The organism is Emticicia sp. W12TSBA100-4, from assembly GCF_040253585.1.
Classification (GTDB): domain Bacteria; phylum Bacteroidota; class Bacteroidia; order Cytophagales; family Spirosomataceae; genus Emticicia.
In genome coordinates this window covers 1-57,671 of record NZ_JBELAU010000014.1, presented here as the reverse complement: position 1 = coordinate 57,671, position 57,671 = coordinate 1, and the positions used below count along the sequence as shown (strand labels likewise).

Genomic DNA, 57,671 nt, shown 5'->3' with positions numbered 1-57,671 from the left:
GTGGTTTCCCACGCATTTGCATTCTGAAAATGGCTGCTGCTGAACGAGTAGGGTAGTTACGAGCTTCTTCACGACCCAAAATACCAACATTTAAGTTAATGTATTTGTTGATTTTAGCATCTAAATTCAAACGAATATCATATTGTTGATAGTTCGTAGCTGAGTTTTTATAGAAAGCATCTTGGTTTTGATAACCAATTGATGCTAAGTATTTTACGCTTTCTGTGCCGCCCGAAATTTGCAAGTTATGTTGCGTTTGAGGCGACCAAGTTTTCAAAGTAGCTTTGTACCAATCTGTATTTGGGTATAACCAAGGGTCAGAACCATCAGAGTATTTTTGAATATCTGTTGGTGAAAATGGAGCTTTTCTAATTGTTCCATTTGGACGAGTGAAAGAACCTGTTGATTTATATGCAGCATTTGCACCTGCCCACTCACTTACAGGTAAACCATAAATATCAAGGTCATTGAGCATACTCACGTATTGCGAAGCATTAGTCAATTTAGGTACAACCGTTGGTTGAGAAAAACCTTGATTGGCTGAGTATGACACCACTGGTTTGCCAGTTTTTCCACGCTTAGTAGTAATCAAGATTACACCATTGGCAGCACGAGAACCATAAATAGCTGCCGAAGCATCTTTCAAAACTGATACACTTTCAATGTCATTTGGATTGATACGGTCAAGTCCACCCGCACGATTCGGAATACCATCAACGACAATAAGGGCATCGCCATTATTTAAGGTATTAGAACCACGAATACGAATCGACGAACCGTCAGCACCTGGCTCACCACTACGGTTTACTGCCACAACGCCCGCCATACGACCTGCGATTGAGTTACTCAAGTTTACTGTTGGTGACTTGATTAACTCCGAACCTTTTACTGATGCAACTGAACCAGTAATTGTTTCTTTTTTCTGCACACCATAACCAACCACAACAACTTCTCCAAGCGTTTTTGTGTCGGTCATCATACCTACATTAATTGTTGCACGGTTTCCCACAACAACTTCTTGTGGCTCGTAGCCCACGATGCTAAATACTAACACCGCCTTGCTATCAGCTACAGCAATCGAATACTCACCATTGGCATCGGTTGTTGTTCCTTTTTGAGTGCCTTTGATGAGGATGCTTACTCCAGGAAGAGCTTCTCCTTTTTCACCATCGGTTACTTTTCCCGAAACTTTTTGCTCAAGAAATTTGCCCGAACCAGCTTTGGCAAAAGCATTCGGAGCAGACAATGCTCCTACCGCTCCGAGAAGTAGTACTACTAATGCCCGCAGAGTAAATTTTTTCATAGAAATTTTTGATTAAGGTTAATAAACATTTTGATTAAACATCGCTTAAAGATATATTAAAATCTTTTAATAAGTATAGGTAAAATAATGTTTTATGTAGAGAAAGCTGTATTTTTCTAAGAAAAATGCTTATTAAAGACTCTTATCTATATTATTCATATTTTGCAATCGTTTGCACAAAATGATAATATTCCGTTGATTATTTGCCTTATTCTTAGCATAAAGAATGCTATTTAGGTTTCTGATTATAATGACCCATTTGAAAAAATTCTTTTCAATGTTAACATTAGTAAGTTGTATAATCTATATACGTCATAGGTTTTGAAGGGAATGATTTTAAAATTTTTTAAAATCACTTTTTTATTTAACTTGCGAGAATATACTCAACCTATTAAAATCTATACAATGCAAAGACATCAAGCTACAATCAAGGAAATTGCCCTAAAATTGGGTGTTTCTATTTCGACTGTTTCGAGAGCTTTACAAAATAATACTCGTATCGGCTTAAGAACGAGAGAAAGAGTTTGGGAATTGGCAAAATCAATGCACTACGTGCCGAATCCAGCCGCTATTTTTCTGAAAAAGAATCGTACATATACTATCGGAGTTTTACTGCCTTATCTACAAGAAGAGTTTTTTTCAATGGCGATTTCAGGTATTGAAGATGTGGCTTTGGAGAAAGGCTACAATGTAGTGGTGAGCCAGTCAAGAGATAAGTTTGAGAGAGAAGAAAAAGCACTGAAATCGTTTCTAAGTAGCCGAGTTGATGGCGTAATTGCTTCAGTAGCTGCTGAAACCAATAATTATAGCCACTTCAAGGAAGTCGAAAACTTTGGTACACCATTGGTGTTTTTCGATCGTGTGCCTCGAAACCTTGATGCCAATAAAGTGCGTTGTAGCATTACTGATGGTGCTTTTGAAGCTATTGAATTTTTGATAAATAAAGGTGTCAAGAGAATTGCTTTAATGAATGGCCCATCGAATTTAGAAGTTTGTGATGAGCGTTTAAATGGTTATCTGACGGCAATCAAGAAGTTTAACCTCGAAACGTCGCCTAAATATATTAAAGCTACTGATTTATCAAAAGATGATACAGTTATAAAAATGGAAGAATTATTGGCTTTGGACGAACCACCCGAAGCAATTCTGACTTTCAATGATTATGTAGCACTTTATGCTATGCAGGTATGCAAACAAAAGGGTATTGTGCCTAATAAAGACATTTTGTTTGTAAGTTTTGCTAATCTACCGATGACATTCTACTTAGATAATCCTCCACTGGCGTCGGTCGAGCAGTTTGCTTACAATATGGGTATAAAGGCCACTGAGTTATTAATAAATATCATCGAAAATCCAGCAGAAGAAATGCCACCTTATGAGGAGGTTTTAATGCATACAAAATTGATAGTTCATTAAAAAAGGTTGAATTTTATTCAACCTTTTTTAATGAACGTGCGTAGTTGCTGAAGATTATTTCATGTGATTAACTTTCTAATTCAACCTCAGATGTTTCTTCAATAATTGTCACTTCATTATCAAATAATGATATTGGTTCATATTGCTGCTCGGTTATCTCGAAGAATCGCTGGTGAATATCAAATGCTGGTTCTTCGGAAGAGAGTGAACATACTACTCTTTTGTAAGTTCCATCTTCTTGAAGTTCATAGGCATTTACGTTGTCTCTGAGGTTAAAATCCAAAATGTGCATGACTTGACGTTTTACATCTTCATCAACAATTTCAAACAATGATTCGATACGTTTATCAAAACTTCTTACCATAATATCAGCACTGCCACCGTACAGTTTCGGATGAGTATTATTATGAAAATAGAAAATGCGAGCGTGTTCGAGGAAAAGACCAACGATTGAGCGTACCGTAATATTTTCGCTCAAGCCCTTACGTCCAGGGCGTAAACAGCAGATTCCACGTACAATCAGTTTGATTTTTACCCCAGCTTGTGAAGCCTTGTAAAGTTCATTGATTACGTACTGGTCTTCCAACGAATTGAGCTTGATACAAATGCCACTCGGTAAGCCATTTTGGGCATTGATTGCCTCATTGCGTATCATTTCAATGAGCTTATTCCGCATATCTCGAGGTGATGTAATCAGGTTATGATAATCTGCAGGTTGTGAATGCCCTGTGATTACATTAAAAAACTCTGAAATATCTTTCGTATAAGTCGGATTGCTCGTTAGCAAGCCAATATCTGTATAGAGTCTTGCCGTGTCTTCATTATAATTTCCACTGGCCAAGTGAGCATATTGTGTTACTTTATTACCTTCTTTTCGTACAATAAGCATGAGTTTGGTGTGGGTTTTATACCAACCAATGCCATAAATTACGAAGCAGCCCGCACGTTGAAGTCGATCAGCTTCACGAATATTATTTTCTTCATCAAAACGTGCTTTGATTTCAAACAAAACTGATACGTGTTTACCATTTTCGGCCGCTTTTAAAAGGGCTTGAGTAACACGTGACTTCTTGGCAAGTCTGTAAATCGTTAATTTAATAGCCAGAACATCAGGGTCTTCGGCTGCTTTTTCGATGAGTTGAAGCACAGGCTCAAAATTGTTATACGGATGGTGCAACAACAAGTCTTTTTCACGAATTATCTCAAAAATGTCAGCGTTTTTATCTCGTAATCTTGGATGTGTGATTGGCGGATGTACGGGCTTGATGTCCTCTTGAAATTCGGGATGACGGATAATTTGCCACAAACAAGTGTAGTCTATCAAACATTCATCGAAAAAGATGTTATATTTATCAATTTCGAAGCGTTTTTGGAGCATAGTAAGCATCCATTCGTTTGGATTTGGTTCAATTTCCATGTGAACCACTCTGCCCAATCGACGACTCTTGATTTTTTGCTTGATTTCGTCCACAAAATCGGCTTCGATATCATCTGACTCTTCGAGCGTAAAATCTCCGTTTCGTACAATTCGGAACAAATTAACCGATTGAATTTCGATGTTTCGATAAAGTTTTTTTATTTCATGACGAACAATTTCTTCGATTGGTAAAAACAAAATTTCCTCACCACGTTCAATCGGAAAAAATCTCGGTAGATTGCTCGGGATTTGTACAAACGAAATTTTCTTATTTTCGCTATCATCAGGGAAAAGCGTTGAGCGGTTAGCATCGGTCACAACGCCAAAAATCAAGGTTTTGGCAATCAAAACAGGAAAAGCGTGAGTGTGGTCGAATAGCATTGGCGTAAGCATCGGATAAACAGTATTATCGAAATACGCAATGGTTTCTTCTAATTCGTTCGGAGAGAGTTCACTAATTTTTACAATCCTAAACTTGTATTCCGAAAATAAGGGCTTTAGCTCTTCCTTAAAAATACGGTCTTGTTCTTGGCAAAATTGTTTCACAGAAAGCATAAGGGCTTTTCGGAAAGGAATTTCACGTAAACCAGAATAATCAATACGTTCTTTATTGAAATCAAGATAATTGTAGAGGCTACCCAATCGAACCGTAAAAAATTCGTCAAGATTTGAGGCTGTAATAGCCAAAAACTTTAATCGTTCAAATAAGTTAAGGTCTTTTTCACGAGTTTGGTCAAGTACACGCTCGTTGAATTTCAGCCAACTTAAATCACGGCTCAAATAATTCGATTGTTCAATACTATCAGCATAGCGATTGATTTTTGAATCTTCGGCAATGCCTTTTGTTTCGCTATTTTTACTACTGGGTACTAACCCATTTAAAAATGAAAAAAGGCTACTTTTCGAGCCTTTGTCATTGGGTGCGTTTTTTATATTTTCTTCCATCGCTCGACAACAAAATGTGTTCTGCGAAGTAAGTCAAAAATGGTGTAAAATTCAAGAATTTAATAATAATTTAACGTTAGACGCTCAATTCTAATGGTATTTTAATAGTGGCTGAAATTATCCGTTAATCGCACGTAGAGTATGTTGTTTTGCTATCAATTACAGCAATATTATTTACGAAAATTGACTGAATTCTTTTAGGAATCGTAATCTTGGCAATGTTGTTTGAAGAACAAGTTAGCTTGAGTATTTCAGAATTATTGCATAAATCAAGGGCTGATAGCGTATTGTTTGAAACATCTAAAATGCGTAATTTAGTGTTTTTACTTAGATCAATGCTGGTCAGTTTATTATTGTCGCACTTTAATTCCATTAAGGCTATGTTATTGACAAGATTAAGTGATTTAAGTTGATTTTTCGATAAATAAAGTATTGAGAGTCTTGTAGCTGCATCAACAGAAATCGTAACGAGTAAATTATTGCTCGCATTAAGTGCATATAATTGTTTGCTCTGAATGCTTAAATCTTTCAATTGGTTATTCACACAATTTAGAGCGGCTAAATTCAGGTTTCGACTCAAATCAATGCTTGTTAGAAGGTTAGAAGAGCAATCAAGCGATTCTAAGGCACTATTTTGAGTTACATCAAGATTATCAATTTGATTTAGTGAACAATCTAAGTATGTCAATGATTTAAAGCCTTCAATGCCAATCAAAGATTTAATTTGAAGATTTGGTAAACTCAAAACCTTAATGTCTTCGGCGTCTGTTTTTTTTATTTGTCCATTAATGGTGCTATCAGAGTCAATTTTTTGAGCAATTAATGCTTTCTCAAAATTGCTGTCTTTGATAAGAATGATATTTGGGTCGATTTTAATAGTGCGAGAACTACAAGCCATCACGAAGCCAAAGGCTACCAAACAAGAATAAAAATATTTTTTCATTGTCATAATATTTTAATTGCAGCCATTTATCTTGGCTTCAAAAGTTGAACCACTATTAGAATTGATTGAAAGACCTGGAAGAAATAAAATCGAAGTGGCAGCATTCACTTTAACGGTGGTGTGATTTTCTCCGTCAGGATTTATTTTGTTGGATAATTTAGCTGATTCATTATTGTTATATTGGTAAATGCCACTACTAATATCATTATCAGGCGATGTAAGACTCAAGACTGTAGTATTACATTTATAGATTTTCAATTTTAATCGAGCTGTATTTGAAACATACTTTGCCGAATTTTGATAAGTATATTTTAGAGAGTCGGTTCCAAGGAAATTTTGAGAGGTAGGTTTAAACCATATTATACCAGTACTATCAACCGAGAATTTTCCATTTGGAGTTGTATAGCTGCTCTGAATACCCGCAAGATTTACATTTAAATCTAAAGTTAAATTATTAAATGCTACTTTGGGGAAATCATTTGCTTTAACATTGCATGCAATAGAATCTCTATAAGGTAAAATGAGTGAGTCTGGGGTGGCAATAGGTACTAAGTTGGCATCGTATCCATCCAAAGAATACCGCCACATAGCACCCGTAAAGCCTAAAAGATTGTTTGAACCCATACCATAACCACTAAACATATATGTATGTGAGCCTGTTGTGATATGATTAAGTGTATTGACCGATGCACCAGGTATATTAGTTGTACTTTCGACTTTAAGTCCTGCTGATACGGGAGTATTATTAATCATATTATCTACTTTTACTGCTTCCCAATTACCAGTAGTGGGGTTTATTCGCCAAATATCTCTTAAAAAAGATGAGTATTGTCTTAGACCACCAGTCATATACAATTTATTATCGCTCCCTACCCAGCAATAAGGTGCATTTCTCGAACCAGGATTTGTTGCAGTTTGTGGTGGATTAAAGGCTTCATTTCCTGATATTAGTGTCCATTCTTTATTTGTAGGGCTAAACTTCCAGAGGTCACCGTATTCATCTACTCCATGAGATTCGGCATAGCCACCATAAATCCAGAAATTACCGCTATTATCTTGCCAATACCCATAGTCTGACCTTGCACGAGGATAATATTGTATTGTGGGATTGTATTCAGTACCAGGATATACTCCATTTGGACAATCCTTACAGAATGGTTGGTTTTTATTGCCACTGATAAACGTCCAACTTTTAGTTGTAGTATTAAATTTCCACAAATCATTATACGAAAGCGAACCGCTTGGTGTATCAACTGCTCCACCGTACATCCACATATTATTGTCGTTATCAAACCATGCTCTGGCTCTATATCTATCGCTCGGTTTACTTTGTGAGCCTGCGTATTCATCAAAAAAAGCAAATTTTTTTGTCTTTGGATTATATCGCCAAAGGTCAGAGCGGGTGAATGTTTCAGCTGTATTTTTATCTCTATAAAGTCCACCAAAAAACCAAATGTTTCCATCTTTGTCAACTGCCGATGCCATTCTGTTTCTGCCACCAGGGTGAGCAGTACTGCTTTCTTGCCCAATCGGCCCAACAATATTTTGCCAACCTAAATCAGAAATAAAAGCCCACTTTTGCTGAGAAATGTCATATACCCAAAAATCAGATGAATATTCAGATTCCAATGAAGCACCTCCGTAAACATAAATTTCATTATTATTTGTGATACCACCAGCAGGATGTTCTCTGACCGAAGGTTTAATGGCACTGTCTAAAACCCAGGGTGCTCCTCGGACACTTAGAGGTGAAGGTAAGGGGCGAGGGAAAATCCAAGAGGCATCGCTTACTAAATATCCAGACATCCAAGTCCATTGATTTTGTGAAAAACAATTCAGAGAGATAGCACTTAAAAAAATGAAGAAGATAGTTTGCTTAGATTTTATACAGAAAAGTACAGTAAAAGCTACGCTTTTAGAATTAGGCATTTGCGGTATTAGAAAATTTACAGGTAACAAGTTTTGGAGGCACGACAATAATAAATTAAATAATAATAGCTTGTAGTTTTTCGCAGTTTAACCTGTTTTCGTTAACAAAACTAAGATAAAAATGATTAATATTCAAGGAAAAGTCTCTAAAAGTTCTTATACAAGTAGGCAGTTTTTGAACAAATAACGGTTTTAAGATCCTTTTTATTGGATTAAAAATAAAATTATTCCCCTAATTTTATGGACATATTTCGTGGGTATAACGATTTATAATTTAGTAATGATTCAAAAGAAGATATTTCGATTAAAAAGAACTATCTTTACAAAAATGATATTTTTAAATAGCCTCAATGAAATTACGAGTGAATTGTCAAATTGACTACCAATGTGCCGAAAATGTGCCATTAATTTTAATGCTTCGTCCACAAACTGGAGCCGCACAACAAGTTTTACAAGAAAGTTTATCATTTAATCCTGAAACTCATTTTACAGAGTTTCAAGATAATTATGGTAACCTGAATCAAAAATTAATCACCCCGATTGGCAATTTTAAAATTGAAGCCTCGGCGGTTGTTCTAACATCAGATTCAATTGATGTAAATTTTGCAGCAGGTGCGGTAGCTCCGCAATTTATTCCAGATTATGCTCAAGTTTATATATTGCCAAGTCGATATTGTGAGTCAGATTTATTTTTACAGATGGCTGCCGAAATTACACAAGATTTCCAAACCGGATATGAGAAGGCAAATGCAATCTGCCAATGGGTAAAAAATAATATAACGTATCAATATGGCTTTAGTTCATCATCTACTTCTGCAGTTGATATCAATCAGACTCGTATTGGTGTTTGCCGTGATTTTTCGCATTTAGCCATTGCATTAAGCCGTGCCATAAATTTGCCTGCTCGTATGGTTGTGGGATATTTGTATGAATTAGACCCAATGGATATGCACGCTTGGTATGAAGTTTATCTTGAAAATCAATGGTTTACTTTTGATGCTACCCAAGCACAAGCCAAAGGAAATCGAGTAGTTTTGGCTTACGGGCGTGATGCCAGCGATGTGGCTTTTGCTACTCAATTTGGTAATATTTATCTCAACAATATGCAAGTATCAGTAGAAGCAGTCTCATAAATCGGTGAATTATTTATTAATTTTGCCCCAAACAACTTATATTTTAATCATCAGAAATAATTAAGCTGCAAAATTCGTTACAAAAACGTAGCATTTTTATTATCTTTGCACCCATGTTTTTAAAAAGACCTCATATCGCCCTGTTGTTTGTTAGTGTTTTGTTGTTTTCGGCTTGTTCAAGCAAGTTTATGAAACTGCAAAAGAAAGGAACTACCGAAGAAAAATATAAAGCTGCTAATGATTATTACAAAAAAGGTGACTTCTACAAAGCAGGCATCCTTTTTGAAGAAATCATTCCGTTGTTGAAAGGAGATTCGCTCGCCGAAAACGCTCAGTTTTATAATGCTTATGCTCAATATCAGCAAAAGCAGTATAGCATGAGTGCCTATTTGTTTAAGAGTTTTTATGCTACTTACGCAAATAGCCCAATGGCCGAAGAAGCATTTTATATGTACGCCAATTCGATGTACAAAGATTCGCCAAATTTTAATCTCGACCAATCAAGTACGCTTACAGCTATTGATGCTTTACAGACTTTCATTAATTCATATCCTGAAAGTAAATATGCCGAAAGCTGTAATCAAGATTTGAAAGATTTGAGACATCGTTTGGAAGAAAAAGCCTACGAAAAAGCAAAACTTTATTACAAAACAAGTGGCGTAACGATTGCTAACTTTAAGGCAGCGGTTGTAGCGATTGATAATTTCCAAAAAGATTTTCCTGATTCGGAGTATATTGAGGAATTGTCGTTTTTGAAAGTACAGTCACAATATGATTTGGCAACGGTAAGTTTTGAAAATAAACAAAGAGAACGCTTTACTGATGCTTTAAAATTTTATGAAGACTTTATTGATAAATATCCAAAAAGTAAATACATCAAGCAAGCTGAAAAAGTATATGATGGTTCGACAAAAGGTTTAGAAAAAGCCGTTAAGTACGAACAAGAAGTAAAAGAACTAAAAGCTAAAGAAGCGGCAAGAGTGGCGAAGGAAAAGGAAGATGCTGCAACCAAAAAAGAAGAAAAGGCAGGAAAAAGTTGAATTGACACATAAGTGTTTTGTAAATATAGATTATAAGTAAATCAAAAATAAAGTTCCTTTGAAAGTAAGGACAACATAAAATATGGCAATAAATCCTTCAATCATTGCAAGAGACGTTGATAAATTAGCCGCTAAAACAGGTAATGTTTATGAGTCGGTATATATTGCATCGCAACGTGCCAGACAAGTGGCTATCAAAACCAAAGAAGAATTAACCCAGAAATTGGGTGAATTCGCTTCAAATATTGATAACTTGGAAGAAATTTTTGAAAACCGTGAGCAAATCGAAATCTCAAGATTCTATGAGCGTCAGCCAAAACCAACTTCAGTTGCATTGGAAGAGTTTATGGAAGAAAAAGTAGAATATCGTTGGAAAGACGCTGAGTAATTTCTTGTAGAAAGACTTTTTAAGGAAGACTTCGCTGGGCGACATTCGCTCTAAGTGAAGTCTTCCTTTTTTGGTTTATTGGTAAATCAGAACGGATAATCAACCGCAATATTCAGAATTAGGTTTTGTTTTCTCCAAGTCTTTTCAAAAGGTTTTATGTCTTGAATGACCCAACGCTCTCCTTCGGGTAGCCACGGCTTGCAGAATGGCGTGGCAAGGTCGAGACGGAGTTTTACGTAAGTAAAATCAAGGCGTAGTCCAAGTCCACCACCAACGGCCAGTTGTTTGTAGAAGTTTTTGCCAAAAACACTATTCTCAGAATAGCCAAGAGCATCGTTATATTTGGCCAGCCAAATATTTCCAGCATCAATAAACGCAGCTAAGTTGATAATTTGACTCACTTTTATACGTAACTCGGAATTGAGTTCGAGCTTAACATCACCATAAGCTGTTGTAAAAATTGAGGTGCTATCACCGATAACATCAAAATCTCCAGGCCCAATCGACCTTGCTCTAAAAGCCCGAATGCTATTGCTTCCACCCACAAAATATTGCTTGATTTGCGTCGGTAAACTTTTAGAGTTTCCATATGGTAAACCATAACCCAAAATTACCCGATTCGCCAGTCTAATACTTGGGGTTAGGTCTAAATAATATCGAGTTTCTAAGTCGAAACGAGCGTACTGCTCAAAGACTGTATTGGCTATGCGTTTAGAATCATCCGCTTGTTTTTTTACAAAAAGGCCAGCAAGATTTCCAGCAATATCAAAACCTGCATTCAAATAAAAATAGTGCCTACTTTTCGGTGCTTGAATAGGCGTATAAACGATGTTATACTGACCGCCCAAAATTAATCTTGTGATTAGAATTTGGTCGTAGCGTAATAAATCTTGGATATTACTGCTTCTGAAAATTCTATCAACAAATTCTTCACTGATATTTTTTGGCCTAATCAGATTGATTGAAAGGGGCGTAAAATTATGTTCTACGGCGGCATTTTTTCTTAAATTATAACTTAATGAACTTCGTAGCGAGGTAATTGTATATTGATTATAGCGATAAGTACTACTATCTTCATTCATGCCAATACCTTTTTGTACCAGACGTTCGTAGCCCAAATTGATGTTGGTTTTTGGTAAAGCCTGATTTCTTCCCGCCCTAACTCGATAAAAAGGCAATAAAAATCTCGGAAAAGTCAGGTCGGCATCGCCAGCCAGACGATAATAACTGTTTAGGTTTTCATCGTTTATTTTGTTTCCAAGTTGAAAGTCAAAGCCAGTATTGACTCCGATTTTTAGAATTTCTGCACCTTTAAAAATATTTCTATTTAACCAGTTAACCCCCAATTGAGTACCCGCAAGGTTATTAGAGCGAGTAAGTGCATTAAATTCGGCTTGTAATGATTTGTTTTTGAGTGAAGTTAGGTCGTAAATAACATTGATTAGTGCCGAATCGGAGCGATTGACCATTTCAAAACGATTTTTTACGAATTTAAAATTTCGTAAATTAATCAGCCTCGAAAGCGAAGCATCATGCGTTTGACTGTTATAAAGTCGGCCACTACGGAAACTAATAGCATCATTGAATATCTGCCCCTTAAAAGCCTTTTTTGAGTCAAAAACACTTAATCCTTTTCTTATTTGGACACTTTTTTGCTTGGTACTATCAGAATTATCGACAAAAACCAAAATATCTTTGATAGTATATTGCTTGAGCGAGGTTTGAGTAATATTAGGTTTGAGTTCGAGAAAAAGATTTACTTGTCGAGTATTTTGGTTAGAATCTGCCTTAATGATTAGAAAATCGGGGCGAAAATAGTAATAGCCATTGAGTTTTAGTGCTTTATCAATGCGGTCACGCTCCAGTTTTATATTATCGAATCGGTAAGGCTCACCAACTTTTAATAACGAACCAGCTTTTGTTTGCATCAAACTTTTACTAAAAGCTGAAGTGTCTTTTTGTATAAATTCTACTTTACTAATTGTGTAGCGAGGTTTCACATTTGCCACATACATGGCTTCTGCTTTTTTACCTTTAATAATTAATTCACCAATAGCAGTAGAGCGAAAATAACCTTCATTATTCAAATAGTTACTGATGATTTCGGTATTTACATTTACAGCTCTTTTACTGGCCAATACGGGTGCTTCTCCAAATTTCTTTCTAAACCAGTTTCTTACTCCTTTTTCTTTCTTAGGCTCGCCAACCACATAATAAAACCAAACTTTATACGGAAACCCAAAAATTGAACTGTTTGGAACTGGGCGAATAATGGTTTTTAGCTGCTCATCGAGTGCTTTGGTTTCATTTTTAGTAAAACTGGAATCGGTTGCGGTCTTTATTTTTGCTCCTGTATATAGACTTTCTCCTTGCGGAATATATTTACTTACTGAGCATGAACTAAGAAAAAAACATGAGAGACAAAATAAAAAGTAAATTCCGCACTCTTTTGTTTTCTTTCCGAAAAAAGAAAAATTGTAGATTTTGCGATATAAAGAAGGCATATTTCTCATTTTTTCTTTTCAAATAACTCTTTAAAGTACTCGTAGTCGAGCGTTAGCGTAAATGCTACCCCAGTTTCTACCACAAAACCATCAAGAATGGCCTGGTACTGATTTTTACGATAAGCACTAAACAAATAACGTCCATCTTTACTGAGGCTATAATTGAGCGAAATATTATCTACAATCTCGGTAGAAGTAGCGGCCGAAGTAGTGTTTTCGAGTTGGAAATTACGTCCAATGGCAACTTTCAGACGGTCGTTTAAAAATGCTTTACTCAAACCAACGTTTAAATCTGTACGGGCTTTATTGCCTGCATCGGTATTCATTGAAGTTGAGTTAAGGTTAAAGTCAAGTTTGATACCTTTTATTAAATCGCCAGCCAATAAATTGAGTTGGTCGGTAAGTAATTTACTCACACTTTGGCGAGCAATGGCTTCGGGGTTGATGCCCGAAAAGAAATCGCTTGATTGTTCGCCTAAAAATTTATTTAAAACCAATAAAGCAAAAACCTGTTTGTTCATCTCAACAGGATTTTGTTCAAGGCTTTTCAGATAACCATCTTTTTCGATTTCGTTGGCCAAGTCAGTAGGGGCGTTTTCGGCAACTACCACTTTAAAATCAACAACTGGACTTGATAAATTTCCACTCATTTTTAGCTGAACTTCGAGCGGAACTTTATTTTTTCGGGTAGTTTGGTTCGTTGTAACTAATTTCGGAACCTCCGCCTCAATATTATAAACCGCCGTGATGTCAACCTGTGCCTGCATAGGGTCGCCAGTCCAGAGGAGATTACTGCCTTTCTTGATTGCAAATTCTTTTTTCAAGAACTGAAATGATAAATCGTAGCTGCCCGAAGTCAATTCATACAGCCCCAAAACATAAGGCTGTCCGCTTGGTGTAATACCCGTATTGAGTTGAGCATTTCCTTTCACTTTGATATTATCGCCATTGAGTTCGTCAACTACGATTGTTAGCTGAGATTTATCATCTACTTCAATATTGAGTGAAACTTCTTCTACGAAATTATAAGTGGCGGCTAATTCGCTCGAATCTGCTTTGGAGAGATTCTCAGCGGCTGGATTTTTTAGATTTACAAATTCTACAATACCGTCAGTTTCGGCTTTGTCAATTTCTCGGTCGGGTAGAAGTACCGTAATATCGCTGCCATTTTTTAACTTTACACTTCCTTCGATAGCGGGTTTTGACCCAACTCCCTGCACATTCAAATTGGCATCAACGAATCCTTTTCCGTAGAAAAAATCATTGTCTTTACGGCTGCCGTTTAGCACCATAAAGTTTTTGGTATCAATATTAAGTTTATAATTAAAGTTGGGAATATTTTGAAGTGAAAGACTACCATTGATGCTCATGTTTTGCCCCAAAGTGTCGGCAACGGTAAATTTATTGAAAGAAATAACACTATTTTTGAAATTCATTGACTGATTTTGAATGCGATAGATTGCTCCTAATTGAGCTAAACTAAATGAAACCGTGTCGAATTTTATCGCTCCATCAAGTACGGGCTTGCTTGGTTCGCCTTTCAGATTGAGTGAGCCACTTAGGTTACCACGGGCATTTTTTAATTGTCCAAAACTAAATGCTTCTACTGTTTTTGCTCCAATCTTGTTGATGTCTATTATAAAATCAAGTGGTTTCTTTTGCTTTAAAAGATACTTCCCTGTGATATTTACATCGTTATTATTTCCCAAAATAGTCGCCAAAACGTTGACTCTGTCAGAAGTTTCGTTGGTGGCATTGACTTTTAAATCTCCGATTGGAATTTGGGTAAATACAAAGTTTTTGATAGCTAAATCACCCGTAAATTCGGGAGCATTCATGTAGTCAGTGAGCTTAAATAAACCATTGAGCGTACCGCCTGCCAGTGTTGAATCTTGCGTAGCGATTGTGACAAATGGCTTGATATTAAGGCTATCAATCTGAATATTGAGTGGCGAATTTGGTGTGGTATTTTGACTATTAATTGTCAGTCGCTGTTTGTCTTGTCGGAGTTGTAAATGATTGATGTAAATACCTGCGGGACTGTATTCGAGATAACCAGTCGAATCGGCTTCCCATGCTCGGTAGTCAATTAAGGTGCCTTTTTTGGCGAGGTTTAGCCTTAGTTTTTTATCAATCGAACGAAGATTTGCTGCCAAACCGTAGCGAGTTGCATTGAGCGAATCCTTGGCAAGAAGGTTTAAGTCTAAAACATTATTTTCGACTTCACCGCCTACAAAAAGACGACGAAAACGGTAATTGCTGAATAGAATTTGAGATACATTTCCTTCGTATTCGGCACGATTATTTGCTCCGAATATCTTAAATCGGGCATTGTTGATGCTCGAAGTATCGTACTCAATTTGCGGAATAAACATATTGGCTTGCAGCGTCGTATCTCGTTGATTATTGATTTGAGCGTTGAAGCTGATAGTATCTAATTTGGTGATTCCCGTAACAAAACTTTTGATAATCGGATGATTGTTTAGTTTTGCGTTAATGCTCAAATCATAAGGCGTTGTGATAGGCTGATAAGCAATATCGGGTAAAGCAAAGTATTTATTGACCTCGGTCAGCAAAATATCGCTCAATTGCGTGTAGATAAATTTTCCATCAATTTGGGCATTCAAAAATGGTGATTTCAGGCTAATGTCTCGTCTGTTGTTGATATTACGAATATCCAAATCAATGCTATCGAGTGGAATTGCTTTCCCATCTTTACTTAAAATAGCGTTGTTTATCAAGATTTTACCAAGTGGGTTTTCGGGGTTTGTCGAAACCATATTCATCTCAATATCACCTTTCAGACTCAAATTTCCAGCATAAAGTTTGAGTTTATTAAGGTCAAGCTCACCGATATTTACTTTTGCTTCGATGGCTGGATATTCATCAGCCAAATTAACTTTTGTACTAATGACTACTTTAGCATTTTCATCATTGACCGACGCATTAAAATCTGCTATTTGGTCTTTTATTGTTCCTTTTATTGCCAAATTATTGTATTCATAACCTTTCACTATTGCTTTTTTGGCAATTCCATCAACGGTAGTATTCATTGTTTTTGGGTCGAAACCTGTGCCTTTTATTGTGGCATCGAGTGTGAGTTTGCCTACATTTTCGGGCTGTTTGGTGAGTCTCCCTAAATCAAATTCTTGTAAGGTGATTCTGCCGTCATAAATCTGATTTCGTTCGGCAGTTATATTTTTTAGTGCACCTTTAAAAGCCGCACCACCTAAATCAGAATCAAGTGAAGCATCAAGTAATAAATTTTGTAAACTACCTTTTATTTTGCCTTCAAGATTCACAAATTGAGGCAACTCAATACTTTTCGGAATCGCACTATCACCTGCCATTCGCAACATATCGGCTTTGGTCATGCTCAACGCACCGAGTTCCATATCAAGTGCCATTTTATCGGTATTGGGCAAGCCAACGATTTTGCCTTTGACCTGCAAATGTGTTTCTCCGAATCCATCAACGGTCAATTTCGATACCACGAGATTATTTACTCGGCCACTTACCTCTCCATCTACCTTTATTATTTCGTTGGTTTTTCCTTTGAAAGTTGGATTTTCGGCCAACGATGGTACTAAAATTAATAAATCTTTTACTGCCAATTGGCTCTTTTTGAGATTGAGTTTTACTCCAACATTGCCTAAGTTTTTACTGAAATCATCGACCGAATTATATTGCATTGCCAGTTCATCTTGCAATAAGGTATTCGGAGTTTTGATAATTAATTTCTTTAAAATCAGAGCTTTATTGGTGTAGCTAAACGCTGAACTGATATTCTGAACATTCAAACCACTTTTTTCTTGGAAAGCAGTATTTTGCAAGATTCCTGAAATTTGGTTTTGAGCAAAAACAAATTTATTGAGCTTGAAGCCTAATTTTTCTATTGAAATACTATTTGGGTTAAATCCTTTAGTAAGACTTTTAGCACCCCCATTGGGGGCGGGGGCGACCGACGCTTCGGGGGCTTCGTAGCGAAGATTAGTATTCTTAACCTCAATTTCACCCAAATTCAAAGTCCAACTTTTGCTTTCAGTAGTATCTTGTCTAACCGTCGGGGTAGGTTTTTGAGCGGTCTTAGCAAATTCTACAAATGCAGTTGCATTACTAAGCGACACTTTCGGTAGTTTGATTTCTTGGTTTTCTAAGTGAATTTTATCACCTTCGGCCTGCAATGTGTCGATTTTTCCACCACTTCTCATACCGTCTTCACTATTTTCAAACAACCAACTGATATTGTTTAGATTGAGCTTTTTGAAATTTACATCAAGCGTATCCGAATCTGATGTTGGTGGAGTGCCAATATTTGCAGTTTTTTCTAAAGGTTTGTATAAATTGAGAATAACCGAACCTTGATTTCCGTTAATAGATGAGAGGTAATATTGCGATTGATTGAGATTAAATTTATCGAATTTTGTTTCCAAAAAGGCAAAATTTGCATCGGCATCCGTTCCCAAAACTGCATCTTTGTAGGTGATATGCACATTTTGTAGTTTCACGGCTTTCATGCCCACATCAAATGGTTTTGAGGGTGTTTTTGGTTCGACGGCTCCCGAATCAAATGCTTTGAGAATAAAATTAAAGTTGAAAGTAGTATCGGGAAGTGTACGATTTACCTTCAGACGAATGCCTTGAAGTTCGATTTGATTAATATCAGCTCGGTTTTGTAGCAAAGCCAGCATATCAATGTCAAGATATAGGCGTTTGCCTGATATTAAAGTATCCTTTGATAGGTCTTCGATATAAACATTTTCGAGCGAAATCCAGTCAGGAAAATCAAATCTAACTTTTTGAATTTCAACTTTTGTATGAAGTTTTTTTCGTAGGTACGAAACTATCTCTTTTGTCAGAAAATCTTGTCCAGTAGGCGATTGAATGTACATAACAATACCGCCTATTAACAAAGAAATTCCAACTAAAACCCATATTATTATGTGGAGAAGTCGTTTCATCAAACAAATTTAACCAAAAACTGCGTACTTTTAACGAATTAAATTAATACTTAGCATGAAGGTTTTGATTTTTATTCCGAATTGTTACAATTTTGTGAATTATAGTTAAATACTAAAAAATCGTGCCAGCATATTTATCCATGACACGCACAGCGTGCCATGGAATAGCTCATCGTGTCATGCTGTGCATGGCACGGATAAAATAAAATCCAATAAATAACCATTCAAACGACATACAATTGAGCTTAAAGAATAAAAAAATATTATTAGGTGTTTCGGGAAGTATTGCCGCCTACAAATCGGCTTTATTAGTCAGATTATTGGTCAAAGAAGGGGTAGAAGTGAAAGTCATTATGACCGAATCTGCCAAAGATTTTATTACGCCATTGACGCTTTCTACTCTTTCAAAGAACCCAGTTTTATCCAATTTCGTAAAAGGAGATTCGGGGGAATGGAATAACCATGTAGAGCTGGGGCTTTGGGCAGATTTGATGATTATTGCTCCAGCATCGGCCAATACACTCGCAAAATGTGCGAATGGTATTTGTGATAATTTATTGATAGCCACCTATTTATCAGCTAAATGTTCGGTGTTTTTTGCTCCCGCAATGGACTTGGATATGTATAAACACCCAAGTACTATTGAAAATATACGTAAACTGACTTCTTATGGAAATCAAATCATTAATGCCGAATTTGGTGAGTTAGCAAGTGGTTTGATTGGTGAGGGACGTTTGGCTGAACCTGAACAAATTGTGCATGAATTGACTCGTCATTTTTCAAAAATACCTGTTTTTCAAGGAAAAAAAGTATTGATAACGGCAGGCCCAACCCAAGAGCCAATCGACCCTGTGCGGTTTATTAGTAATCATTCTTCGGGCAAAATGGGTTTCGCAATTGCCGAAGCTTTCGAGATGGCAGGAGCAGAAGTTATACTCGTAAGTGGCCCAGTTTCGATTACATCGCCCAAAGGTGTGAAAGTTGAAAAAGTACAATCGGCACAACAAATGTTTGAGGCAACCGCCAAATATTTTACTGAAAGCGATATTGTGGTGCTATCAGCCGCCGTTGCTGATTATACACCACTGCACGTTGCCGATAAGAAAATTAAGAAAAAAGAGGATACTTTTAATATTGAACTCACCAAAACGACTGATATTGCTGCAACGCTGGGGCAGCAGAAAAAAACTGGTCAGATAATTGTAGGTTTTGCTCTCGAAACCGATAATGAGTTTGAAAATGCCAAAGGAAAACTCGAACGCAAAAATTTTGACTTCGTGGTTTTGAATTCATTACAAGATAATGGAGCGGGTTTTCGTTATGATACAAACAAAATCAAAATCATTGACCGAGAAGGTAATATTTTTGATTTTGATTTAAAAACAAAAAAAGAAGTTGCACAAGATATTTTGGAAACTGTAAAAAGGAAATTTTAGAAGCCTTTTCAGTAAAATTATCCATAAAACCAATGAAAAAACTTATATTATGTGTTCTAATAAGCTGCTCATTAGGCACTTATGCCCAAGAACTTAACTGTAACGTAACGATTGTTTCTGACCAGTTACAGTCGCAGCAAGCCGCCGAAAAACAAGTTTTTGTTGATATGAAAGCTGCCATCAGCGATTTTATGAATGGAAAACGCTGGACAAATGATATTTATAGCCAAGAAGAACGCATCAAATGCAATTTGATTATTACGTTTACGAAATCTCCACAGCAGAATGTCTATCAAGGAAATGCTCAATTCCAGGTGATTCGTCCTGTTTATAATGCAACCTACGAAAGTATTGTGTTGAGTTATGTAGATAGAAATTTTAATATTTCGTTTACCCCCGAAGACCGTCAGATGAACTTCAACGAACTCACTTTCACCAATAATCTTACGTCGATTTTGGGTTTTTATTCGTTGATTGCTCTCACGGTTGATTATGACTCGTTTAGTAAATTGGGCGGAAACCCATATTTACAGCGTGCTTATAATATTGCAAACTTAGCTTCAAGTGCTGGCCAAGGCGGTTGGGAACAGTCAGGCGACCAACGCAATCGTTATTGGTTGGTAGAAAATTTACAAAATCAGCAGTTGTTGCCTTTCCGTGAAGGACTTTATTCGTATCACCGCATCGCACTTGATAATTTCACGATTGACCCAGTTGGCGGTCGTAAACAAGTTTTAGATTTATTGAATTCGATAAGAGAGATGCAAAAACTAAAGACTAATTCGGTATTGTTGACGAGTTTTATGAATGCCAAAAATCAAGAAATGGTCAATGTTTTTTCGGAAGCTACCAAAGACGAAAAACAGAAAGCATTCGCCGTATTATCAGCCGTTGACCCTTCAAAGACCGAGCTTTATAGAAAGTTGGTGAAGTAGTTTTGAAATTTTAAAATAAGTGCTATAAAATAAAAGCCGTTGCTCTATTTTTTGAACAACGGCTTTGTAGTTTTACTCGTCCCAAAGATTTGCAATGGTATAATCACTGCCTTCTAAACACCAAAAATCTCCTTTAATATATCTATAATGCTGGTCTAAAGCACTCATAGCTTCCAGTTGAGTGGCTGTAAGGTCGATATCTGCTGCGGCCAAATTCTGTGTCAATCGTTGCGGATTAACCGATTTTGGAATTACAGAAGTACCTCTACAAATTGCCCAAGCAAGCATTACTTGTGCTGGTGAACAACCGATTTCTGATGCAATAGTTAGAATTGTCTGATTCTCGAAAAGTTTTGGTTCACCAACTGAAATTCTGCTTGCGGGTCTATCAGCAGAACCAAGTGGACAAAAGCCAGTCAGAATAATATTATTTTCGTTGGCAAAGTTTAAAATTGCTTTTTGTTGAAGAAAAGGTTGTAATTCGAGTTGTAAAACTTCGGGACAAACGCCACTATCTTCCGTAATTTGCTTGATTTTTTTGATACTGAAATTAGAAACCCCAATATGTTTTGTCAACCCTTTGGTTTGTAATTCAATCATTCCTTGCCAAGTTTCAGTGAGTGATACTTCATTGAGGCTCACTAACTGTTCACCACTTTGGGGATATGCAATATCATATTGGTGTACAACTGGCCAGTGAATAAGATAAAGGTCGAGGTACTCCAATTGTAAATCACGAAGCGTAATTTCGATTGCTCCTTGAATATCTTCTTTTCGGTGGCGATTATTCCAAAGTTTTGAAGTTATCCAAAGTTCTTCTCTGGTCACTTCTCCATTTTTGATAGCATCGGCAATGGCTTGGCCTATTTCTGCTTCATTGCCATAAATAAAAGCACAGTCGAAATGTCGGTAGCCAATTTTTATTGACTCTCGCATGGCTTTATACACTTCTCCTTTGGCCGATTTCCAAGTTCCTAAGCCCAGTGCTGGCATTTTATCGCCATTTTTAAAATTTAGATATTTCATTGTTGTTTCTTTGGGTGTAATTTTATAGAAAAAGAGGAGATTTTAGCCTCCTCTTTTCGTGATATTTTATGAAAATTGTTTAACCACTGAAATACCGCTCGGCGGTCCGATAAGAAACACTAAATTATACCAAGGTTCTGATTTCAAAACCAAAAAATTGGGGTAATGTTTTAACAATTCATCATTAAAAATTAACCATTATTTCAGTAACCCCATTTTTTCATGATAGCCAAATCTTCCTTCATGCAATCAAGCGGTGCTTTACCTTGATATGATTCTTGTTCGATGATAAACTGTGTTGTTCCGCCCGATTTTTTTCCCATATCAATAATATCTTTTACTCCGATAACGCCCGTGCCGAGAATTGCACTTTCCCAACCAATATGCTCAGTTGCACTCTTGATTTCGTCTTTTACGTGCATCAATTCAAATCTGCCAGGGTATTGTTTCAATAAATCGGCAGCACGTCCGCCGCCACCGTACATATTACCGATATCAAGCTGTTGAGCAACCAAACTTGGGTCAGTATTTTGCATAATTATATCATAAACCTTGATACTGCTGAGTTTTAGGCTAAATTCAAAATCATGATTATGATAGCCAAATTTCATACCTGATTTTTTACAAAGCTCGCCCGATTTATTGAAGACATCCATAAAATACTTCAATTGCTCTAAATCTTTACGCATACTAATATCGAGTGATGGGCTAATGACATATTTTTGTCCACAAATGGCTGCATCTTCTACTGTTTGTTTCCAAGAATCAGTAAAATCTTTTGTGGTTTCGTCCCAGTGTTTTTTACCCATAACGGTATGCCCACTTGGCATTTTTAGGCCTAAATCATCTAAAATTTTGCGGAATTCTTTGGCCGAATATCCATAAAACTTGCGGTCGATATAGTTGGCGTGTTCTACGTGTGTATAACCCATTTCGGCTATTTTCTTTAGGCTGCTAAGTGGGTCTTTTTTCATGTCTTCTCTAATAGAGTAGAGCTGCACACCCACTACGTGTTTTTCTTTTTTTGCAGCAAATAAATCGCTCGAAAAAGCGGCTGTACCTGCCAGTGCCAATGCACCTTTTTGAAGAAATTCTCTTCTTTCCATAAGTTTATCGTAGGTTTTGATAGATTGAATTTTAAAAGTAATGATTTTATAAATAAGGCGAAATCGAAAGTTTGATTAAATCTACTAATTCTTCATCCATAAATTGATACTCGTCGGGAATATCTAAGACAATTAATTCTTTTTCATCGACCACCGTAGCAAATCTTTGACTGATTCGTTCTTTGTGTTTCTTTTCCATTACAAAGATTATATCAGCCCAGTTGATTAACTTTTCGGTAATTTTTATGCGTGCTGAAGGCTCAGTTCCAGCCGATTTCACTTGATGTTCTTGACTATTTTTGAATATTTCCTCAGCCGTTGGGCTTCGCCACTGATTTCTGCTACATACGAAAAGTAGATTCATTTATTGGAAGTTAAAAATTGATTGTTTGTCATTAAAATTATTCAAAAAACATTAAATTTGTAATATCATGCAAACAATAAATGAGAAAATAGATAAGCTAACTAATTCAATTGAAAATGCTTTTACAGGCGAGCGTTTCTTAACTGATATTATGCCAGGCCAGTTTCACTAAATGAAATAATTACCAAAGATTGGGCTTTTGATTGGAAAGCTGAAATTAATGCTAAAGACCGTCAAACTTTTAAATTAGTAACTCGTGGAAATGAAGCTATTATTCAAGGTTTGATTAGCCTTTCAGATGGTAAAGACCACATCTATATGAACTTAATTGAAAGTGCAAGTTTCAATCGTGGCAAAAATAAATTATATTTAGGTGTCGCTGGAAACTTATTTGCTTTTGCTTGTAAATATTCCTTTGATGTTGGGTATGATGGTTTTGTGTCATTAACTGCAAAAACATCTTTAGTTAAACATTATCAAGAAAATTTAAAAGCAAAGATTTTGAGCGGTTCAAGGATGTATTTAGACTCAAGTGCTGCGAATTTCCTCATTAACAAATATTTTAACAACTAAGAATATGAAAACTAACCATAATGTCGAACCTGATTTTGCTGTCATAAACAAACCATTACCAGAGGCAGACAGAAAAAAACTTTCAGAAATTATAGCGAAAGCAAAGAAAAATAACCCTAAAAAGTTGTTAGCCACCTGTTGAAGCTCACTCCTTAGTCACCACTTCATCTAAATTCATCATGGCATTGGCCGTAACTGCCATAGCTGCCAATGATGGGGAAGTATCTGAGCGACCAAAAAATTTATAGGCTTCCACAGGATTTTTGCGATATTGTTGTTCGGTTTGGTGATAAAGTTTGGTTAAAATTTTCAACTCTCTTTCGTCAATATCTCGCATCATAATTTTATTGAAACCTGCCTGTATCTGTTGTTCGGGTTTTTTACCTTTCTTCAACATACTTTTGGCCAACTCTTGTGCTGCTTCTACGTACGCAGGGTCGTTGAGGGTTACGAGTGCTTGCAAAGGCGTATTCGTCCGCAAGCGTCTCGACTGACAAAATTCTCTGCTCGGTGCATCAAACGACATCATCGAAGGATACGGTGAAGTGCGTTTCCAAAATGTATAAATCGCACGACGATGTTTATCTTCGCCATTTGAAGTATTCCAAGATTCGCCACTCCATGGCGACTGCCACATTCCTTCAGGCTGATAAGGCATCACACTTTTACCGTACATTTTCTGTGATAAAAGTCCACTTACGAGCAATGCTTGGTCACGTACTTGCTCGGCTGTGAGCCTGATGCGTGGACCACGAGCCAAAAACTTATTCGTTGGGTCTTTATCGAGCAAAGTTTGGTTGACTGCCGAAGATTGTCGGTAAGTACCAGACATTACCATCATTTTAAGCAATTTCTTTACGCTCCATTGCATATCATCTTGAAATGTAATAGCCAGATAATCAAGCATTTCGGGGTGAGATGGAGCAAAACCTTGTGTGCCAAAATCTTCAACTGTTTCTACGATTCCAGTGCCGAAAAGTTGTTCCCAAAAACGATTTACAATCACTCTTGAAGTAAGTGGGTTTCTGCCATCGACCAACCATTTGGCAAAACCCAGTCGGTTTCGAGGATATTCTTTTGGCATCGAAGATAGATATTTCGGGACATCGGGTTTTACCTCATTACCTTTTACGAGCCAATTCCCTCGTTCAAAAATATGTTGTTTGCGTGCTAAATCTCCAGTGCCTTCTACCAAAATCGGACTGTAATCAGCTTTTGCGTTCAGAATTTCTTTATATTTTGCTTCAACGAGTTGATAGTCAGGCGTTTCTGCAAAAGTATTCTGAAATGCTACCCATTTGATTTGTAACCATTCTTTCGGAGTTTTTGGATTGGTAAATACAAAATATAAATCATGTTTACCTTCCAATTGCGGTAAATTATAAAACATTACCGTATCACGAGTTTTAAAAATCGGGATATTCAAAATAATATTCCCATTTAAAGCATTATCTCGAATCTGCAATGTGCCTTTTTCATTGCCAGTATTGAATGTCATCAGCATTCGGTTTTTGCCTGTAAGCGTTACATTTTTTAGTCTCCCATAGCCAGTGTGTTGAAGCCCCAAATATTTGGCATCGAGCAGTGAAGATGTAACTGGCGATAGTTGTTCAATATCGTGAGAATTGAATTTGGGCTCTAAAACTCGGGCAAAATGCTCAAATTCTTGAGCTTTTTGGGGCGTACTTTTGCTCAGAATCCATTTTTTTATTTCTTGAATCTTGCTCGAATCTTCCTTTTTATAGAATCTCAAATAGGGTGTTTCGCTCACCACATCTTCATCACGAGTATTGTTGAAAAACGCCATCGTTTTATAATATTCTTCATGAACGAAAGGGTCGTATGGGTGTGTATGGCATTGCACGCAGGCCATTGTAGTTCCTTGCCACACATCAAAAGTAGTATTCACTCGGTCGATTTGAGCGGCTACTCTAAACTCTTCATCAACTGTTCCACCCTCATCGTTAGTCATGGTATTTCGATGGAAAGCCGTCGCAACGAGTTGATTATCAGTTGGTTGTGGTAATAAATCACCAGCCAGTTGCTCAATCGTAAATTGGTCGAAAGGTTTATCTTCGTTAAAAGCCTTGATTACATAATCTCGGTATCGCCAAATATTTCGGTAAACGTCACGTTCATAACCCTTGGTGTCGGCGTAGCGAGCCAAATCGAGCCACATAGCCGCCCAACGTTCGCCATACGCAGGTGAAGCCAGAAGTTTATTCACTACTTTTTCGTAGGCATCTTCCGATTCATCTTTCAAGAAATCTTGTAATTGCTGTTCGGTAGGAGGGAGGCCTGTTAAATCTAAATAAACACGGCGTAGTAATGTGCCTTTTTCGGCTTCGGGTGAGTGTGAGAGTCCTTCTTTTTTGAGTTTATCCAATACAAAATGGTCGATTTCGTTTTTAGCAAAACGGGTTTCGTCATCTTTAAATAGTCCGATTCGAGCAAAAAATCCGCCAACCGATGGAACACTTGGCTTTTCGGGTTGCTGATAGGCCCAATGTTCGCCCCATTTTGCTCCACCATCAATCCATTTTTTTAATATCTCTATTTCTTCTTTTTTGAGCGGCTCTTCGTTTTTAGGCATTCGCTCATCCAAATCATTCGTAATGAGGCGTTTATAAAACTCCGAATGCTCTGCATCGCCCGCCACAATTGCAATTTTTCCTGATTTTCCTTTTGTATTGATGGCTTCGTGCGAAAACAAAAAACTCAAATTAGCGGCTTTTTTTACGCCTCCATGACAAGCCACGCAGTGTTTATTTAAAATCGGCTTTACTTCAGTATTAAAATCAACTTCATCTTTGAACGGATTGAAGCTAAACGCCATTGAGCCAATGACAGCTGCAACGGAGGCACTTAGAAGAAATATTTTTGAGCTTTTCATAGATGTCTATACAAGTATGGGTCTTACAAATTTAAGACTTTCGTGCTGATTTCATATAAATATTTTGTGAGAATAATTTATATTCAAAATATCATCACTAAATTTAGCCATTCGACACACCTTTTGCTTGGATTGTATGAAATGAGTTGTAGAATCCTCGAAATACCCAAAAGTTTGTACCGCATTTGAGGTATATAGGATGTAGGAATTAGGTTTTAGGACAAACCTCTTTCTTTACTAAATACCAAAAGTTATATATAATTAATGCGAATACAAAAAGCTAATACCTAAAATCTACGTCCTAAAATCTAAAAACAATGAGCGATTTTTTATCAAAACTAAAAGGTATTTTTATTGTTCAGACACCCGCCGAAGGGCAAACTGCCGAAGCTACTCCTGCAAAAACAGATACAGCTGCCAAACCCGCAGTAACAACTCCAAAAGCTGAGGTAGTTACGCCGACGGGCAAAGTTTCGGATAAGTTTTATGAGATTCTGTTTGGAGCAATGGAAACAAATAATCAGCCTGGGTTTGATTATTTAGAGTACAAAAAGTCTTTGCAGACACTCGCCAAAATGCCAATGGATGAAGCTACCCGATACAGTTCGGCTTATGCGGCGGCACAAGCAATGGGCGTTTCGAGCCAAGCTTTGAATGATTCGGCACAGTTTTATCTTAATGTATTGAAAACCGAAGACTCGAAATTTCAAGAATCGGTCAATGCTCAACGCCAAAAACAAATCGGAAGTAAAGAAAAAGCTATTGCTGACCTTGATGCCACCATTAAAGCCAAAGGCGAACAAATTGCCAAACTCACCCAAGAAATAGCTGCTCATCAGGAAGATATGGGCAAAATGAAAGCCGAGATTTCGGAAGCGGTAGTGAAGATAGAAACAACCTTGAGCGATTTTCATGCAACATACAGCGATTTAATTGGCCAAATCGGACAAGATGTTGAGAATATGAAGAAGTATTTGAAATAGAAAATGTAGTTTTATCAGAGAATAAAATTTTACATTATCCATTTTCAATTATTCATTAAAATATTACCTAAACCAGTAGGAGGTTTGCCCCTCTCTCAATGGTTATCAATCATAAAATAAACAAAACTCCCCTTTAGGGGCTGGGGGTGCTTAAACAATGGAATTACAAGAATCAAAACCTAAATCATTTTGGAATCGCCCAGAAGGCACTACTGGGATGCTTTTTGCCGCAGGTGCATTATTGGGTGGAGGATATTTACTATACCAAGCATTGCCATTTCTGATAACTTTGGCATCAAATACGCTCTATTTAGCAGGTTTGTTAATTGTTTTGGCGGCCGTTATCTACATGATTCTCGACCCCAAAATGCGAAATTTGATTTTTTATATTTATAAAAGTATCATGCGTTGGGTTACAGGTCTGTTTATTCAACTCGACCCAATCGGAATCTTGAAAACTTATATTGATGAACTTCAAGGTAATTTGGGCAAGATGAATCAGCAAATTTCTAAGCTGAAAGGGCAGATGATAAATCTGAAAACTATCATCGAAAATAATAAAAAACAGATTCAGAATGACCTCACTTTGGCAAGTAAAGCCAAAGAAACCGATAAACAAGCCATGATGGTGCTTAAAGCCCGTAAAGCTGGCCGTTTGCAAGAATCGAACATGAAACTCGATGATTTGTACAAAAAAATGGAAATTCTTTACCGTGTTTTGGGTAAAATGTACGAAAATTCAGAAATCATGCTCGAAGATATTAAAGACCAAGTGGTTGTGAAAGAGCAAGAACGTAAGGCGATTCGTGCGAGCCATTCAGCGATGCGTTCGGCGATGAATATCATGAACGGCGATAAAGACCAACGTCAAATGTTTGATATGGCCATGGAATCAATCACCGATGATGTGAGCCAAAAAGTAGGCGAAATGCAACGTTTCATGGAAGTTTCTTCAAACTTCATGGATTCGATTGACCTACAAAATGGTGTATTTGAAGAAGAAGGTTTAAATATGTTAGAGAAATGGGAGAAAGAAGGCGTGTCGTTGCTTTTGGGCGATGATAAAAAAGCCTTGATTGCTGGAAGTAGTGTATCTTCAAGCAAATCTTCGGGAAACCAATACGATAAATTATTTGAGTAATTTTTTGAAATATATTGATAAATATAATGGTGGTCAGAAAAGTTTCTTGACCACCATTTTTATTATATAGTAACCAGTTTCCCAGTAACAAATCACCAATAAACTACCTCATTACTTCAATAAACTTCCCATCTTGATATTTGATAATTGGTACAATCTGATTTTCGTTTGAGCCGTTAGTATAATCAAAACCATCTAAAGTATAGCCTTGTGTATATTCAATCGCATTTAAGACCGTGCGAAGTTGGTTTTTGCCATTATTGAGCATTCTTGCGTAAAAAAGCAACATATCATATCCCCAATAACTATAATAGGAAGGGGAAATATTTTGCTCATTGAAAAATGTACTACGGAAATTTTTAACTTCATCTTTATCTCGATTGATATAATCTAACTGAATCAATGAAAGCTCTCGATTAAAAATGTTGAGTGAAGAGCCTTCAAAGTCAAATGCCGATGAAGCCGCTATGATTGGTGAGGTAATTTTCTTTTTATCCAGAGCATTGATCACTTTTCCACCAAAAGTCTCTTCGCTTCCCGAAATAAATATATGGCTTGGGCGGCGGCGAGTATCTATATCTTCGGCATTTGTGAATTTTCTTATTGTAATTACTTCAACTCCTGCTTTCAAGGCTTCGTCACGATACGCATAGGCAAAGGTTGAATCTTTCCGAGTATTTCCATAATAAATTGCTACACTTCGGCCGATTGTCTGGGTCTTCATATATTCCAAAGCCTTTGCCGACTGTGTTTCAAATGATGGTGCTGCCAAAAAAGTGTTTTTGTCGTTGGTAACTAATTGACGGTTATTTGAGAGCGGATGAACTTGCACAACATCATTCGATTTAGCAAAAATATTAGCAATCTTATTTGCCTCAGGGTAAAGCGGCCCAATCAATAAATCAACTTGTGAAAACTGATTGTCTTCTACCAAAGCTGAAATCAAACTTGCATCACGGTCAATATCAAACGTCAATAAATTAACATTTATTTGCTCCGTTTCGAGTTTGTTTTTTGCCAATTTCATACCTGCATACAAATCATAAATGTATTGATTAGAGCGATTTGATTTACTGGCTTCAAAATCATTGAGTCTGAAAGGAAGCAAAATGGCAATGTTTACTACACCTTTATTATCTCTTCTTGAATTTGTTTTTTTTGTTATTGTAGGATTTTCACTTAAATTAAAACGATTCGTCAGTCGGTCAGAAATCTCTAAATCTTCCTTACTTACATTTCTACTTTTTTGAATATTATCAACGAGTAATTGAGCTATAACTGCATTATTAGGGAATTTTTGATTCAATTGTTTTAGTTGTGTGCGGTCACTTACTTTACTAAAGTGGTAGTAAAGCATATTTTCAATATCTTTTTTCAGAATTGTTCCTGAAATACGGTTGAGGTATTGCATACCTTCATCGACATAATTATCTGATAGAGCGGCGTTTGCATAGAGATAATATGCTTCGTCGATTTTATCCCAATCGGGAAAACGCTCAAAAAGTTGACGTAAAACTATGCGTGTCTCGAAAAATTTATTTTGCTTGAATGAACACAGTGCGTGATAAAAATGGGCATAGGGCACCATCGAATTGGTGTATTTTCGATTGGTGAGCGGGGTTAGTTCGCTTTGGGCTTCAAAATACTGTTGGCCAGCGTATAGCTGCACGGCTTTTTTGTATTTTAGGGCATATTCCCTTTCTGAAAGAGTAGCTTGTTGAGCCACTAATGCGTGCGTTATCAGCAAAAGGATGAAAAGACTTTGGCACCTTTTCATAGGTTAGAGGTTTAGTTGAGTTTGATGATGGATGTTTGATGTTGAATGTTTGATTTAGTAATCATGAAATTTATTTTTTGCTTTCACAATATAGCTAAGAACTAATCTTCTATATTACTAAATATTTATTGCACGGGTGACACCGTATCAAACATTCATCATCAAACATTTACCATCATAAGATTTATTTTTTCTTTTTCTTTTCGTCGTTTTGTAACTTACGATTCTCCTCAGCCAATTTTACTTGATTTTCCATGAATTGTGCAAACTTACCTTTTTTAGCAGCTTGCGGATTCGCTTTGAACTTAGCCTTATTTTCATCTAAGATTTTACGAATTTTATCTTCATCAACGAAACGACGCACAATTTGTTGTTGAGCAATCGTTACAACGTTTGAAACTAAATAATAGAAACTCAATGCTGCTGGGAAACTATTCAAAACAAAAAAGAACACAATCGGGAAAACATAACTCATTTTCTTCATGTCGATTGGCCCTGGCTGGTCTGGCGTAATTTGATTGTTATAGTAAGTAAACGCCAAACTTGAAAGTGTCATCAAAACTACAAACAAACTAATGTGATTGCCTACAACTGGCAAGCTTGTTGCCCAACTGATTGGATAATCATAAGTTGAGAGGTCATTGGCCCATAAGAAGTTTTTTTGACGGAACATGATCATGTTTGGAAACAAGAAGAATACCGACATCAAAATAGGCATCTGTAATAGCATCGGCACACAACCACTCAGCGGATTTACACCCACTTGTTGGTAGAGTTTCATTTGCTCTTGTTGCATTTTTACTTGGTCATCACCCACTTTTTCTTTCAATTCGGCGAGTTCTGGTGCCATAACACGCATTTTAGCCGAACTAATATATGACTTATAAATGAGTGGCGTAAGCAAAGTTTTCAGCACAATCACAACAACGATAATCAAAAGACCGTAGTTGCTCATAAACGATTCGGCCAATTTGAAAAGTGGCACAAACACATAGCGATTGATTGGTTTCACGAAGTCATAGCCTAAGTAAACGTTGCGGTGAAAACCATCAGCTACTGTTTTTACTATATCATAATCGTTTGGTCCGAAATAAAAACGAAAATTTCCTTTACCTGTTTTCAAATCAGAAATGGCCAAATTTGCATCAACTTCAACCGTTTTTACAATATTTTGGTTGTTTTCTGGGGTAACGAGTTTGAGTTTTGCTCCAGTTAATGGTTGATTCTTAGCTACAAAACCCGATACAAAATATTTCTGTTTGAACGAGTACCATTTGATTGGGTCTTCGGCCGTTAGGTCGGCATTACCCGAAGCATTTGCTCCTAAATCATCAAAATCATCTTCTTTGGCATTCCAAAAATTGATTTGAGCCGATTTACGGTTTTCTTCGATGTCATGCTCTAAAACCTGTAAGTTATCTTGCCAGAAGAAACGTACTGGTTGATTCTGCACAAGGGCATCAACACCCACAAAATTAATGTCATAATCAATCGTATAGCCTTTACCTTTGATGGTATAAACTTGTTCGATGTATTGGTTTTGACCTAAATTTAGTTTGAAAATCACCTTAGTCGAATCTCCTTCTTTCAAAACAGTTGCTTTATTTTCAGATGCGAAATAAAGTTTTTTTAAGTCGATTTTACCTTTGTTGGTTTGTACTTCCAAGCTCATTGTCGAACTTTTAGAGTCGAGCAAAACCAATGGATTTTTTGAACCTTTCTGAAAGTCTGAATACGTTGAATAGTTTTTCAGAACCGCTTCTTTGATTGACCCACCAAGTGTATTGAAAGTGAATTTTGCATCTTGGTTTTCGATAACTATATCTTGGGCTGTACCTGTAGCTGCACTGGCGAAATCGCCAAAAGTAGCTTTTAGGGCTGTTGTATCTTGCAATACATTGGATGTAGCAATTGTTTTGGCTTCCGTTTTAGGGGCAACTTTTGCAGGCTCTTCGGGTGGAGTTTGAGGCATAAAATACATATAACCTGCCCACATACACATCAACAACACGATTCCGATAAGCTGATTTCTATCTACTAATTTTTCCATTAAAGTTTAAAAATACGTAAAAAATATAAAGGCATTCATTGAGAGATGCCGTATTGTACTACAAAATTCGCAAAGATTAGTTATAAATCCTAATCAAGTATCTGACACTTAGACCGTTAATCACAAAATAGCCCCATAACTTCAATTAAATCAATAAAGTTATGGGGCTATGGTTTGATATTCTGTGCTTTTCTGAAAATTAAGGTTTTATTATTTTGCAAAAAGGCTTTGTTTCTGACTTTGCCACGCACAGTGTGGTACGGTTAAAAGGAATATTATTTCTTTGTTTTAGAAAAATCAATGGCTGCTTTCACGAAATTTACGAAAAGTGGGTGAGGGGTCATTACTGTACTTTTCAATTCAGGGTGAAACTGTACACCAATAAAATATGGGTGATTGGGTAATTCGACGATTTCGACCAAACCGCTGTCAGGATTTACGCCCGAAATCACCATTCCCGCTGCTTCGTAATCTTTCAAATATTTATTATTAAACTCCCAACGGTGGCGATGACGCTCACTGATGTTGGCTTTACCGTAAATCTTACGAGCCAGTGTTTTATCTTTCGTCTTACAAGCATACGCTCCCAAACGCATCGTACCACCTTTATCGGTTACGGTTTTTTGTTCTTCCATCAAATCAATGACTGGGAATTGTGTTTCTGGGTACATTTCGGTTGAATGAGCTTCTGCCAAACCGATTACGTTTCTGGCAAATTCGATACAAGCCATTTGCATTCCCAAACAAATTCCAAAGAATGGAATGTTGTTTTCACGTACATATCTTACTGCCGCAATTTTCCCTTCAATACCACGCTCTCCAAAACCTGGGGCAACTAAAACACCATCAAGTCCTTTGAATTTCTCGGCACTATTATCTATTTGTAGGCTTTCAGAGTGAATCCATTCGATGGTTACTTTGCATTTATTGGCTGCTCCTGCATGAATGAATGCTTCTATGATAGATTTGTAAGCATCTTTTAGTTCAACATATTTTCCTACTAAACCAATTTTTACGTGTTCAACAGGATTTTTATATCTGTCCAAAAATCCTTTCCATGCTGCCATGTCGGCATCTTGGTCATTGTAGATGTCGAGCATATAAAGTACACGTTGGTCGAGGCGTTCTTTTTGCATCAAAATTGGCACATCGTATATTGTTTCGGCATCCATTGCTTCGATAACCGAACTTTGCTCAACATTACAGAAAAGTGCAATTTTTCGACGAATATCAACTGGAAGAGGATGCTCAGTGCGACAAACAATAATATCGGGCTGAACGCCTGACTCTTGCAACATCTTAACTGAGTGTTGCGTAGGTTTGGTTTTCAATTCACCTGCCGAACTCAAATAAGGCACAAGCGTCAGGTGAATGGTGAGTAGATTATCTGAGCCTAAATCCCATTTTAGCTGACGCACCGCTTCTACGAATGGCAATGATTCAATATCACCAACGCAACCACCGAGTTCGGTGATAACGATGTCATATTCTCCAGTTTCGCCCAATTGTAAAATATTACGCTTGATTTCGTCAGTAATATGCGGAATAACCTGCACGGTTTTTCCGAGATAATTTCCACGACGTTCGTTTGTGATTACGTTGTAATAAATACGTCCAGTTGTAACGTTGTTTGCCTGTGAAGTTGGTACATTCAAGAAGCGTTCGTAGTGACCTAAGTCGAGGTCAGTTTCTGCTCCGTCGTCGGTTACATAGCATTCGCCGTGTTCGTAAGGATTGAGTGTCCCAGGGTCAACGTTGATATACGGGTCAAATTTTTGAATGGTTACTGATAGTCCTCTGGCTTGCAGAAGTTTGGCGAGAGAAGAGGCGATAATGCCTTTGCCGAGTGAAGATGTTACGCCACCCGTTACGAAAATATACTTAGGGTTACGTGTGGGCGGTAATCCGCTTTGTCCGTGTACTGACATGAGGTTTGTTGTCTTTGATTACGGGATACAAAGGTACGGAATTTTAGTGGATTCTATGGCGTAAAAAAATATAAATTTCCCAGTTTATTGGTAATGATTTGATTATTAATGCTTTATGTTTTGATATTTATTTGCAATTATAGGTGTAGTTTTCTTGATGGCTCGCTTCTTTACCATTTTGTTTTTTGTTTACTATTACCTTAGAAACATAGCCTTCATTGGTATATTCATAGTTGTATGTATAGGTCATATCTCCGCTATCGTTGTATATTTTAGTCGAAGTAGGATTGTTCTGATTTTGAAAGTAGGTGGTATTTTCGCCGCCAATCGTTGCCGAAAATATCGTAAAATACATCATAAGGTTACTAAGTGGTGTATTGATGTAAGGCGATTTTTTATTGTCAAAGTTTAGGTTTTCGAGCAAAAGTTTGTCTTTCCCATTTTCTACTAAATACATTTTTTTGATATTATTATTGGCATCATATTCAAACTTCGTGATGATCGCTTGATCAAAAACTGGCATTGTCAAATCTACTCTTTCGATTTGCTTCTTTGTGTTGGTATATACTTTACTTTTAAACTCGAAAGGTCGTTCTCGGCTGTCTTTTCCCAAGAAGTTGATTAGAGTTAAATTCCCTCTTGCATCATATTCATAGGTGATATAATATGAAGGATCAAATGAGCTGGAAACTTTTGTAGGAAGATTATTTTGGTAATTAATTTGATTAAAATCAGGAAAACCATCAAAAGTTATTAATTGATTATTGGCGTTATAACCTAAATTATAAATTACACCATGCCCTTGGTCAGCATCTTTTAAATAACATTTTTTCTGTACGATAGGCACTGTCGTTTCTTTCAAAAGAGTGATTTCTTTGTCGCTACAGGCAATTAAGACAAAAAGGCTTAGTATAAAGCTCAATATAAGGCTATTTTTAAACATTAGTTGGTGCGAGATTGAATATTTTTGAGATATATCTATAACCTATTCAATCATCAATTTATTGTTAAAGCAAAAATCGTGCAATAAACTTGCCAATAAATATACTCCGTAAAAAAATAAAAACTGTTTTAAATTTAATTATTTCGATGATAATTCCTTAATTTTATGATGGCATATCCCAAAAGACTTACTAAACACTAACTATGAAAAAAGCATTAATGCTTGCTTATATATTGCTTGCCATTATTGACTTAATCAATTGTACAATACCAGGACAAGAAATTAGTATATGGTTACGGCCAATTCAGATGATTGTTTTACTACTCTGGGTAAATCAGCTGAAATTAAACGTTAAGCGTGCTATTGTTATTAGTTTTTCATTATTGATTGCGGCTGTCTTAGATTATTTATTTTATAAATATGGAGCTGCCATTGAATCAAAACTTATTTTACTTCTACTCATCAAGCATGGCTTCTTTCTGTATTTACTCTATGGAGATATAGGCAAACTTAGATTAAGCAAAAAACTCATGCGATGGACATTTAATTATACCCTTATCTTTATAATAATTTGTACACTTGTTGGAGGTAAGAATAATATCCTGGCTTATATTTTGTCAGTTCAGGTTGCTATTGTTTTATTATTAATTTCATTAAAGAAAAGTGATACTGATATTTTCAGACAGAAATACTTGGGATATTGTTTAATGATTTTTTCGTTGATATTTGGGAAAATTCTATTATCTGATTCTCGTTGGTTTATTGAAGCAATCAGCCGATTTTCGATAGTGCTTGGTCATTTATTATTTATTGCAGGGTTAAGCGAAGTTAAATTTAAACTTTCTTATTTAGCATATCTTAATTTGAGAAAAACCTAAGGAAGAAATGTCTAAACTTAAAAAAAAAATACTCTTTGTCTATCTTCTGTTATTTATCTATGATTTATACGATTGTACAAAAACGGGATTTGAAGTAAGTGTTTGGTTCAGACCTGTGCAAATGCTGGTTTTATTTATTTTTGTTTATCATCCAAAACTATCGTTTTTAGAATCTTCATTGATTTTGGGTAGTTTATTGCTCACCTCAATAACCGAATATATATTTTATTCTACTGGTCTGTTACATGACAATACATTAATCGTTCTTTTACTACTCAAAAATTTATGTTTCATCATTATTCTGCAAAATCCTAAAAATAAACTTCGATTTTCGTTGAAGTTATTTCGGTGGATATTCAATTATCTTATTATTTCTATTACGATTTGTCTGTTGGTTGTTGGAAATGAAAATTTGTATTTTTATTTACTCGCTATTCAGTCAGGAATGATTTTATTCTTGATTTCCCTACAAGTCAGAGATTTATCTCTGTTCCGACAAATGTATTTGGGCTATGCACTGGTAATCTTAGCAATGATTTTCGGGAAAATTCTTATTTCAGACTCTCGGTGGTTTATTGAAATTCTTACTCGTTTAGCATTACTTTTAGGACATCTATTTTTTATATCATCTTTAACAGACTTGAAGTTATTTCAAACGAAATCGAACACTTTAGATAACCAAACCGTTAAGTAATCATAGACGAAAATTTTATGATCAGTAAAGAAGAGTTGAGTAAATATAGAACTTTGGGCGATAAAGAAGCTGATGGAATTATCGACCAGATTATTGAGCAATACGGAATTGCTTCTTTACGTCAACTAATGCCATTTCTCTCTGATTATCAGAATCTTAGTCTTGAAAATCAATTTCCGATTCTTCAAACATTTTTGTCTGAAAATGCTTCATTACCAAATTTCTACGATAAAAAAAAACTTATTCGTGCCACCGATTTTTACCGAGAAAATCAACAAAATATTGGCCTGATTCTGGGTCTTTATTCATTGCCGTATTGTTATTTGGGTGCGGATGGGGCAAGGGTTTTGTATATGTCGGAGCGAATCAAAAATGACACTTATAAACGTTTGACCGAAACAGGAAATTTTCTGAAAGCCGTAATGAATTATGATAATTGGCAAAGCGAACGAATATTTATAATTTGCTTGAAAGTCAGACTTTTGCATGCAACTATTAGGTATTTTACACTTCATAGCAAACAATGGAATATGGATTGGGGATACCCGATAAACCAAGAAGATATGTTGGGTACAAATTTAGCTTTTTCGCTCGTGGTTTTGCGTGGAATGGAAAAGCTGGGTTATTCTGTTGATAAATCTTACGAAGATGCCTATATCAATACTTGGAATGTGATTGGTTTTTTGTTGGGAGTAAAGAAAGAAATTTTGCCCGAGAGTTATTTAGAAGCTGTAAAAATAGATAGGTTAGTTGCCGAACGACAGTTTAAGGAATCGCTTGAAGGTCAGCAACTTACGGCTTCTTTGATGCAAGTTGTTCGTTCATTTGCTCCGAGCGAAATCACAGCTAATTTACTGCAATCGCAGTCTCGAATGCTTCTCGGTGAAAAATATGCCAAAATGCTTGGCATTACCGAAACAAATATCCCAAACACTTTGTTGAAAGTATATAACACAACATCGGTTTTGATGTCGAAAATATTTTAGGTTGTAGAACAAGTTTCTAACTTGTCTCGCTGACATTTAAGCCCAAGTTTTATCGCTATAATTGACAGGTTGGAAACTTGTCCTACATATTATGACACAAGAAAAAATAAGACAAGCATACACCGAATACGTACTCGAAAATGGTAAGCAGCCAGAGTCGGTTTATGCTTTTTGCAAGAAATTGAAGATTAAGGAAGAAGCTTTTTATGAAGAATATTCTGCGTTTCCGCAGATAGAGAGCGAAATTTGGAAGGCTATTTTTATTGAAGCTCGTGCTGCGACCGAACGTGAAGAGGTCTATCAAAACTACTCAGTTCGTGAGAAATTATTGGCTTTTCTTTATACTTGGATTGAGACTTTAAAGAAAAATCGCAGTTATATTCTGAAATCTTACGAAGGTTTTCAGAAGCCAATTTATACCAAACGCAATGTTCAATTAGTTGATTTCAAGGCTTCGTTTTATGATTATGTAAACGAGCTTTTGATGGAAGCCCGTGAAACTCGTGAAGTTGAACAACGCCCGATTCCGCAACTAATGCAGCGTTATCCAGACTTATTTTGGGCAAAGACGCTATTTATCCTTGATTTTTGGATAAACGATACAAGCAAGGCCTTTGAGAAGACCGATACAATGATTGAGAAAACCGTCAACACTGCTTTCGATTTACTGGGTCGTTCGCCACTCGATTCGTTATTTGATTTAGGAAAGTTTATTTTTCAGAATAGAAAGTAGAATAAGTTACTCTTGTCATCAAGTTAAACTTGTTCATAAAATAAGAAACAAGTCGGGAGACTTGTTCTACCAAATATATGAATTCACAAGAAAGTATCCCCACATCGAAAGTTGCTCGTGCTACGCAGTTTGCCAAAGCAGGCGTAAAGGTTGGCGGTAATTATATCAAGCATTACAGCAAAAAAATCTTTGACCCGTCGCTTACAAAAGAGCAACTTCACCAAGAAAATGCCGCTGATGTTTATGATACACTTAGCAATTTGAAAGGCAGTGCCTTGAAAGTAGCTCAGATGATGAGCATGGACAAAAATCTATTGCCACGTGCTTATACCGATAAATTTGCAATGTCGCAATACTCGGCTCCGCCATTGTCGGCACCCTTGGTTATCAAGACTTTCAAGAAGTATTTTGATAAATCGCCTTCTGAAATTTTCGATAAGTTTGATTTGAAAGCCGAAAATGCTGCTTCAATCGGGCAAGTGCATAAGGCCGAAAAAAATGGTAAAAAGTTGGCCGTGAAAATTCAATACCCTGGTATTGCCGATAGTATCAGTTCGGATTTGAAAATGGCCCGCCCGTTAGCCGTACAATTATTGAATTTGAATGATGCCGAAATCGACCGCTATTTCAAGGAAGTGGAAGAAAAGCTACTCGAAGAATCGAATTATGATTTAGAATTACACCGTTCGGTCGAAATAACGAATGCGTGTAGTCATATTCCAGATTTGTTTTTCCCGAAATATTATCCAGAATATTCATCGAAAAGAATCTTGACGATGGATTGGATTGAGGGAATGCACTTAAAAGAATTTTTGGATACTAATCCTTCACAAGAGGTGAGAAACAGAATCGGTCAAGCACTCTGGGATTTTTATGATTATCAGATGCACACACTTCGTCAAGTGCATGCTGACCCACACCCAGGCAATTTCTTGATGACTCCCGATGGTCGCTTAGGAGTGATAGATTTTGGCTGCGTAAAAGTGATTCCTGAAGATTATTACAATAATTATTTTGCATTAATAAACCCAGATACGCTCGAAGATGAAGCCGAAATTCAAAGAATTTTTTGGACACTGGAGTTTATTGTAGAAGAAGATTCTCCGCAAAAACGAGTGTTTTTTTCGGATTTATTCAAGAAAATGATTGAATTGCTTGGCCGTCCGTTCAACTCAAATACCTTCGATTTTGGACAAGAGGGCTACGTTGATGAAATTTATAATTTCTTTGAATATGTATCGAAATTGCCCGAATTGAAAGACTCAAAAGCAGCTCGTGGTTCGCAACACGGTTTGTACGTAAACCGCACGTATTTTGGACTTTATACAATTCTGAATGATTTGAAAGCAGAAATAAAAACGACCAAACCTGATTGGCTCACTCCGAAGCATTTGAAGGGGGAATTAGTTTGATTGTTATAATGTAGTATTATTTTGTTTGCCTCTTAGAGACGTTGCCGCAATGTAATTGCATCGTAACGTCTCTACTTTTTTATAGCAATTTCATTGCATAATTCCATATTTTGAGTTTAGTTTGTTTATACTTTTAACCTACAATTTGTGTAGAGCAATTTTCTAAATTGCTTCTCGCAAACGCAATTTAGAAAATTGCTCTACTGTACCTATGAAAAAATTCAAACTCTCGCTCGTGTTTTTGTGTCTTTACATGACACTTTTTGCTCAGAAAAATACCTCAATTTCTTCACCAAATAAGCAAATTGCCCTAAAGGTGGCAGTTGCTGAAAACGGTAATTTGTCTTATCAGGTTTCGTATAAAAACAAAACGATCATTGAACCATCTACGCTTGGTTTTGCTCTGAAACGTCCCGAAATTATGCTGAATAAATTTCAGCTTATAGGTATAGATTCGAGCAGTGTTGATGAAATCTGGAAACCTGTCTGGGGTGAAGTGAGTAATATTAGAAATAATTATAAACAGTTGATAGTCAGAGTAAAAGATAAGTCAAAGTCCGAAAATTTATTAAACATTGTCTTCCGAGTTTTTGATGATGGTGTGGGTTTTCGATATGATTTTCCAGAAGAGTCATCAATCAAACATTTTATTGTTAAAGATGAGTTAACTCAATTTAATCTCGCTGGAAATCATAAAACTTTTTGGATTCCTGGTGACTATGATACAAACGAATATCTATATAATACTACTAAGCTGAGCGAAATTGATGCCCTAAAAGCAGCAAAGAAAGAAACTGATATTGCTCTTCAATCTCTGATAGGTGCAAATACCGTTCAAACGCCTTTGATGATGAAAACCGCCGATGGTATTTATCTCAATATCCATGAGGCTGCTTTGCTCAATTATCCTGCCATGAATATTACGCTTGATAAAGCAACGTTCACATTTATCTCGCATTTAGTGCCTGATGCCGTTGGAAACAAGGCGTATTTACAAGCACCCTTCCAAACACCGTGGCGGACGATTGTAGTGAGTGATAAAGCCACCGAAATTCTTTCATCAAAACTGATTTTGAACCTTAATGATCCTTCAAAAATAACCGATGTTTCTTGGATAAAACCTCAGAAATTTATTGGGATGTGGTGGGAAATGCACGTTGGAAAATCTAATTGGTATTTGAAAGGTGGTAAGCACGGAGCTAATACCGAAAACGTAAAAAGATACATTGATTATGCTGCCAAGCATGGTTTTGATGGGGTTTTGGTAGAAGGCTGGAACGAAGGATGGGAAGATTGGTTTGGAAATTGGAAAGAAAATGTATTCGATTTCGTAACGCCTTACAGCGATTATAATATTGAAGAATTGACAGCCTACGCCAAAGCCAAAGGCGTGAAAATTATCATGCATCACGAAACATCGGGTTCGGCAACCAACTACGAACGTCATTTCGATAAAGCATATAAATTTATGCAAGACCACAACATGAACACCGTGAAAACTGGCTACGTTGGGCGAATAATTCCTCGTGGCGAACATCACGATAGCCAATGGATGGTGAATCATTATCAAAGAGTTGCCGAAAAAGCAGCAGAGTACAAAATCATGGTGGAAGCTCACGAACCTGTGCATCCAACTGGTTTGCATCGTACATACCCAAATTGGTTGGCAAATGAAGCCGCTCGTGGAAATGAGTTTAATAATGCTCCAAATCTCGGACTTGTACCCGAACACGAAACTATTTTACCTTTCACAAGATTAATGGGTGGCCCGATGGATTATACACCTGGATTCTTCCATTTTCAGCTCAATCAATATGATGCTTCTCGCACAACTCGTGTAAAAACTACTTTGGCAAAACAATTGGCTTTGTACGTAACGATGTACAGTCCGCTACAAATGGCGGGCGATTTTCCTGAAAATTTTGATAAACATTTAGATGCGTTTCAGTTCATAAAGGATGTGCCCGTCGATTGGGATGACACAAAAGTTTTAGAAGCAGAACCAGCCGACTATATCACAATTGCTCGTAAGCAAAAAGGCAAAGAAAATTGGTTTCTCGGAGCAATAACCGATGAAAACACTCGAAAAACCACTATAAAGCTTGATTTCTTAGAAGAAAATGCTCGATACGAAGCAACAATTTATCAAGATGCCGCTGATGCCGATTGGAAAACAAAGCCAGATGCTTATAATATTGAGAAGAAGATAGTTACGAAAAAGGACGTCTTGAATCTAAGTCTTGCCAAAGGTGGCGGTTGTGCGATTAGTTTGATGAAATTATAGTTTAAACCAATTCTTTAGTTTTGATAAGTTTTTTTGAACGCTCAACCAAAGCGACGATAGCATCGTGCTTTTCTTGAGCTTCTATACCTAACTGTATTTTTCGAGATTTTAAATCAGAAACGAAGGTTACTCCCGAATTTTTATCAGTATTTTTCATTTTTTTAGTCTTATTTTGAATGCAAAATAGTCTTTTTCTTTTACAAATGATTCATCAATACCATCAAAGTTTGTTCCAAACACCTCAAAACTATTATTGATTTCTGAAATAAATTTTGAAATAATTGCTCTGTAAATTCGATTACGGGCGGTTGAACTGCCCATAAAAATAACAGTTTTTTCTGAATTTCGTTCAAAGAATAAATTAATTGTTTTTATTACAGTTCCTAAAACAAGCGACATATCCTGATTATCGCTTACATTTTTAACATTAACGAAACCATCTTCTAAATCACCAAAAATTAATTCATATATTCCATTTTCTTCATCAACTTTATTGAAAACTACGGCTTTTTCGATAATCTTCGTTGAACTTACACTTTTAAAAAAGTGCCATTCAGCATCAATTGATGATTCGATATGATATGTCGGTTTTTCCATATTCACAAAAATAAGGATTTTATCAAGTAATTTTTTAGACTACTTTTGTGAAAAATTTAGTACCTATTTCATTTATAAATTACTAACCATGAAAAAACTATCTCTGCTCATGCTGCTTGTGGTTGTGTCGGTCGCTTGTCGGACATCGAAGACCCCACAAATCAATGCTTCAAGCACTCAAAACGAAATTACTGTCACTTTCCTTCACCTCAATGATGTATATGAGATATCACCGCTTGACAATGGTAAAGTTGGTGGAATGGCTCGTGTGGCAACTGTTCGTCGAGATTTATTAAAAGAGAATCCAAATACTGTCACCGTACTTTCGGGCGATTTTCTGAGTCCGTCAGTAATCGGAACACTTCGCTATGAAGGTAAAGGAATCAAAGGTCGCCAGATGGTTGATGTAATGAATACAGCTGGAGTAGATTGGGTTTGTTTAGGAAATCATGAGTTTGATTTAGACCAAAAAGATTTACAAGAACGTATCAATGAATCTAAATTTAACTGGTTGAATACCAATGCTTTAGAAAAAGTAAAAGACGAATACGTTCCATTCGGAAAAGTGGTTGATGGTGCAAAAGTACCATTTTTAAAAACAACAATTTTGACATTCAAAAATGCTAATAACATTGAAGTAAAAGTTGGGATGTTTGGTATTTTATTGCCATCAAACAAGAAAGATTTTGTGTTGTATGAAGATTTTTTTGAGGCAGCTAAAAAAGCTTATGCCGAATTAGAACCAAAGTGTGACTTTGTAGTCGGAATTACACACATCAACAAAGTTGACGACCTAAAACTGGCCAAAATGCTTCCAAATGTGAAGTTGCTTATGGGCGGACATGACCATGATAATATGAAAGAGCAAATCGGAAATGTAGTAATGGCCAAAGCTGATGCTAACGCCAAAAGTGCTTATATTCACCGAATTACGTTTAATAAAACTACGGGTAAAGTAGATGTGAAGTCTGAGTTAAAGAAAATAGATAATTCAATTGCAGATGAACCAATTACAGCGGCCGTGGTAAAGAAATGGGAAGACATTCAAGATGCAGCATTTAAGGCCATAGGATTAAATAAAGATGAAGTAATTGCCGATTTGAAAGAGCCTCTCGATGGCCACGAAACTACTGTGCGTAATATGCAAGGAAACATGGGAAGCATGATAAACAATGCTTTGTTGGCATCTTCGCCTAATAAGTTCGACTGTGCGTTTTTTAATGGTGGTTCGATTCGTATTGATGATTATGTTTCGGGAAAACTTACACAGTTCGATGTACTGCGTATTTTGCCTTTCGGTGGAAAATTAGTAGAAATCAAACTTCGTGGACGTTTACTCGAAAGAGTGTTACAAACGGGCTTAGAAAACAAAGGCAGTGGGGGATATTTACAATATGAGAAAATTACCTACGATGAAACTAAAAAAGAGTGGAAAATCAACGGGAAATTATTGGATGTTAACCAAGAATACAACATCATCACGAGCGATTTCTTGTTTTCGGGCAAAGAACGTAACTTAGGATTTTTTACCAAACAAAATCCAGATGTGATTTCGGTGGTGGATACTTTTCCCGAAACCGATGTCAGAAACGATATTCGTAAATCAGTAATTGCTTATTTCAAAAATAAATAATCGACTGATTTACAACCTTTTTATTAACTTCGGAGTCATGGTAGTAAACATAAAAACTACCATGACTTTTTTATGAAAAAACTTCTTCTTTTTGCCACAATTATTGCCATTAATGCTTGTAATCCAGACAAAAGCATGACCACCGAAACCGTAAAAGGTTATCGGCCGATATATGTGAGTTACGCAAATCTTCGCAATGTTTCTTCAGGTTCGCCACAAAAACTTCGCAAGGCTGGAAAGATTTATACTAAAGATAAATACCTGTATATCAACGAAATAGGGCAGGGAATTCATGTCTTTGATAATTCGGATAAAACAAAACCTCAAGCCGTAGCTTTTATTTCGATTCCTGCCAATCAAGACATTTCGATTGCTGATAATATTCTCTATGCCGATAATGCCGATGATTTAGTAGCGATTGACATTACTAATCCGTTGGCGGTCAAGGTAGTAAAGCGAATTGAAAAAGCTTTTCCGTATCCGAGTTATCCCCAGCAAAACGGAGTGCCATCCAGAGGTAAATTTGAATGTGTTGACCCATCGAAAGGTTATGTTGTTGGTTGGGAATATACTGATTTGGTAAATCCGAAATGTTTTCGGTAGTAAAGACAGAGAATTTCCTGCCAAAACGCCAATTTGGACGTTCCTACGAGTGAAAATTAATTACTAAAGCCCTACTTTTTAATATATCATGAAAAAAATACTTACTATTCTCTTTTTCTCAACAATCATTTATGCTTGTCGAGGCGATGCTGTTTCTGCTTCTCCCACAAGTGGCACAGGTGGCTCAACAGCTCGTTTTACTATTGCCAACGGTTATTTATATATTGTTGATAATCAATCGCTTAAAACTTATAATATTCAAAATACATCAAACCCGATTTTTGTAAGAAGGGCTTCTCTGAATACTATTGTCGAAACTATTTTTCCATTCAATAATCATCTTTTGATTGGCACTCAAAATGGTATGTATATTTTCAACATTTCTTCGCCCGAAAACCCACAATTTGTGTCAGTTTACTCGCACGTTGTATCCTGCGACCCAGTTGTAGCCGAAGGGAATTATGCTTATGTTACCCTTCGGAGCGGCACTAATTGTAATCGTGGCGTAAATGTGTTGGATGTGATTGATATTCGTGATTTAAAAACACCGAAGCTGCTAAGTAGTTACCCAATGCAAAGTCCGCATGGTTTGGGAGTTGGCGGAGATTTACTTTTTGTCACCGAAGGGGATTACGGCATGAAAGTTTTTGATAAAACCGACCCAAAGGCTTTGAAGCAAATCCATTATTTTCAAGATTTTGCCGCTGTTGATGTTATTCCAGAAGATAATACATTGATTATCACGGGTAAAGACGGTGTTTATCAATACAGTTACAATGCACAAAAAGAATTGAAATTATTAAGTAAAATCGCTACAAATCCATGAAAAAAATCTATATAACTTCATTTTTTATTGCCTTTTTTGGAGTATTGAGCATTGATTCTCATGCCCAAGATTCGCTCAATAAAGCTCATTTAATCTTGAAAATTGCTCCGCTCACAATGTTTGATATTGATAATACGTTTGAATTTGCAGCCGAGCATCGTCTCGGTCAGAGTAAACGTTGGACATTATCTGAACAATTGGGCTATGGTGCAGGAGTGGCCAATTTATGGGGTGAAAACAATGATTTTGGGCCAGCACGAGAGCATTTTCGAGTAAAAGTTGAAGCCCGCCGCTACGATAAAAAAGCCTCGAATATGGCTGGTGGATATTTGGCGTATGAGCTTTTTTATAAACAAGTCAACGATGAACTTAATCGAAGCGTTGGGCGTGAATGTGATGGTGGCCCCTGTGCATATTTTGAAACTTTGGATTATCCTGTCAGTAAATATGTGGTTGGAGCAACAATAAAGGTCGGTTATCAGGCCAGATTGAGAAATGAAGACAAAAAAAAGACTAAATTTGTGTTTGATTTTTATGTAGGTTTGGGAGTTAGAAGAATAATGATTGACCACAAAATTGATGGTGCAGCAACACAAAATAATTCATGGTTCGGCAATGATGGCTTTTTCCCGTTTGGTAGTTTTGGTTATGCCGATAGAGCGTATAATATTCCACATGGTTCGCTCGGGATTAGGCTTGGCTATCTTGTGTTTTAGAAGCCCCACCGTAGCGACGGTCGCCCAACTCTCAGCAGCGGCTGCCGCCCCAATAGGGAGGGCTTTATTATTTGTATTTTTATCTATTTCGGTTCAAACTTTCTCACAAAATAGCTTTTCGTTTCTCAATATTGCTAATAATGCCCGTGTAAATGGACTTGGTGGTATTAATGTATCGCTGACTGATAATGACATTAATCTTTTTTCGTTCAACCCAGCTTTGCTTGACTCCGCCAATGCAGGTCAAATCGGATTAAACTTTTCGCCGTATTTGGCTTCAAGTAAGTTTCTCACACTCAATTATTCGCCAAAATTTCTACAAAAATCTAAGGAGGGAAATTGGGCAGTTTCATTGCAGAATCTTAGTTATGGGACTTTTCAAGGAACGGATGCTGTCGGAAACTTGACGAATGAATTTTCGGCTAATGATTTTTCATTGGGACTTACCTATTCACGAAGAGTCAATCATATAAGTTTTGGAATTACTTCAAAAGTGGTGGCTTCGGTGCTTGAGAATTATGGTTCGGTAGCATTTCTGACCGATTGGGGTGGAACTTTTAAGCATCCAGAACATGATTTGAGTATTGGGGTCGTGGCAAAAAATATTGGTTATGTTCTGAAAACTATTGGTGCTTTTCGCCCCGATGTGCCTTTTGATTTGCAGCTTGGGGCATCTTTCAAACCCAAATATATGCCAGTGCGTTTTTCGCTGACGGGGCATCATTTATACGTTTTTGATATTGCCTATAACGACCCAGCTTTCAATTTTACTTTCGATGAGCAGGGAAATAAAATTCCTAAAAAGATATCAACGGCCGATAAAATCTCTCGACATTTTATACTCAGTACCGAGATTTTGATTCACAAAAACTTCAATGTGTTGTTGGGTTATAACTTTCTTCGTAGAAAAGAACTGCTCATCAATGGTCTTGGTGGTGCGGCAGGCCTTTCATTTGGGGCAAATCTTCGCCTAAAAAAACTCGATTTTTCTATTTCACATAGCATTTTTACTTCTCCCAAAGGTCAAACTTCTTTTACACTCAATTGGCGGAGATGAAAGCGATACTTTGCCAAATCGTCGATAAATAAGGCCTTATTATCGAACAAATGACCAATTTGAACCTGTCTGTCGATTATTCTCCCCAATGTGTATAATTGTCGCTATTTCTTATTTTTGAATTATTAATTTTGAGTTACAATAAATAATTGCACCGCAAAATAATACCAAAAATGATAAAATTAATTTTCACTTTACCGCTCTTGCTGATTAGTTTATGGGCAAATTTTGCTACTAAAAATGCCGATAATCAGGCAATGACAATGTGCATAGTTATGCCAAATGAAGTTGATTATCAGGCAATTGCCTCCGATAATAGCTTTAATGCTTTTGAAAACGATACAACAAAAGCTTACACGATGCCATTGCTCGCTAAAACTGCGAAAGGCGAAGTAATGCTTTCGTGGACAGAAAAAGATTTGCAAGGCGTTACATCTTTTTGTGTGGCTTTCTCGAAAGATAATGGCAAAACTTTTGGAGACAAGAAAACGATTTATAGCGGTAATGGCATTGGTAATAGTCGCATGATGCGTGCCAGGGTGCTTGCCAAAAAAGATGGTAGTTTGGTGGCGGTTTTTATCAATAATTCTGCTCCACAAGCAGGCGGTGGTGGTAGAGGTGGTCGTTCGTCGAACATCGTATATTGTACGTCGAAAGATGGTGGTTCAACTTGGACTTCGCCAGCTGCGGTCGATTCAGACCCAAAACAAGGAATTGTAAGAGGATTTTTTGATGCAATCGTGATGTCTAACGATGAAATTGCGGTGGTTTATTTGAAAGACGTTGCCAATAGTACCAAGCACGAAGAGCGTGATTTGCGTTTGGTTGTAACAAAAAATGGCGAAATGCAACCCGAAAAACTCATCGACCCAGTTGTTTGTGACTGTTGCCCAATCAACATGTTAATTGATGCCGATGGAGCTTTAAACGTAATTTATAGAGACAATAACGATAACATCAGAGATATGGCACGCATGGTTTCAACTGATAATGGTGCTACTTTCTCGAAGCCAGAAATCATTCATAACGATGGCTGGAAAATCAACGGTTGCCCGCACAGTGGAGCGGTTTCGAGTACCTATGGAAAGTCGGCTTTAGTTGCGTGGTTTTCGGGAGCAGAAACCGAATCGGGCGTGAGATTGGCCACTCGTGAAGGCAAAAAACTCTTTGTTTTGGAAGATGCTTCAGCAAAAAATCCATACTTAGTTGAGTCTCCAAAATCAACGGTGATGCTCTGGGAACAAAACACTGAAAACAACGTTTCAAAGCTTGCTTATAGAAAAATAAATAATAATAAAGTCTCGGAAACGATCTGGGTTGAGGGTTCGGCAAACGCTACTAATTCTGTTGCATTAAATGTTGATAATCAAGTGCTTGTGGCTTATGAAGTAAAGCAGGCCAGCAAAAAGAATCAACTAAAAGTAAGTTCACTTTCTCTTTAATTAATATTTTACAAACCTATTTTTTAACTAAAAAAACATGAAAAAAACAGCGTTAGTTCTCTCATTTTTGGTGGCATCTTTTGCCTCTTCTGCTCAATGGTCAATCGACAAAGGGCATACCAAGTTTGCCTTCATTGCCGAGCATCATGGATTGTCGGAAGTAGATGGTTATTTTAAGAAATTTGATGGTAAAATTACAGCTGCAAAAGATGATTTATCAGATGCTGTTTTTGAAATTACGATAGAGTCAGGCAGTATCAATACCGACCTCGAAATGCGTGATAATCACCTCAAAAGTGAAGATATGTTTGATGTAGAAAAATTTCCTGCGATAAGTTTTAAAAGTACAAAATTTACGAAAATAGCAGGAAATAAATACAAAATGGAAGGAAATATGACGATTAAGGGTGTGACAAAACCAATCACTCTGGATGTAACGATGAACGGCCCGATGGCACATCCAAACCCCAGTAATAAGATTCCACAATTGGGAATAAAAGCCACTACCACTATCAAGAGAAGTGATTTTGGTATTGGTGGAAAACTCGCAACGGTGATGGTTGGTGATGAAATTTCGATTCGTGCAACGGGCGAATTTCAGAAGAAATAATGACGAATTACTTTAATTTCAGAACGCATGGTATAGCAATATATCATGCGTTTTTTGTTGATTTTCCTTGAAAATAGGAACTTTAAAATATCAGCTTTTTCAAAAATTGTAATTCGTCAAACTCTATACCAACTTTTCCCTTATTGAACTATTTATCAAATAAAGGCTCATTTGTTGAATAATGAGCTGATTAATAAATTATTACACCAAATATGATACCACTCAATAACTTATGGCATAAGTTTTGCTATTATATATATTAGGTAGTGTACAATGTTATAATACCTAATTGATATTTTGCATTCCGATTTAAACGTATAAGTTATAGAATATAAGTGTCCTTAACAACAAAACATACTTTTGCTCAAGCCCGAATTTGTATTCTTTCAATTCAGGATTTAGTACTATGGTCTGCTTTTAAAAAGCTGAGCAGTGTAGTCCCGTTTGTATTCTTGCTTTTTTCTTCACTACATACATTTTCTCAAAATCCAATAGCTGGTAATCAAAGTTTTCAGGTTTTAAGCGAAGGAAATTTTACCTCTACAAATTCTCATCATATTCATGGTCCTTTGGCAGTTGGTGGTAACTTGATTATCAACTCTTCTTCTTTAGGTGAGATAAACATGGATAATACTGGCTCGTATGTTTTTACGGGTGACGGCTCTACACCAACTGGATTGTTGGTCAAAGGTGGTATCACTTGGACTAATGGAGTATTGAGAGTAAACGATGGAAATTATATTCATGTTGGCAGTAGTACTGGGTCAATCACAAGCAATAATGGAGGGACAGGACTAACACAAGTTTTACCAACTGGCACTTCCTACAACAATGCCAAAAGAATAGAAGGGTCTGTAAATCAGCCAACTAATGTTTTCCAGACAGTTGGTTTTGATTTTACGACGCTTTTTAATACTTATCGTTCGACTTCAACGACACTTGGTAGCAGAACGAATAATGTACAGTTGTATAATTCAAGCAATGTAGCTATCTCTGGAAATACAGTTTCATCGGCACAAAGTGTAAGAATAAACTCACTTAACCCTGGAGTGAATTATTTGAATCTTACATCGGCTTCGCTCAATAATATTACCGAATTAACTTTTGCTACGGCCGCTGTGCCAAGTGCTTCTAAGGTATTAGTTATCAATGTGCCAATTACTGCCAATTTTGTTTGGAATAATTCAAATATGGCAGGTATTACTGGCACACAAGGGCCGTATGTATTATGGAATTTTTATGGCAGCACAACTTACAACCTCACACTCAATACCGCAAGTATGGTGGTAGGAACTGTTTTTGCCCCGAATATGAACTTTATTAAGACAGGTACTGGCGATACAGAGGGAGGTTTGATTGCAAAAACGATTCAGCTGGGAACTGGGGAAATTCATAACTTTCAGTTTGCGAGTGATTTATCTACTTCAGACCCTTGTACTTGTACAGGAAATTTATTGACAAATAATAGCTTTGAAAACGGTATGACTGGCTGGAGTTCATCAGGCGGAAGTGCTTACAATGGTACAGGTTATGAAGTTTGTGGTAGCTATAATGGATATTTACAAGCAACAACTACCAATGCTTGGCTTTGGCAACAGTTAAGTGCAACTGTTGGAACAACCTATAATCTTTCGTTTTGGGGAGGAACACACGATCCAAATTCTACGCACTACGTCCGACTCGGTTTTTATAATAGTTCAAATACACTCATTGGCTCTAATCAAATAAACGTTGATTATGATGTTGATCCAAATAATGATTTAGCCTTTTATTCATTTTCGTCAACTGCACCTGCCAATACTTCATATATGCGAGTGGAAGTTTATGCCAATGGTGATTATGTGAAACTTGACCAAATGTGTTTGTCGAATGCGGCTACGGGTGGTTCAACAAATTGTACTCCACCAGTAGTAACGGCAAGTTCTAACTCACCAGTAAGTGCGGGTAGTGCAATCAATCTGACTTCAACCAGTACAGGGGGTAGTGGAGGTCAGTTAGTAACTAATGGAGATTTTAGTAGTGGGAATAATAGTTTTTCATCAGATTATACTTTCGGAGGGGGCTACAATATCGCTTCTAATCCTCAAACTGTTTGGAGTTGGGCTGTGAATTGTTCTAATCCGAGCGGAAATATGATCATTGGTGATGGTAATGGAAACGCTAATTCGAGATTTTGGTATCAGTCTATTAACGTAACTGCTGGAACAACCTACACGCTATCGTTTAGAGCATACGATTTTTGGGGAGGTACGCCCGCCGCTAAATTACAGTGGGGCGTAAACGGAACAAAAACTGGAGCAATCTCCAATTTATCGACTGGTGGATGTAACACTTGGCAACAAATTTCAACAACTTGGACTGCTACCACTACTGGAACAGCCGTTTTTGCCATCTATAATAATGAAGTTTCTGGAGCAAGCAACGACTTTGCGATTGATGATATTTCGATTATTGCAACATCTCCTCGAACTTACAGTTGGAGTGGGCCATTGGGTTTTACTTCAACCACTCAGAATCCGACTTTATCGAATGCAACTACCTCAATGGCAGGAGTTTATACCGTAACTTCAAGTATTGGAGGTTGTACGGCAACTGCCACCACGAGTGTTGCAGTTAATTCTTCGAGTTGTACAGGTACATTTACGGGTTTACTTATCAATGATATGGTGGGTAGTTCAGATATTGTATTGACCAATGGTACTACTTACAATATTAACAGTTTTCCTTCGAGTTGGAATCTTGAAACTACCCAAACGGGAACATTTGGTAGTGTGGTATTTACTGTAACAGGCTCAACGAGTGCTACAAATACAGAGAATACAGCACCATACAATCATCCAGGTTCTACGGCTGCTGCATGGGGTGTGGGTACGTACACTATCAATGTAAAAGGATATTCTGGTACAGGTGGAACAGGAACACTATGTGATGAAGAAACTATTATAATTACTTTGGCAAATTCTACCTTTAGTTGTTCGGGAAGTTGTGAATCTGCCAATTTGGTGGTAAACCCTCAGTTTGAAACTAATATGAGTGGCTGGACTGCTTCGAATGGTCAACTAACTCGTGGCGGTGGTGGAACTTACGGCAGCTTTTTGGAAGTAAACGTTGGGGATTTGACAGGTACTTACACGGCTTATCAAGATATAACTTTCGGAGCAAATGCTCCTTATAAATTTATAGCTTATGCCGCTAAACACGGAGTGAATAATCTCCCAAAAATGTATTTGGAGTTTTATAACGGAACAACTTATCTCTCTAAAACTGCCGATATTCTTGTAACAAAAAATTATGATGGAACTTTCCAAACCATCAATTTTGAAGGCAATACACCTGCTAATACTACTAAAATTCGTATTGTAGGTTGGACACAAAACAACGCCCTCAAATTTGATAATGTGAGTCTTGTTGGTTGTCAAGTATGTTTTTCGATTGTGCCACCTGCAACTATATGCGTTGGACAAAGTGCTACACTTACAGCCAATAATTGTAGTGGAACAGTGACCTGGAACACAGGAGCAACGGGTTCGACAATTACTGTAAACCCAACCACTACCACAACTTATACTGCAACTTGTAGCAATACTACAAATGTCCTAAGCAACCCGAGTTTCGAGACTGGAAACTTAACTGCATGGACTAATTGGAACTATACAACGATTACTTCTGTGGCAAGTGAAAAGTATAGTGGAACTTACGGAGTAAAAGTAACAGCGTCATCCGCTGGAGGAGGTTTTGCACAAGATAATGTTGCTGTTGCGGGGGAGAGTTTCACATTGAAAGTTTGGGGGAAAGTGAGTAGTGCTACTCCTTGGTCTGGTGTGGGTGTTAAATTCATGAACTCTTCTTGGACAAGTTTATCTGATGTGAGTACTGAGATAAACGCAACTTCTTTTCAAGAATATACTGTAACAAATACTGCTCCTGCTGGAACTGCTTGGGTGCAAGTTTATGCTTGGACTGACCCTTCAACAATTTTATATCTTGATAACTTTTCTCTTGTAAAAACTTCTACAAATACTACTGCTTCTGCTACCGTAACGGTTAATACTGCACCAACTGCTACGGCCACGGGTGATACTGAATGTGTAGGAGCAACAATTACTTTAGGCTCAACTGGTGGAGGTACATATTCTTGGACTGGCCCAGCATCGTTTGCATCAACGCTTCAAAATCCTACCAGAGCATCGGCAACAACTGCAATGGCAGGAGTTTATACGGTTACAGTAACTTCGGCAAATGGTTGTACAGCAACCGCAACAGCTAATGTGACAATAAATAATGGAACTGTTCCGACAGCAACAGTAGTAAGTACGGGATGTACTGGTTCGACAGGAAGTATAACAGTAACAAATTTACCTGATGGCTTTTCGACCAATATTAATGGCGGAGCTTGGACACAATATAGAAATAGTTACGTAGATTTAGCTGCTGGCACATACAGCATCGGCTACCAAGGTAACGGATGTAATACTTATGCCAATTTTACGGTAACAACTTCAACCGATAATCCATTACTAAGTTTAGCTAAAACTGACCCTACTTGTTCAACAACTGGTAGTATTACTGTTACAGGTAGCGGAGGAACAACTGGTTTGGGAGATGCAACATATCAGCTATGGTACGGAATTTCTGGAAGCCTTGTTTCTAACCTAACTTCCAATGCTAATTATCCAAATACTCCTTCATTATCTACTCTTGTGGGTATTACCGAAGGGTATAATAATGCAATGGATAATATTGGTGGAAGAATTTCGGGGTACATCGTTCCTCCAACAACTGGAACATATTATTTCTGGGTGGCATCTGATGATTACAGCGAGTTTTGGGGAAGTGGAGACGCAAACCCAGCCAATAAAGTGCTTTTAGCAAGCGTAAATGGCTATACTGGTTATAGAGAGTGGAATAAATACACCTCTCAGAAAACTGCTGCTATTAGCTTGAATGCAGGTCAGATATATTATTTTGAAGTGTTGTATAAAGAAGCAGGTGGTGGAGATAATATTTCGTTGGGCTGGTCGAAACCAGGCGAAGCTACAACTGCTCCAAGTGAAGTAATTCCAGGAAAATACCTTCGTCCAAATGTTGCTGCCTCAACCACAACTCCTGTTTACCAATATAAAATTGGTAGCGGAGCTTTCCAGACAAGTAATGTTTTTAATGGGCTTTCGGCAGGAACATATACTGTTACAATTCAAGATGCAGGAGGCTGTACGGCCACAACATCAATAACATTGGCAATTTCTGGTGGAATAACAGCACCAACTTCTTCGGGCGTAAGCCGTTGTGGATCAGGAACAGTTACTCTCTCTGCAAGTGGGTGTACTGGAACATATAATTGGTATGCAGCCGCCGCAGGAGGCACGAGCCTTGGTTCTTCGGCAACTTATACCACACCAAGTATATCTGCTACTACTACATATTATGTAGATTGTACTGTAAGTACTTGCGTTAGTTCACGAACAGCTGTTACAGCAACTGTAAATCCTGTACCAACAGCTCCAACTGCCACAGGAGGTAGTCGTTGTGGAACTGGCACAGTAACGGTTTCGGCTTCGGGTTGCACAGGAACATATAATTGGTATGCAGCCGCCGCAGGTGGAACAAGTCTTGGTTCTGCATCAACCTACACCACACCAAGTATTTCAGCAACAACCACATATTTTGTTGATTGTACTGTGAATGGCTGTGCAAGCTCAAGAACCTCAGCCGTAGCAACTGTAAATGCTCAACCTGCTGCACCTTCAGGTTCGGGAAGCCGTTGCGGTTCGGGAACAGTAGTTTTAACTGGTTCGGGTTGTTCGGGCGTGTATAATTGGTATAATGTATCTTCGGGGGGGACAAGTTTGGGTACAGGTGCTACTTACACAACGCCAAGTATTTCTGCCACAACTAATTATTTTGTTGATTGTACGGTTGGGAGTTGTACGAGTAGCCGTGCGACGGCCGTTGCAACCATTAACGCAATACCAACAGCTACTGCTTCTTCAAATTCACCAATAGTTGTTGGTGGAACGCTCAATTTATTTTCGACGGGTGGTACAACTTATAATTGGGTAGGCCCTAATGGATTTAACTCAACTCAACAAGATGTTTCGAGTGCCAATATTACAGCTTTAGATGCAGGCGTTTATACCGTTACAGTAAATACAAATGGTTGTACGGCTACTGCTACAACACAAGTTGTAATCAATAACTACGACCCAGGTGATATAGATTGTAGTTTAGTTTCTACATTAAATTTCTCAAATCCAACACTTATTTCTGGTACTGCATTAGCAAATAATGCTCAATATAGGTTTAGTAATGTAACGACTGGCACTGATGCCATCGTAACGATTTTGAGTAGGTCACACACAGATGTTGCGATTGTGGATTTAGATATTCCTGCTGCCACTTATGGTGGTTATGATGCGGCTTTTCAACCAATGATAGATTATAACTGGATAAATGGGGGTGGGTCGTTTGATGCAGCAGGTGAGAAATCAATCACTTTTAAATTTGATTTCGTTCAGTCAGGGACAACAACACCAAAGGCAATTCCTAATTTATTAGCCACAGGTTTGGATATTGATGGTAGTACAAATGAAGTAAGAGAATTTATTCAGGCCAGCAATTACCAGAGTTACCAACTCCAAACACCTTCATCATTGACTTTAAGTGGAGCTTTGAAAGCAAAAGGCCCATTAACGACTTATGCTGGTATCAATGAATTGGCTTTAGATGCGATGGTCTCTTATGCCTATGTTAATCCGACCAGTATTACGGTTACTTACGGTGGTGATTGGAATGGTAGCACATCTGATTTCGGTGATACTGCTCCAGGAAATAGTGATGAAAAACGTTTAAATTCTTTATATTTTAAGTGTTATAATTTTAACACTACTGTTTGTACACTACCACTATCAGCCCCAACAGGTACTGGTGCTGCTCGCTGTGGTACTGGCTCGGTTACGCTTTCGGCAAGTGGTTGTACAGGCACATATTATTGGTACACAGCAAATGCTGGTGGTATTGCCGTTGAAGTTGGGAGTAATTTTTCTACACCAAGTTTATCAACTACCACAACCTATTATGTAGAATGTAATACTGTTGGTTGTACGAGTCCACGTACTGCAGTTGTCGCTACCATAAAACCTGCTGTAACTATTACAAAAATTTTAGGAGACAGTGAATGTATTGGCAATACAATTGATTTAAGTGTAACTGCTTCTGGAGGCTCGGGGCTAACATATAATTGGACTGGCCCAAATAGTTTTGCTTCAACTTTACAGAATCCGACAAGAAATGCAACAACAACAGCAATGGCTGGAACATACAGCGTAACTGTAACGAATAGTGATGGTTGTGTAGCGTCTGCAACTACATTAGTAACTGTAAGTAACCTTCCAACGCCTTCGATTTCGGGAGTAACAACCATCTGCAATGGTTCATCGACAACATTAACCGCTTCAGGTGGAAGTTATTACATTTGGAGCAATGGTTCAACGAGTGCCGCTATTTCAGTAAATCCAGCTACAACTACAAGTTATTCGGTAACAGTTTATCAAAATAATGTAACAAACACGAGTTTAATTACCAACGTAACAAGTTTTAATGCGGCAAATTTCAGCCTGATAAATGCCACTAATTCTTTTGGAGGTCCAGCAAGTTTATTTGATGGCGTAGATAACCTAAATGCCGAAACTTTTCATGCTTCACGCACAACAGCAGGTGCTGATTGGGGCATAGCCTATAATTTAGGAGGAAGTGTCTTAGTTACAAATCTAAGTGTTGACAGAAGAAATGATTGTTGTACAGATAGAGGAGAAGGTGGTGTGATGCAAGTTTGGCGAAACGGAACAATGGTTTATCAAAGTAATGTCCTGAATAGTACTGGTGATGGTGTTTTGGCTGCAACCCCAGCTCCAAATGTTATTGGTACAGAAGTTAGGTATGTGTTTTTGGCTGGAGCGAATACCTTGAGTGGAGAAAGTATTCTTAATTTCACAGAGTTTATTATTGGTGGAACTAAATTATGCGATGCTACTTCAACAGCAACGGTTACAGTAAATGCAATTCCAACC

General features: G+C 37.2%; 40 protein-coding genes (1 of these 40 running past the window's edge). 24 read left to right on the top strand and 16 right to left on the bottom strand.

The features are described from left to right. Window positions 1-1,303, bottom strand: partial view of a SusC/RagA family TonB-linked outer membrane protein gene (locus ABR854_RS20225; RefSeq protein WP_350267669.1) — the start only. It extends 1,889 nt beyond the left edge of the window; 1,303 of the gene's 3,192 nt are visible here — the first part of the coding sequence; it begins with the start codon at window positions 1,301-1,303; the stop codon falls past the left edge of the window. A gap of 405 nt (window positions 1,304-1,708) precedes the next feature. Here ABR854_RS20225 and ABR854_RS20220 point away from each other — a divergent pair, with 405 nt between their 5' ends. Then, window positions 1,709-2,719, top strand: coding sequence for a LacI family DNA-binding transcriptional regulator (locus ABR854_RS20220; RefSeq protein WP_350267668.1), 1,011 nt, complete (start codon window positions 1,709-1,711; stop codon window positions 2,717-2,719). A gap of 67 nt (window positions 2,720-2,786) precedes the next feature. Here the strand turns inward: ABR854_RS20220 and ppk1 are convergent, their stop codons facing one another. The 3 genes from ppk1 to ABR854_RS20205 all read right to left on the bottom strand — a co-directional run bounded on the left by ppk1 (window position 2,787) and on the right by ABR854_RS20205 (window position 7,953). Next, window positions 2,787-5,081 (bottom strand): polyphosphate kinase 1, encoded by a 2,295-nt coding sequence (gene ppk1 / locus ABR854_RS20215; RefSeq protein WP_350267667.1) that lies wholly within the window; start codon window positions 5,079-5,081, stop codon window positions 2,787-2,789. Between the two features lie 124 nt (window positions 5,082-5,205). Next, the gene (locus tag ABR854_RS20210) at window positions 5,206-6,024 is read right to left on the bottom strand and encodes a leucine-rich repeat domain-containing protein (RefSeq protein ID WP_350267666.1); all 819 of its coding nucleotides are present in this window, start codon (window positions 6,022-6,024) and stop codon (window positions 5,206-5,208) included. Between the two features lie 12 nt (window positions 6,025-6,036). Then, a complete protein-coding gene (locus tag ABR854_RS20205) occupies window positions 6,037-7,953 on the bottom strand; it encodes a Kelch repeat-containing protein (protein WP_350267665.1) in 1,917 nt (638 codons plus the stop codon). 350 nt (window positions 7,954-8,303) lie between these two features. Here ABR854_RS20205 and ABR854_RS20200 point away from each other — a divergent pair, with 350 nt between their 5' ends. The 3 genes from ABR854_RS20200 to ABR854_RS20190 all read left to right on the top strand — a co-directional run bounded on the left by ABR854_RS20200 (window position 8,304) and on the right by ABR854_RS20190 (window position 10,514). After that, the gene (locus ABR854_RS20200; protein ID WP_350267664.1) at window positions 8,304-9,086 is read left to right on the top strand and encodes a transglutaminase domain-containing protein; all 783 of its coding nucleotides are present in this window, start codon (window positions 8,304-8,306) and stop codon (window positions 9,084-9,086) included. A 113-nt stretch (window positions 9,087-9,199) separates the two neighbouring features. Next, on the top strand, window positions 9,200-10,126 hold the full coding sequence (locus ABR854_RS20195) for an outer membrane protein assembly factor BamD (RefSeq protein ID WP_350267663.1): 927 nt from the start codon (window positions 9,200-9,202) through the stop codon (window positions 10,124-10,126). 82 nt (window positions 10,127-10,208) lie between these two features. Then, a complete protein-coding gene (locus ABR854_RS20190) occupies window positions 10,209-10,514 on the top strand; it encodes a DNA-directed RNA polymerase subunit omega (protein ID WP_350267662.1) in 306 nt (101 codons plus the stop codon). Between the two features lie 86 nt (window positions 10,515-10,600). Here ABR854_RS20190 and tamL read toward each other — a convergent pair whose 3' ends face one another. Together tamL and ABR854_RS20180 are read right to left on the bottom strand one after the other, a co-directional pair. Next, window positions 10,601-13,018 carry a translocation and assembly module lipoprotein TamL gene (tamL, locus tag ABR854_RS20185; protein WP_350267661.1) on the bottom strand — a complete coding sequence of 806 codons (2,418 nt, stop codon included), beginning with the start codon at window positions 13,016-13,018 and terminating at the stop codon, window positions 10,601-10,603. A gap of 5 nt (window positions 13,019-13,023) precedes the next feature. Further along, a complete protein-coding gene (locus tag ABR854_RS20180) occupies window positions 13,024-17,979 on the bottom strand; it encodes a translocation/assembly module TamB domain-containing protein (RefSeq protein WP_350267660.1) in 4,956 nt (1,651 codons plus the stop codon). A gap of 239 nt (window positions 17,980-18,218) precedes the next feature. Here ABR854_RS20180 and coaBC point away from each other — a divergent pair, with 239 nt between their 5' ends. Further along, entirely contained in the window at window positions 18,219-19,415 is a 1,197-nt protein-coding gene (gene coaBC, locus ABR854_RS20175; protein ID WP_350267659.1) for a bifunctional phosphopantothenoylcysteine decarboxylase/phosphopantothenate--cysteine ligase CoaBC, read from the top strand. 32 nt (window positions 19,416-19,447) lie between these two features. Then, window positions 19,448-20,350: a type IX secretion system protein PorD gene (porD, locus tag ABR854_RS20170; protein WP_350267658.1), complete on the top strand. Its 903-nt coding sequence runs from the start codon at window positions 19,448-19,450 to the stop codon at window positions 20,348-20,350. Between the two features lie 72 nt (window positions 20,351-20,422). Here porD and ABR854_RS20165 read toward each other — a convergent pair whose 3' ends face one another. The 3 genes from ABR854_RS20165 to ABR854_RS20155 all read right to left on the bottom strand — a co-directional run bounded on the left by ABR854_RS20165 (window position 20,423) and on the right by ABR854_RS20155 (window position 22,846). Next, window positions 20,423-21,376, bottom strand: a complete 954-nt coding sequence (locus tag ABR854_RS20165) for an aldo/keto reductase (RefSeq protein ID WP_350267657.1) — start codon at window positions 21,374-21,376, stop codon at window positions 20,423-20,425. A 203-nt stretch (window positions 21,377-21,579) separates the two neighbouring features. After that, window positions 21,580-22,482, bottom strand: coding sequence for a sugar phosphate isomerase/epimerase family protein (locus ABR854_RS20160; RefSeq protein ID WP_350267656.1), 903 nt, complete (start codon window positions 22,480-22,482; stop codon window positions 21,580-21,582). Window positions 22,483-22,528: 46 nt separating this feature from the next. Then, a complete protein-coding gene (locus tag ABR854_RS20155; RefSeq protein WP_350267655.1) occupies window positions 22,529-22,846 on the bottom strand; it encodes a low molecular weight protein tyrosine phosphatase family protein in 318 nt (105 codons plus the stop codon). A gap of 318 nt (window positions 22,847-23,164) precedes the next feature. On the opposite strand from ABR854_RS20155, the gene ABR854_RS20150 reads away from it, so the two are divergent. Both ABR854_RS20150 and ABR854_RS20145 read left to right on the top strand, forming a co-directional pair. After that, entirely contained in the window at window positions 23,165-23,419 is a 255-nt protein-coding gene (locus tag ABR854_RS20150; RefSeq protein WP_350267654.1) for a hypothetical protein, read from the top strand. A gap of 4 nt (window positions 23,420-23,423) precedes the next feature. Beyond that, the gene (locus tag ABR854_RS20145; RefSeq protein WP_350267653.1) at window positions 23,424-23,561 is read left to right on the top strand and encodes a hypothetical protein; all 138 of its coding nucleotides are present in this window, start codon (window positions 23,424-23,426) and stop codon (window positions 23,559-23,561) included. 3 nt (window positions 23,562-23,564) lie between these two features. Here the strand turns inward: ABR854_RS20145 and ABR854_RS20140 are convergent, their stop codons facing one another. Then, complete coding sequence (locus ABR854_RS20140; RefSeq protein WP_350267652.1) at window positions 23,565-26,312, bottom strand: DUF1553 domain-containing protein; 2,748 nt, start codon at window positions 26,310-26,312, stop codon at window positions 23,565-23,567. A gap of 317 nt (window positions 26,313-26,629) precedes the next feature. Here ABR854_RS20140 and ABR854_RS20135 point away from each other — a divergent pair, with 317 nt between their 5' ends. Both ABR854_RS20135 and ABR854_RS20130 read left to right on the top strand, forming a co-directional pair. Further along, window positions 26,630-27,295 (top strand): hypothetical protein, encoded by a 666-nt coding sequence (locus ABR854_RS20135; RefSeq protein WP_350267651.1) that lies wholly within the window; start codon window positions 26,630-26,632, stop codon window positions 27,293-27,295. Between the two features lie 157 nt (window positions 27,296-27,452). Beyond that, window positions 27,453-28,436, top strand: coding sequence for a hypothetical protein (locus ABR854_RS20130; RefSeq protein WP_188768531.1), 984 nt, complete (start codon window positions 27,453-27,455; stop codon window positions 28,434-28,436). A 103-nt stretch (window positions 28,437-28,539) separates the two neighbouring features. Here the strand turns inward: ABR854_RS20130 and ABR854_RS20125 are convergent, their stop codons facing one another. From ABR854_RS20125 to ABR854_RS20110, 4 genes are all read right to left on the bottom strand, one after another. After that, window positions 28,540-30,213 (bottom strand): ABC transporter substrate-binding protein, encoded by a 1,674-nt coding sequence (locus ABR854_RS20125; RefSeq protein ID WP_350267650.1) that lies wholly within the window; start codon window positions 30,211-30,213, stop codon window positions 28,540-28,542. A gap of 184 nt (window positions 30,214-30,397) precedes the next feature. Then, window positions 30,398-32,263 (bottom strand): membrane protein insertase YidC, encoded by a 1,866-nt coding sequence (gene yidC / locus ABR854_RS20120; protein ID WP_350267649.1) that lies wholly within the window; start codon window positions 32,261-32,263, stop codon window positions 30,398-30,400. Window positions 32,264-32,538: 275 nt separating this feature from the next. Then, on the bottom strand, window positions 32,539-34,191 hold the full coding sequence (pyrG, locus tag ABR854_RS20115) for a CTP synthase (protein WP_350267648.1): 1,653 nt from the start codon (window positions 34,189-34,191) through the stop codon (window positions 32,539-32,541). 127 nt (window positions 34,192-34,318) lie between these two features. Continuing rightward, window positions 34,319-35,053 (bottom strand): hypothetical protein, encoded by a 735-nt coding sequence (locus ABR854_RS20110; protein ID WP_350267647.1) that lies wholly within the window; start codon window positions 35,051-35,053, stop codon window positions 34,319-34,321. A gap of 284 nt (window positions 35,054-35,337) precedes the next feature. Between ABR854_RS20110 and ABR854_RS20105 the strand changes: the two genes are divergently transcribed. The 6 genes from ABR854_RS20105 to ABR854_RS20080 all read left to right on the top strand — a co-directional run bounded on the left by ABR854_RS20105 (window position 35,338) and on the right by ABR854_RS20080 (window position 42,121). After that, window positions 35,338-36,012, top strand: coding sequence for a hypothetical protein (locus ABR854_RS20105; protein ID WP_350267646.1), 675 nt, complete (start codon window positions 35,338-35,340; stop codon window positions 36,010-36,012). 7 nt (window positions 36,013-36,019) lie between these two features. Continuing rightward, on the top strand, window positions 36,020-36,706 hold the full coding sequence (locus tag ABR854_RS20100) for a hypothetical protein (protein WP_350267645.1): 687 nt from the start codon (window positions 36,020-36,022) through the stop codon (window positions 36,704-36,706). A 17-nt stretch (window positions 36,707-36,723) separates the two neighbouring features. Beyond that, the gene (locus tag ABR854_RS20095) at window positions 36,724-37,692 is read left to right on the top strand and encodes an oxygenase MpaB family protein (protein WP_350267644.1); all 969 of its coding nucleotides are present in this window, start codon (window positions 36,724-36,726) and stop codon (window positions 37,690-37,692) included. A 91-nt stretch (window positions 37,693-37,783) separates the two neighbouring features. Beyond that, window positions 37,784-38,425 carry a TetR family transcriptional regulator C-terminal domain-containing protein gene (locus tag ABR854_RS20090; protein WP_502881217.1) on the top strand — a complete coding sequence of 214 codons (642 nt, stop codon included), beginning with the start codon at window positions 37,784-37,786 and terminating at the stop codon, window positions 38,423-38,425. A 77-nt stretch (window positions 38,426-38,502) separates the two neighbouring features. After that, window positions 38,503-39,837, top strand: coding sequence for an ABC1 kinase family protein (locus tag ABR854_RS20085; RefSeq protein ID WP_350267643.1), 1,335 nt, complete (start codon window positions 38,503-38,505; stop codon window positions 39,835-39,837). A 211-nt stretch (window positions 39,838-40,048) separates the two neighbouring features. Beyond that, window positions 40,049-42,121 (top strand): glycoside hydrolase family 97 protein, encoded by a 2,073-nt coding sequence (locus tag ABR854_RS20080; protein WP_350267642.1) that lies wholly within the window; start codon window positions 40,049-40,051, stop codon window positions 42,119-42,121. A 1-nt stretch (window position 42,122) separates the two neighbouring features. On the opposite strand, the gene ABR854_RS20075 is transcribed toward ABR854_RS20080, so the two are convergent. After that, complete coding sequence (locus ABR854_RS20075; RefSeq protein WP_350267641.1) at window positions 42,123-42,278, bottom strand: hypothetical protein; 156 nt, start codon at window positions 42,276-42,278, stop codon at window positions 42,123-42,125. Continuing rightward, the gene (locus ABR854_RS20070; RefSeq protein ID WP_350267640.1) at window positions 42,275-42,718 is read right to left on the bottom strand and encodes a DUF6934 family protein; all 444 of its coding nucleotides are present in this window, start codon (window positions 42,716-42,718) and stop codon (window positions 42,275-42,277) included. Before ABR854_RS20070 ends, ABR854_RS20075 begins: the two co-directional genes overlap by 4 nt. Before the next feature lie 88 nt (window positions 42,719-42,806). On the opposite strand from ABR854_RS20070, the gene ABR854_RS20065 reads away from it, so the two are divergent. The 8 genes from ABR854_RS20065 to ABR854_RS20030 all read left to right on the top strand — a co-directional run. After that, window positions 42,807-44,351: a bifunctional metallophosphatase/5'-nucleotidase gene (locus ABR854_RS20065; RefSeq protein WP_350267639.1), complete on the top strand. Its 1,545-nt coding sequence runs from the start codon at window positions 42,807-42,809 to the stop codon at window positions 44,349-44,351. A gap of 72 nt (window positions 44,352-44,423) precedes the next feature. Then, window positions 44,424-44,954 (top strand): LVIVD repeat-containing protein, encoded by a 531-nt coding sequence (locus tag ABR854_RS20060; protein WP_350267638.1) that lies wholly within the window; start codon window positions 44,424-44,426, stop codon window positions 44,952-44,954. A gap of 88 nt (window positions 44,955-45,042) precedes the next feature. Beyond that, window positions 45,043-45,780 carry an LVIVD repeat-containing protein gene (locus tag ABR854_RS20055; protein ID WP_350267637.1) on the top strand — a complete coding sequence of 246 codons (738 nt, stop codon included), beginning with the start codon at window positions 45,043-45,045 and terminating at the stop codon, window positions 45,778-45,780. After that, window positions 45,777-46,496: a hypothetical protein gene (locus ABR854_RS20050; RefSeq protein WP_350267636.1), complete on the top strand. Its 720-nt coding sequence runs from the start codon at window positions 45,777-45,779 to the stop codon at window positions 46,494-46,496. Before ABR854_RS20055 ends, ABR854_RS20050 begins: the two co-directional genes overlap by 4 nt. Beyond that, entirely contained in the window at window positions 46,456-47,553 is a 1,098-nt protein-coding gene (porQ, locus tag ABR854_RS20045; RefSeq protein ID WP_350267635.1) for a type IX secretion system protein PorQ, read from the top strand. Before ABR854_RS20050 ends, porQ begins: the two co-directional genes overlap by 41 nt. A gap of 173 nt (window positions 47,554-47,726) precedes the next feature. Next, on the top strand, window positions 47,727-48,995 hold the full coding sequence (locus tag ABR854_RS20040) for a sialidase family protein (RefSeq protein ID WP_350267634.1): 1,269 nt from the start codon (window positions 47,727-47,729) through the stop codon (window positions 48,993-48,995). A gap of 37 nt (window positions 48,996-49,032) precedes the next feature. Beyond that, window positions 49,033-49,605: a YceI family protein gene (locus ABR854_RS20035; protein WP_350267633.1), complete on the top strand. Its 573-nt coding sequence runs from the start codon at window positions 49,033-49,035 to the stop codon at window positions 49,603-49,605. A gap of 452 nt (window positions 49,606-50,057) precedes the next feature. Beyond that, window positions 50,058-57,671: Ig-like domain-containing protein (locus tag ABR854_RS20030; protein WP_350267632.1), on the top strand; the 7,614-nt coding region annotated here is incomplete at its 3' end.

What these genes read in the sequence shown, in the direction of transcription:
- ABR854_RS20220 (WP_350267668.1), top strand. Translation starts at nt 1,709, where the DNA reads ATGCAAAGACATCAAGCTACAATCAAGGAAATTGCCCTAAAATTGGGT.
- ppk1 (WP_350267667.1), bottom strand. Translation starts at nt 5,081, where the DNA reads ATGGAAGAAAATATAAAAAACGCACCCAATGACAAAGGCTCGAAAAGT.
- ABR854_RS20210 (WP_350267666.1), bottom strand. Translation starts at nt 6,024, where the DNA reads ATGAAAAAATATTTTTATTCTTGTTTGGTAGCCTTTGGCTTCGTGATG.
- ABR854_RS20205 (WP_350267665.1), bottom strand. Translation starts at nt 7,953, where the DNA reads ATGCCTAATTCTAAAAGCGTAGCTTTTACTGTACTTTTCTGTATAAAA.
- ABR854_RS20200 (WP_350267664.1), top strand. Translation starts at nt 8,304, where the DNA reads ATGAAATTACGAGTGAATTGTCAAATTGACTACCAATGTGCCGAAAAT.
- ABR854_RS20195 (WP_350267663.1), top strand. Translation starts at nt 9,200, where the DNA reads ATGTTTTTAAAAAGACCTCATATCGCCCTGTTGTTTGTTAGTGTTTTG.
- ABR854_RS20190 (WP_350267662.1), top strand. Translation starts at nt 10,209, where the DNA reads ATGGCAATAAATCCTTCAATCATTGCAAGAGACGTTGATAAATTAGCC.
- tamL (WP_350267661.1), bottom strand. Translation starts at nt 13,018, where the DNA reads ATGCCTTCTTTATATCGCAAAATCTACAATTTTTCTTTTTTCGGAAAG.
- ABR854_RS20180 (WP_350267660.1), bottom strand. Translation starts at nt 17,979, where the DNA reads ATGAAACGACTTCTCCACATAATAATATGGGTTTTAGTTGGAATTTCT.
- porD (WP_350267658.1), top strand. Translation starts at nt 19,448, where the DNA reads ATGAAAAAACTTATATTATGTGTTCTAATAAGCTGCTCATTAGGCACT.
- ABR854_RS20165 (WP_350267657.1), bottom strand. Translation starts at nt 21,376, where the DNA reads ATGAAATATCTAAATTTTAAAAATGGCGATAAAATGCCAGCACTGGGC.
- ABR854_RS20160 (WP_350267656.1), bottom strand. Translation starts at nt 22,482, where the DNA reads ATGGAAAGAAGAGAATTTCTTCAAAAAGGTGCATTGGCACTGGCAGGT.
- ABR854_RS20155 (WP_350267655.1), bottom strand. Translation starts at nt 22,846, where the DNA reads ATGAATCTACTTTTCGTATGTAGCAGAAATCAGTGGCGAAGCCCAACG.
- ABR854_RS20150 (WP_350267654.1), top strand. Translation starts at nt 23,165, where the DNA reads ATGAACTTAATTGAAAGTGCAAGTTTCAATCGTGGCAAAAATAAATTA.
- ABR854_RS20145 (WP_350267653.1), top strand. Translation starts at nt 23,424, where the DNA reads ATGAAAACTAACCATAATGTCGAACCTGATTTTGCTGTCATAAACAAA.
- ABR854_RS20140 (WP_350267652.1), bottom strand. Translation starts at nt 26,312, where the DNA reads ATGAAAAGCTCAAAAATATTTCTTCTAAGTGCCTCCGTTGCAGCTGTC.
- ABR854_RS20135 (WP_350267651.1), top strand. Translation starts at nt 26,630, where the DNA reads ATGAGCGATTTTTTATCAAAACTAAAAGGTATTTTTATTGTTCAGACA.
- ABR854_RS20130 (WP_188768531.1), top strand. Translation starts at nt 27,453, where the DNA reads ATGGAATTACAAGAATCAAAACCTAAATCATTTTGGAATCGCCCAGAA.
- ABR854_RS20125 (WP_350267650.1), bottom strand. Translation starts at nt 30,213, where the DNA reads ATGAAAAGGTGCCAAAGTCTTTTCATCCTTTTGCTGATAACGCACGCA.
- yidC (WP_350267649.1), bottom strand. Translation starts at nt 32,263, where the DNA reads ATGGAAAAATTAGTAGATAGAAATCAGCTTATCGGAATCGTGTTGTTG.
- pyrG (WP_350267648.1), bottom strand. Translation starts at nt 34,191, where the DNA reads ATGTCAGTACACGGACAAAGCGGATTACCGCCCACACGTAACCCTAAG.
- ABR854_RS20105 (WP_350267646.1), top strand. Translation starts at nt 35,338, where the DNA reads ATGAAAAAAGCATTAATGCTTGCTTATATATTGCTTGCCATTATTGAC.
- ABR854_RS20100 (WP_350267645.1), top strand. Translation starts at nt 36,020, where the DNA reads ATGTCTAAACTTAAAAAAAAAATACTCTTTGTCTATCTTCTGTTATTT.
- ABR854_RS20095 (WP_350267644.1), top strand. Translation starts at nt 36,724, where the DNA reads ATGATCAGTAAAGAAGAGTTGAGTAAATATAGAACTTTGGGCGATAAA.
- ABR854_RS20090 (WP_502881217.1), top strand. Translation starts at nt 37,784, where the DNA reads ATGACACAAGAAAAAATAAGACAAGCATACACCGAATACGTACTCGAA.
- ABR854_RS20085 (WP_350267643.1), top strand. Translation starts at nt 38,503, where the DNA reads ATGAATTCACAAGAAAGTATCCCCACATCGAAAGTTGCTCGTGCTACG.
- ABR854_RS20080 (WP_350267642.1), top strand. Translation starts at nt 40,049, where the DNA reads ATGAAAAAATTCAAACTCTCGCTCGTGTTTTTGTGTCTTTACATGACA.
- ABR854_RS20075 (WP_350267641.1), bottom strand. Translation starts at nt 42,278, where the DNA reads ATGAAAAATACTGATAAAAATTCGGGAGTAACCTTCGTTTCTGATTTA.
- ABR854_RS20070 (WP_350267640.1), bottom strand. Translation starts at nt 42,718, where the DNA reads ATGGAAAAACCGACATATCATATCGAATCATCAATTGATGCTGAATGG.
- ABR854_RS20065 (WP_350267639.1), top strand. Translation starts at nt 42,807, where the DNA reads ATGAAAAAACTATCTCTGCTCATGCTGCTTGTGGTTGTGTCGGTCGCT.
- ABR854_RS20060 (WP_350267638.1), top strand. Translation starts at nt 44,424, where the DNA reads ATGAAAAAACTTCTTCTTTTTGCCACAATTATTGCCATTAATGCTTGT.
- ABR854_RS20055 (WP_350267637.1), top strand. Translation starts at nt 45,043, where the DNA reads ATGAAAAAAATACTTACTATTCTCTTTTTCTCAACAATCATTTATGCT.
- ABR854_RS20050 (WP_350267636.1), top strand. Translation starts at nt 45,777, where the DNA reads ATGAAAAAAATCTATATAACTTCATTTTTTATTGCCTTTTTTGGAGTA.
- porQ (WP_350267635.1), top strand. Translation starts at nt 46,456, where the DNA reads ATGGTTCGCTCGGGATTAGGCTTGGCTATCTTGTGTTTTAGAAGCCCC.
- ABR854_RS20040 (WP_350267634.1), top strand. Translation starts at nt 47,727, where the DNA reads ATGATAAAATTAATTTTCACTTTACCGCTCTTGCTGATTAGTTTATGG.
- ABR854_RS20035 (WP_350267633.1), top strand. Translation starts at nt 49,033, where the DNA reads ATGAAAAAAACAGCGTTAGTTCTCTCATTTTTGGTGGCATCTTTTGCC.